This window comes from Paenibacillus profundus, from assembly GCF_021369635.1.
GTDB classification, from domain to species: Bacteria; Bacillota; Bacilli; order Paenibacillales; family Paenibacillaceae; genus Paenibacillus_B; species Paenibacillus_B profundus.
The window spans coordinates 15,226-71,324 of record NZ_JAJNBZ010000028.1 but is presented as its reverse complement, the minus strand read 5'-3'; the positions used below and the strand labels follow the sequence as shown (position 1 = coordinate 71,324).

Annotated in this window: 56 protein-coding genes and 2 riboswitches; of the genes, 53 read left to right on the top strand and 3 right to left on the bottom strand. The window is 49.7% G+C overall.

All coding sequences use genetic code 11. From position 1 onward, the window contains the following. Positions 1-158: 158 nt before the first annotated feature. The gene (locus LQV63_RS24230) at positions 159-698 is read right to left on the bottom strand and encodes a hypothetical protein (RefSeq protein WP_233698608.1); all 540 of its coding nucleotides are present in this window, start codon (positions 696-698) and stop codon (positions 159-161) included. Between the two features lie 365 nt (positions 699-1,063). On the opposite strand from LQV63_RS24230, the gene LQV63_RS24225 reads away from it, so the two are divergent. The 10 genes from LQV63_RS24225 (at position 1,064) to rsmI (ending at position 8,894) form a co-directional block, all read left to right on the top strand. Then, the gene (locus tag LQV63_RS24225) at positions 1,064-1,246 is read left to right on the top strand and encodes a sigma factor G inhibitor Gin (protein ID WP_233698607.1); all 183 of its coding nucleotides are present in this window, start codon (positions 1,064-1,066) and stop codon (positions 1,244-1,246) included. Positions 1,247-1,573: 327 nt separating this feature from the next. Further along, a complete protein-coding gene (locus tag LQV63_RS24220) occupies positions 1,574-3,193 on the top strand; it encodes an aminotransferase class I/II-fold pyridoxal phosphate-dependent enzyme (protein ID WP_233698606.1) in 1,620 nt (539 codons plus the stop codon). Continuing rightward, the gene (tmk, locus tag LQV63_RS24215) at positions 3,190-3,855 is read left to right on the top strand and encodes a dTMP kinase (RefSeq protein WP_019420264.1); all 666 of its coding nucleotides are present in this window, start codon (positions 3,190-3,192) and stop codon (positions 3,853-3,855) included. The genes LQV63_RS24220 and tmk overlap by 4 nt, the downstream gene beginning before the upstream one ends. Before the next feature lie 145 nt (positions 3,856-4,000). Beyond that, positions 4,001-4,330: a cyclic-di-AMP receptor gene (locus LQV63_RS24210; RefSeq protein WP_019420265.1), complete on the top strand. Its 330-nt coding sequence runs from the start codon at positions 4,001-4,003 to the stop codon at positions 4,328-4,330. 24 nt (positions 4,331-4,354) lie between these two features. After that, positions 4,355-4,798 carry a YaaR family protein gene (locus LQV63_RS24205; protein ID WP_233698605.1) on the top strand — a complete coding sequence of 148 codons (444 nt, stop codon included), beginning with the start codon at positions 4,355-4,357 and terminating at the stop codon, positions 4,796-4,798. 85 nt (positions 4,799-4,883) lie between these two features. Continuing rightward, positions 4,884-5,864: a DNA polymerase III subunit delta' gene (gene holB, locus LQV63_RS24200; RefSeq protein WP_233698604.1), complete on the top strand. Its 981-nt coding sequence runs from the start codon at positions 4,884-4,886 to the stop codon at positions 5,862-5,864. Continuing rightward, complete coding sequence (locus LQV63_RS24195) at positions 5,865-6,665, top strand: PSP1 domain-containing protein (protein ID WP_019420268.1); 801 nt, start codon at positions 5,865-5,867, stop codon at positions 6,663-6,665. 34 nt (positions 6,666-6,699) lie between these two features. Next, complete coding sequence (locus LQV63_RS24190) at positions 6,700-7,086, top strand: initiation-control protein YabA (protein ID WP_233698603.1); 387 nt, start codon at positions 6,700-6,702, stop codon at positions 7,084-7,086. Between the two features lie 121 nt (positions 7,087-7,207). Next, entirely contained in the window at positions 7,208-7,972 is a 765-nt protein-coding gene (locus LQV63_RS24185; protein WP_407672962.1) for a tRNA1(Val) (adenine(37)-N6)-methyltransferase, read from the top strand. 1 nt (position 7,973) lies between these two features. After that, the gene (gene rsmI / locus LQV63_RS24180; protein WP_019420271.1) at positions 7,974-8,894 is read left to right on the top strand and encodes a 16S rRNA (cytidine(1402)-2'-O)-methyltransferase; all 921 of its coding nucleotides are present in this window, start codon (positions 7,974-7,976) and stop codon (positions 8,892-8,894) included. 274 nt (positions 8,895-9,168) lie between these two features. Here the strand turns inward: rsmI and LQV63_RS24175 are convergent, their stop codons facing one another. Then, entirely contained in the window at positions 9,169-9,423 is a 255-nt protein-coding gene (locus LQV63_RS24175; RefSeq protein ID WP_005545514.1) for an AbrB/MazE/SpoVT family DNA-binding domain-containing protein, read from the bottom strand. Between the two features lie 357 nt (positions 9,424-9,780). On the opposite strand from LQV63_RS24175, the gene LQV63_RS24170 reads away from it, so the two are divergent. From LQV63_RS24170 to spoVT, 19 genes are all read left to right on the top strand, one after another. Beyond that, on the top strand, positions 9,781-11,055 hold the full coding sequence (locus LQV63_RS24170; protein ID WP_019420272.1) for an HD domain-containing protein: 1,275 nt from the start codon (positions 9,781-9,783) through the stop codon (positions 11,053-11,055). Between the two features lie 94 nt (positions 11,056-11,149). Then, positions 11,150-11,917, top strand: coding sequence for a TatD family hydrolase (locus tag LQV63_RS24165; protein ID WP_233698601.1), 768 nt, complete (start codon positions 11,150-11,152; stop codon positions 11,915-11,917). Positions 11,918-12,109: 192 nt separating this feature from the next. Next, positions 12,110-12,313: riboswitch (cyclic di-AMP (ydaO/yuaA leader) on the top strand. Positions 12,314-12,625: 312 nt separating this feature from the next. After that, positions 12,626-13,747, top strand: coding sequence for a ubiquitin-like domain-containing protein (locus LQV63_RS24160; protein ID WP_233698600.1), 1,122 nt, complete (start codon positions 12,626-12,628; stop codon positions 13,745-13,747). Between the two features lie 387 nt (positions 13,748-14,134). Next, on the top strand, positions 14,135-14,707 hold the full coding sequence (gene rnmV, locus LQV63_RS24155; protein ID WP_233698599.1) for a ribonuclease M5: 573 nt from the start codon (positions 14,135-14,137) through the stop codon (positions 14,705-14,707). A 3-nt stretch (positions 14,708-14,710) separates the two neighbouring features. After that, complete coding sequence (rsmA, locus tag LQV63_RS24150; protein ID WP_233698598.1) at positions 14,711-15,604, top strand: 16S rRNA (adenine(1518)-N(6)/adenine(1519)-N(6))-dimethyltransferase RsmA; 894 nt, start codon at positions 14,711-14,713, stop codon at positions 15,602-15,604. Between the two features lie 96 nt (positions 15,605-15,700). Then, the gene (gene yabG, locus LQV63_RS24145; RefSeq protein ID WP_019420277.1) at positions 15,701-16,594 is read left to right on the top strand and encodes a sporulation peptidase YabG; all 894 of its coding nucleotides are present in this window, start codon (positions 15,701-15,703) and stop codon (positions 16,592-16,594) included. 147 nt (positions 16,595-16,741) lie between these two features. Next, positions 16,742-17,017, top strand: a complete 276-nt coding sequence (gene veg / locus LQV63_RS24140; RefSeq protein WP_019420278.1) for a biofilm formation stimulator Veg — start codon at positions 16,742-16,744, stop codon at positions 17,015-17,017. Between the two features lie 176 nt (positions 17,018-17,193). Beyond that, on the top strand, positions 17,194-17,373 hold the full coding sequence (locus tag LQV63_RS24135) for a small, acid-soluble spore protein, alpha/beta type (protein ID WP_019420279.1): 180 nt from the start codon (positions 17,194-17,196) through the stop codon (positions 17,371-17,373). A 206-nt stretch (positions 17,374-17,579) separates the two neighbouring features. Next, the gene (ispE, locus tag LQV63_RS24130) at positions 17,580-18,434 is read left to right on the top strand and encodes a 4-(cytidine 5'-diphospho)-2-C-methyl-D-erythritol kinase (protein ID WP_019420280.1); all 855 of its coding nucleotides are present in this window, start codon (positions 17,580-17,582) and stop codon (positions 18,432-18,434) included. Positions 18,435-18,610: 176 nt separating this feature from the next. Beyond that, positions 18,611-19,459 (top strand): pur operon repressor, encoded by an 849-nt coding sequence (gene purR / locus LQV63_RS24125; RefSeq protein ID WP_019420281.1) that lies wholly within the window; start codon positions 18,611-18,613, stop codon positions 19,457-19,459. Positions 19,460-19,484: 25 nt separating this feature from the next. After that, a complete protein-coding gene (locus tag LQV63_RS24120) occupies positions 19,485-19,868 on the top strand; it encodes a RidA family protein (RefSeq protein WP_019420282.1) in 384 nt (127 codons plus the stop codon). Positions 19,869-20,005: 137 nt separating this feature from the next. Next, the gene (spoVG, locus tag LQV63_RS24115; RefSeq protein WP_005545528.1) at positions 20,006-20,290 is read left to right on the top strand and encodes a septation regulator SpoVG; all 285 of its coding nucleotides are present in this window, start codon (positions 20,006-20,008) and stop codon (positions 20,288-20,290) included. A 132-nt stretch (positions 20,291-20,422) separates the two neighbouring features. Then, positions 20,423-21,808 carry a bifunctional UDP-N-acetylglucosamine diphosphorylase/glucosamine-1-phosphate N-acetyltransferase GlmU gene (gene glmU / locus LQV63_RS24110; RefSeq protein WP_233698612.1) on the top strand — a complete coding sequence of 462 codons (1,386 nt, stop codon included), beginning with the start codon at positions 20,423-20,425 and terminating at the stop codon, positions 21,806-21,808. A 149-nt stretch (positions 21,809-21,957) separates the two neighbouring features. Beyond that, positions 21,958-22,911 carry a ribose-phosphate diphosphokinase gene (locus tag LQV63_RS24105; RefSeq protein ID WP_019420284.1) on the top strand — a complete coding sequence of 318 codons (954 nt, stop codon included), beginning with the start codon at positions 21,958-21,960 and terminating at the stop codon, positions 22,909-22,911. A 120-nt stretch (positions 22,912-23,031) separates the two neighbouring features. Further along, the gene (pth, locus tag LQV63_RS24100; RefSeq protein WP_233698597.1) at positions 23,032-23,592 is read left to right on the top strand and encodes an aminoacyl-tRNA hydrolase; all 561 of its coding nucleotides are present in this window, start codon (positions 23,032-23,034) and stop codon (positions 23,590-23,592) included. A 64-nt stretch (positions 23,593-23,656) separates the two neighbouring features. Beyond that, positions 23,657-23,887, top strand: coding sequence for an anti-sigma-F factor Fin (locus LQV63_RS24095; RefSeq protein ID WP_019420286.1), 231 nt, complete (start codon positions 23,657-23,659; stop codon positions 23,885-23,887). A gap of 235 nt (positions 23,888-24,122) precedes the next feature. After that, positions 24,123-27,653: a transcription-repair coupling factor gene (gene mfd / locus LQV63_RS24090; RefSeq protein ID WP_233698596.1), complete on the top strand. Its 3,531-nt coding sequence runs from the start codon at positions 24,123-24,125 to the stop codon at positions 27,651-27,653. After that, entirely contained in the window at positions 27,640-28,737 is a 1,098-nt protein-coding gene (locus tag LQV63_RS24085) for a peptidylprolyl isomerase (RefSeq protein WP_233698595.1), read from the top strand. The genes mfd and LQV63_RS24085 overlap by 14 nt, the downstream gene beginning before the upstream one ends. Before the next feature lie 448 nt (positions 28,738-29,185). Further along, positions 29,186-29,728, top strand: coding sequence for a stage V sporulation protein T (gene spoVT / locus LQV63_RS24080; protein WP_019420289.1), 543 nt, complete (start codon positions 29,186-29,188; stop codon positions 29,726-29,728). Between the two features lie 205 nt (positions 29,729-29,933). Here spoVT and LQV63_RS24075 read toward each other — a convergent pair whose 3' ends face one another. Then, the gene (locus LQV63_RS24075) at positions 29,934-30,089 is read right to left on the bottom strand and encodes a hypothetical protein (protein ID WP_233698594.1); all 156 of its coding nucleotides are present in this window, start codon (positions 30,087-30,089) and stop codon (positions 29,934-29,936) included. Positions 30,090-30,481: 392 nt separating this feature from the next. Here LQV63_RS24075 and LQV63_RS24070 point away from each other — a divergent pair, with 392 nt between their 5' ends. The 24 genes from LQV63_RS24070 (at position 30,482) to LQV63_RS23955 (ending at position 55,908) form a co-directional block, all read left to right on the top strand. Then, positions 30,482-32,218 carry a putative polysaccharide biosynthesis protein gene (locus LQV63_RS24070; RefSeq protein WP_233698593.1) on the top strand — a complete coding sequence of 579 codons (1,737 nt, stop codon included), beginning with the start codon at positions 30,482-30,484 and terminating at the stop codon, positions 32,216-32,218. A 161-nt stretch (positions 32,219-32,379) separates the two neighbouring features. After that, entirely contained in the window at positions 32,380-33,900 is a 1,521-nt protein-coding gene (gene yabN, locus LQV63_RS24065; protein WP_233698592.1) for a bifunctional methyltransferase/pyrophosphohydrolase YabN, read from the top strand. A gap of 185 nt (positions 33,901-34,085) precedes the next feature. Beyond that, a complete protein-coding gene (locus LQV63_RS24060; RefSeq protein WP_019420292.1) occupies positions 34,086-34,358 on the top strand; it encodes an HU family DNA-binding protein in 273 nt (90 codons plus the stop codon). After that, complete coding sequence (locus LQV63_RS24055) at positions 34,358-34,636, top strand: RNA-binding S4 domain-containing protein (protein WP_019420293.1); 279 nt, start codon at positions 34,358-34,360, stop codon at positions 34,634-34,636. The genes LQV63_RS24060 and LQV63_RS24055 overlap by 1 nt, the downstream gene beginning before the upstream one ends. A 163-nt stretch (positions 34,637-34,799) precedes the next feature. Then, a riboswitch (PreQ1 riboswitch) is annotated at positions 34,800-34,843 on the top strand. Positions 34,844-35,142: 299 nt separating this feature from the next. Then, positions 35,143-35,814: a 7-cyano-7-deazaguanine synthase QueC gene (queC, locus tag LQV63_RS24050; RefSeq protein WP_233698611.1), complete on the top strand. Its 672-nt coding sequence runs from the start codon at positions 35,143-35,145 to the stop codon at positions 35,812-35,814. Further along, the gene (gene queD, locus LQV63_RS24045; protein ID WP_019420295.1) at positions 35,811-36,299 is read left to right on the top strand and encodes a 6-carboxytetrahydropterin synthase QueD; all 489 of its coding nucleotides are present in this window, start codon (positions 35,811-35,813) and stop codon (positions 36,297-36,299) included. The genes queC and queD overlap by 4 nt, the downstream gene beginning before the upstream one ends. Next, on the top strand, positions 36,296-37,021 hold the full coding sequence (queE, locus tag LQV63_RS24040; RefSeq protein ID WP_019420296.1) for a 7-carboxy-7-deazaguanine synthase QueE: 726 nt from the start codon (positions 36,296-36,298) through the stop codon (positions 37,019-37,021). Before queD ends, queE begins: the two co-directional genes overlap by 4 nt. 89 nt (positions 37,022-37,110) lie before the next feature. After that, positions 37,111-37,602 carry a preQ(1) synthase gene (gene queF / locus LQV63_RS24035; protein WP_019420297.1) on the top strand — a complete coding sequence of 164 codons (492 nt, stop codon included), beginning with the start codon at positions 37,111-37,113 and terminating at the stop codon, positions 37,600-37,602. 74 nt (positions 37,603-37,676) lie between these two features. Next, the gene (gene yabP, locus LQV63_RS24030) at positions 37,677-37,964 is read left to right on the top strand and encodes a sporulation protein YabP (protein WP_019420298.1); all 288 of its coding nucleotides are present in this window, start codon (positions 37,677-37,679) and stop codon (positions 37,962-37,964) included. Beyond that, on the top strand, positions 37,961-38,602 hold the full coding sequence (gene yabQ / locus LQV63_RS24025) for a spore cortex biosynthesis protein YabQ (RefSeq protein ID WP_019420299.1): 642 nt from the start codon (positions 37,961-37,963) through the stop codon (positions 38,600-38,602). The genes yabP and yabQ overlap by 4 nt, the downstream gene beginning before the upstream one ends. Positions 38,603-38,746: 144 nt before the next feature. After that, complete coding sequence (locus LQV63_RS24020; protein WP_019420300.1) at positions 38,747-39,073, top strand: FtsB family cell division protein; 327 nt, start codon at positions 38,747-38,749, stop codon at positions 39,071-39,073. 124 nt (positions 39,074-39,197) lie between these two features. Next, positions 39,198-39,692 carry a S1 domain-containing RNA-binding protein gene (locus LQV63_RS24015; RefSeq protein WP_019420301.1) on the top strand — a complete coding sequence of 165 codons (495 nt, stop codon included), beginning with the start codon at positions 39,198-39,200 and terminating at the stop codon, positions 39,690-39,692. A 527-nt stretch (positions 39,693-40,219) separates the two neighbouring features. Next, complete coding sequence (gene spoIIE, locus LQV63_RS24010) at positions 40,220-42,724, top strand: stage II sporulation protein E (protein WP_019420302.1); 2,505 nt, start codon at positions 40,220-40,222, stop codon at positions 42,722-42,724. Between the two features lie 218 nt (positions 42,725-42,942). After that, positions 42,943-43,707 (top strand): vWA domain-containing protein, encoded by a 765-nt coding sequence (locus tag LQV63_RS24005; RefSeq protein WP_233698610.1) that lies wholly within the window; start codon positions 42,943-42,945, stop codon positions 43,705-43,707. Beyond that, complete coding sequence (locus LQV63_RS24000) at positions 43,679-44,722, top strand: protein kinase domain-containing protein (RefSeq protein ID WP_267934183.1); 1,044 nt, start codon at positions 43,679-43,681, stop codon at positions 44,720-44,722. The genes LQV63_RS24005 and LQV63_RS24000 overlap by 29 nt, the downstream gene beginning before the upstream one ends. Before the next feature lie 209 nt (positions 44,723-44,931). After that, positions 44,932-46,518, top strand: a complete 1,587-nt coding sequence (gene tilS, locus LQV63_RS23995; RefSeq protein WP_233698590.1) for a tRNA lysidine(34) synthetase TilS — start codon at positions 44,932-44,934, stop codon at positions 46,516-46,518. Between the two features lie 136 nt (positions 46,519-46,654). Next, positions 46,655-47,203, top strand: coding sequence for a hypoxanthine phosphoribosyltransferase (gene hpt / locus LQV63_RS23990; protein ID WP_019420307.1), 549 nt, complete (start codon positions 46,655-46,657; stop codon positions 47,201-47,203). Positions 47,204-47,293: 90 nt separating this feature from the next. Further along, positions 47,294-49,429 carry an ATP-dependent zinc metalloprotease FtsH gene (gene ftsH, locus LQV63_RS23985; RefSeq protein WP_233698589.1) on the top strand — a complete coding sequence of 712 codons (2,136 nt, stop codon included), beginning with the start codon at positions 47,294-47,296 and terminating at the stop codon, positions 49,427-49,429. 167 nt (positions 49,430-49,596) lie between these two features. After that, positions 49,597-50,541, top strand: coding sequence for a quinolinate synthase NadA (gene nadA, locus LQV63_RS23980; RefSeq protein ID WP_325175916.1), 945 nt, complete (start codon positions 49,597-49,599; stop codon positions 50,539-50,541). 138 nt (positions 50,542-50,679) lie between these two features. Beyond that, positions 50,680-52,296 (top strand): L-aspartate oxidase, encoded by a 1,617-nt coding sequence (gene nadB / locus LQV63_RS23975; RefSeq protein ID WP_019420310.1) that lies wholly within the window; start codon positions 50,680-50,682, stop codon positions 52,294-52,296. After that, the gene (gene nadC, locus LQV63_RS23970) at positions 52,289-53,152 is read left to right on the top strand and encodes a carboxylating nicotinate-nucleotide diphosphorylase (RefSeq protein ID WP_019420311.1); all 864 of its coding nucleotides are present in this window, start codon (positions 52,289-52,291) and stop codon (positions 53,150-53,152) included. Before nadB ends, nadC begins: the two co-directional genes overlap by 8 nt. A gap of 6 nt (positions 53,153-53,158) precedes the next feature. After that, a complete protein-coding gene (locus LQV63_RS23965; protein ID WP_019420312.1) occupies positions 53,159-53,932 on the top strand; it encodes a type III pantothenate kinase in 774 nt (257 codons plus the stop codon). Positions 53,933-53,997: 65 nt separating this feature from the next. Then, complete coding sequence (gene hslO / locus LQV63_RS23960; protein WP_019420313.1) at positions 53,998-54,915, top strand: Hsp33 family molecular chaperone HslO; 918 nt, start codon at positions 53,998-54,000, stop codon at positions 54,913-54,915. Positions 54,916-54,957: 42 nt separating this feature from the next. Beyond that, on the top strand, positions 54,958-55,908 hold the full coding sequence (locus LQV63_RS23955; RefSeq protein WP_019420314.1) for a peptidylprolyl isomerase: 951 nt from the start codon (positions 54,958-54,960) through the stop codon (positions 55,906-55,908). Positions 55,909-56,099: the final 191 nt, after the last annotated feature.

Sequence of the window (56,099 nt, the reverse complement as noted above, 5' to 3'; positions counted from 1 at the left end):
GATGGTACTTGGACCGCAGGGTCCCGGGAGAGTAGGACGTTGCCAAGCAGACAAAGCCCACTGATGATTCTCATTGGTGGGCTTTTTTTGTTTATATATGTTTTTTAGGTGAGAATATAGAAGGTAAAAAAACACCCGGAACCGGGTGCCTTAACTTGTTACGCTTTATATACAGAAAGATCGGACTCATTCAGCTTTACTAAGCCATTTTTTCCTTCGGCAAGAGCAGATAAGGTACCGAATATGCGGGGGACCATTAACCATAAATGCCAAAACACGAGTTGCAGTGTGAGCCCCATAGGAAGCCAAGGACTGAGGATACCGATGACGATGAACGTAATAAAAGTGGTGTGCCACAATATTTTTGACCAATACCGATGACTAATAAATTGCTGTTCTTGCGGCAGAAAGCCTATCCATGGCATTCGCCATCTCCACGTCCATCTTCCTTTATACGAATAACGGTCAATGACGAAGACAGATCTTCCAGTAACGTAATGAACCCATCCGATAACAATCCATGAAGTAACTACATATGCAATGCCGATCACACCGCTCATATATATTGCCGCTAAGAGTGATATCGCGGCCAGTAAGAGATAACAAGTTGAAAAAGCGCGAACAAACCTGACCTTTTTCAAGAGTTGATAATGATAAAAGGTTCGATCATTGTTTAATAAGGTCATCGTACGTTTCATCCCTTTCGTCATCTTGAGGAATAGGTTATATATCGGAATATTGTCTATGAAAATGTAGAATAGCTGTGAAAAAGCAAAGGGATATACTGTCCATAGAAAAAGGACACATACGCTGCATATACGCATAGAACGTACAGACACCAATACAGTCGTTTGCTCATAAACTTACTTGTAGAACCGACGGCAACACCGTCATGTCACGAACAATGATAGTGTTTCTCGCATGAAATTAGGTCAAGTAAAGGGGAATACTCAGCATATTAGGTCACACTCATTAAAAAAGTTATGAAAGCAACTATGAAACTGGTATAAATCCATAGAGTATGGGGCATACTAGCTATAAAACGTCCAAAGGTGGGATTGCCATGGAAAGTCAGGAGACACACTGCATTGTGTGTGGTGAAGCGACGAATGACGGCATTACGGTCGTCAATCAGTTCATTTGTACCTCCTGTGAGCAGGAGATGGTCAAGACCGATGTGCAGGACAAAAAATATTCTTTTTTCATTCATCGTTTAAAACGTTTGTGGGTGCACATTAATGCATAAGGTCATAGGATGAGAGCTCAACTACTGGGCTCTTTTTTGCTATTTGGTTAGGATAAAGGATGAAGCTAAGCTTAATATAAGCTACAATTAAAGAGGTTGTTCAAAAAGTCCCCTTTTGACCATTAAGACCTCGATAGAGGTTTTCTCATCACGAAGATCATCTGGTAGTATTTCGACATCGAATCTTGCATTTATTTTTGAAGAGCTTGCTTCCGATGTAGTTTTACTGCGAAAACTTGTACTTCTCGGTGCTGAAAAGTGGTCTTTTTGAACACGCACTTAAAGTACAGGCAAGTTAGAATGGCACACGTAAAGGGGCATATCGGCATGAACCGAAGTGAACAACAATCTGAAAATCGACTTTTTGACGTTAGGGCCCCCTTAGCGGAGGCTTTACTTCATTATATAAGTGAGAAACGCACCTCGTTCCATGTTCCCGGACACAAAAACGGGGCGGTGTATAAGCAAGCTGTGCAAGAAACCGTGGGGGAGCAACAGGAACTGCTGCATCGTATGGCACAGCTGTTAGCTATCGATGTAACTGAAATTGAAGGGACGGATGATCTCCACCATCCGATGGGGGTCATTGCAGAGGCTCAGCAGTTAGCGGCTCATTGCTTCGGCGCTGAAGAAACGCATTTTCTTGTAGGAGGAAGCACGGTAGGTAATATGGCGCTTCTTATGAGCTGCTGCAGTCAACCGGGGGATCTCATTCTTGTACAGCGGAATGTGCACAAATCGGTCCTCCACGCCTTAATGATGGCCGGGGCGCGGGCCGTATTTCTTACTCCAAGGATAGATAAGGTCAGCGGCTTGGCTACCGCACCACATATTGATGTCTTAGCGGGGGCTTTGCAAGAATACCCTGAGGCGAAGGCTGTATTCTTGACCAATCCGAATTACTACGGCATGGGCATCGATTTGCGGCCGTTTGCTCAGGCGGCACACCGACATGGGATACCACTCATCGTGGATGAAGCCCATGGGGCCCATTATGGACTGCATCCGTCCTTTCCCGAATCGGCCTTAGCGATGGGGACAGACGGTGTCGTGCAATCTACGCATAAGATGCTGAGTGGCATGACGATGAGCGCCATGCTGCATGTGCAAGGGCCTTACGTTGCAAGGAAGCGGTTGAAGCAACTGCTGACAATGCTGCAGAGTTCGAGCCCCTCCTATCCGCTAATGGCTTCGTTAGACGTTAGCCGCCAATGGATTGACGTTAAGGGGGCGCAAGCCTTTGAGCAAGGGCTGGCAGCCGCAATGTGGCTGCGCGAACAGATGCATCAGCTGCCGAGGTTCGAACTGCTGGTCAAGCAAGAGCCTTACGTATCAGTTGAACAGAGCGAACCATGCGGAAGCAACGATTTTTCGGCCTTTGACAATCTGGATCCAATGAAAGTGGTTATTCGGGAAAAAGACGATTGCATTAGCGGATACGACCTCCTTGAAAAGCTTGCGGAATACGGCTGTGTCGCTGAGATGGCTGACCTTCGACACGTCGTATTCGTATTCACGCTGGGCAGCACGCTGCAGGATGCGAGGCGCTTAATTGAGGCATTGCAATCGATCGCGGTGTCAATGGGTAATAAACCTTCATATGATGGTACTGGTACACAGGCGATCACCCAGTCAATTGGAAGCTTAACGTCGTCTCGGCCTCATTCTGAGCCGGTTCCTTTTTCTATCTATGAAGCCAATGTCGGCACCACGCGGCAAGTTCTGCTGCAAGAGGCGGATGGCATGGTGGCTGCAGAAGCCGTTATCCCGTATCCGCCAGGCATTCCGCTCCTATATCGTGGTGAAACCATCACAGCAGCGTCTGTGAATGAGCTGGCGAAGCTTGCTGCAGCTGGGGCAAAGTGTCACGATGCAGAAGATTACAGCTTGCAGACGATTAAAGTATATGTAACGAAGGATCAGATGGGAAAAGGGGAACTGAGATGACAGATAGACAACGTCCTGGCTGGTTCATTACACTTGAAGGTGGGGAGGGCGCGGGAAAGACGACCGCGATACAGCAGCTCACGGAGTACCTTAATACCCGCGGACTTGATGTGGTCGTAACCCGTGAACCCGGAGGCATTCCGATTGCGGAACAGATTCGCCATATTATTCTTGACCCGTCTCATACGACGATGGATGCGCGCACGGAAGCGCTGCTGTATGCGGCAGCCCGACGCCAGCATCTGGTCGAGAAGGTAATTCCAGCACTAGAGAAGGGAGCTGTCGTATTATGCGATCGCTTCGTAGACAGCAGTCTTGCTTATCAGGGACATGCGCGCGGCTTAGGCATGGAAGCGGTGTGGGAAATTAACCGTTTTGCCATTCATGACACGATGCCGGACGTGACGTTCTGGCTCGATATCGAGCCAGAGATCGGACTTGGTCGAATTGCGGCGAACCATACGCGTGAATTCAATCGGCTCGATCAAGAGCAGCTTGCATTTCATCAAGCGGTGCGCGAAGGATATGTTCAATTGGCTGAGCTTCATGAAGAGCGCATCGTCCGCATCGACGCCAATCAGTCGAGTGAGTGCATTATGAGCCAAATGTTCGACATTTTATATGAACGAACGCAGGATTTCATGGTACGAACGTGTAAGTAAGTAGGAATAAACAATCACTACTTGAATTGAATTATAAGAGGTTGTTCAAAAAGCCCCCTTTTGATCACGAAGTATTTCAAGAATTGATTCGGTCGATGCTGAAAAGCGGCCTTTTTGAACACGAACTATAAGGAGGATGACAGGCATGAAAATGATTGTAGCCATCGTACAGGACAAAGATAGCAATCGTCTTTCCGGTGCATTAGTCAAAGCGAACTTTCGTGCAACAAAGCTGGCGAGTACAGGTGGATTTTTGCGAGCGGGCAATACGACGTTCATGATCGGTGTCGATGATGATCAAGTTGGTGCCGTCCTGAATGTCATCCGCAACAACTGTAAAGTAAGAGATCAATTGGTAACGCCAGTAACACCACTTAGCGGCACGACGGATTCGTATATGCCTTTGCCTGTAGAGGTGCAGGTTGGCGGAGCGACTGTGTTCGTATTGCCGGTTGAACGATTTGAGCAATTCTAGACCATTGATTGCAGGTGATATGAAGTGAAAATCAATCCCGGATATCGTCCACTAGGTCAAGACGTCCGCATGGGCGAATCTCTAACCAAGCCGATTCAGCACAAATCGTTCGCAGACATGATGCATCATAGCCATGAGCGCTCCAGCGGTGAGGAGCTGCAGCAGCGGCTGCAGGATATTTACCGGCAAGGTGAGCGTCTCGCCAAGTCGATGACAGTAAGAGAGTTGCGCCAGTATCGGACGTTGGTGAAGCGGTTCTTGGAAGATACGGTTCGTCAGGGGATGAAGATCCGCGACGCGCGCGGCTGGGATCGCCGGGGACGGAACAAACGGTATAAACTCGTGGATGAAATTGATGAAGCGTTGATTGCATTAGCGGAGGAATTGTTGGAGACCGAGCAGGGCAAAATAGAGCTCTTGCAAAAAGTCGGAGAAATCCGTGGCATGCTGATCAATTTATGCTACTGAATCTGAATATCCAACATATGTTTTTATAGAGGTAGTTCAAAAAGTCCCCTTTTGAACACTTATTGATAGGAAGGATTACAAGGCGATGTCGTTTGAACACATATTAGGGCAAGAACGAGCTAAAAAAATATTGCAGAATGGTCTGCGTTCGGGTAAGGTCTCACATGCATATTTGTTCAGCGGTCCGAAAGGTACGGGGAAGCTTGGGGCGGCTTTTACGTTTACGAAAGCACTGTTCTGCGAACGGCTGCAGGATGATGCTTGCGATGAATGCCTGTCTTGCCGGAAAATCGAGCATGGCAATCATCCAGATGTGCAAGTGATCTCACCCGAAGGTCAGAGTATTAAAATCGACCAAATTAGAGAGCTTCAGCGAGAGTTCTCTTATCGCACCCATGCGGCTGGGCGCAAGGTGTATATTATAGAGCAGGCGGAGAGTATGACTGTGCAAGCGGCCAACAGCCTGCTTAAATTTTTGGAGGAGCCGACGAGTCCGATTACTGCGATTCTTATTACAGAAAATGGTCAAGCTATGCTCCCTACCATTCAGTCCCGTTCGCAAGGGGTACCTTTTACCCCGCAAGATCCGCAAATAATCTGCAGCGAATTGATAAAACAAGGATGTCCGGCTGCGTTAGCGCGCGCCGCCGTTCACGTCGTGAACGGATTGGATGCTGGCATACAGCTGTGCCAACAGAATTGGTTTGCAGAACTAAGAAACGTAATGTTACAATTAGGAAAGGAGTGCGGAACGCGATTGTCTTCCGCGCTTCTTATGGCACAGCAGAAGGTGTTCAAGACCGAGCTTGCAGAGCATGCGGACATGCTGTTTCGTTTGTTCCATCTCTGGTTTCGAGATATGTTGAACTACCAATACAACCGGCAGGACAGCCTCGTCTTTCGAGATCAGCTTGATGCGATAGGCAAGTTGGCCTGGACGAAATCGGCTGAAGGGTGGATTCGGTGCATGGATGCGGCGACAGAGGCGCAGAAGCGGGTACGCGCCAATGTAAGTTCGCAGCTTGCGTTCGAGCAGTTTCTGGTTGGGATGCAAGGAGGTACTTGATTGTATAATGTAGTCGGCGTCCGTTTTAAAAGAGCGGGCAAAATTTATTATTTCGACCCGGTCGAGTGGCCGGTCCAGAGGGACCAGCATGTGATCGTCGAAACGGCGCGCGGCATCGAGTACGGCAAAGTCGTCATCGGTCCGAAGATCGTCGGCGAGAACGATGTAGTGCTTCCCTTAAAGAAGGTAATTCGTATCGCCAATGAAGCAGATGCTTCTTTGGTGGAATCGAATCGTCAAGCAGCTAAGGATGCCTTTACCACCTGTATTGAGAAGATACGGGCTCATCAATTAAAGATGAAGCTGGTGGATGTAGAGTATACGTTTGACCGGAACAAAATTATCTTTTACTTTACGGCAGAAGGCCGCGTAGATTTTCGTGAGCTGGTAAAGGATTTGGCCAGCGTATTCCGCACTCGGATTGAACTTCGACAAATCGGGGTACGGGATGAAGCGAAGATGCTGGGCGGTATCGGCCCATGCGGACGGGTATTATGCTGCTCCTCATGGTTAGGTGATTTTGAACCGGTATCTATAAAAATGGCAAAAGACCAGAACTTATCGTTGAATCCTACCAAAATATCCGGTTTGTGCGGTCGTTTGATGTGCTGTCTGAAGTACGAGCATGACAATTACGAAAGCGCCAAGGAAGAACTTCCGACGGTAGGAAAATGGGTTGTCACGTCGTACGGAGAAGGCAAAGTTGTCGGCATCAATGCTGGCGAGCGAAAGGTGCATGTTCAGCTGGCTGAGATAAGTAAAGTCAAAGAGCTTCCTTTTGACGACGTTGTTGTAAAATAATGTGGCGGACTTTTTCACGCTCTGGGGTGGGAACTTGGAGAAGAAAGACATTTTTGCGCAGATTCATGAATTGGAAACGCATATGGGAGACCTTCATCAAGAGCTTGGTGTGCTGAAACTCGTCGTCAAAGAACTGCTGGAAGAGAATCAACGCTTGTGGATGGAGAATCAGCAATTGCGCAAAGTGCTGCACCACGAACACCATGAACATTTGGAAGCCTTGCCGGAAGCAGAGGGGGAGTCAGTACCCGCAGCCGACGATCCTGATCTTTTTAGCGAGGCCAAGGAAAATGTGGTTGGCGAAGGTTACGACAATTTAGCGCGGCTGTACCATGAAGGGTTTCACATTTGCAACGTGTATTATGGACATTTGCGGACGGAAGGCGATTGTTTGTTCTGTCTGTCCTTCCTAAATAAATAACCGCGGCCGTAGGTGAGCGGGAACGGATAAGTTCCCCCGCCTACGGCTTCTTCATATCTAAAGGGGTGGGCCGACTGGCCAAAGTATGGATGCAGGTAAAGGTAGGGGAGTTATGAAAAAAATGAGCGAGACGGTGAAGCTTCAGCCTTCGGAACGGATTGATGATTTACTGACACATGAGCTGAAAATCATTCAAAGCTCCGAAGTGTTTAGCTTCTCCATGGATGCCGTGCTGCTGGCACGGTTTGCGACTGTTCCGGCACGCGGGCGGATTATGGATTTGTGTACGGGCAACGGTGTAGTTCCACTGTTGCTATCGACACGGACCAAAGCGGACATCGACGGCTTAGAAATTCAACCGCGATTAGCCGAGATGGCAAGCCGCAGTGTGCAACTGAATGGATTGCAGGAGCGGGTGACGATAATGGCAGGCGATTTAAAAACGTTTCAGCCGCGGCCGGAACGTCCGTATTACGAGCTCGTGACCGTCAATCCGCCATACATGCCGATTCAGACGGGTGATACGAAGGTGAATAAGCATCAGGCGCTGGCCCGCTACGAAGTGGCATGTACGTTGGAAGATGTTATCCGCACATGCTCGAGGTTGCTAAGGACGGGCGGAAAAATGGCGATGGTGCATAGGCCTTCCCGCTTGACGGACATGATGGCGCTCATGCGGCAGTATCGGCTTGAACCGAAGCGAATTCGCTTTGTTCACCCGCGAGTAGGCACGGAAGCCAATATGGTGCTAATCGAAGCGGCTCGGGACGGGAAGCCGGATGTGCGGTTGCTGCCGCCGCTAATCGTATATAATGAAGGAAATGAGTACTGTGAGGAATTAATGGACATTTATTATGACCAAGCATCGCAGTTGAAGGATGGATAACATGAACATAACGGAACAATATAGTTATCAAGACGCCTCCGACAGAAGTGGAGCGCTCTATTTAGTCGGAACGCCGATCGGCAATCTGGAGGATATGACGTACCGTGCCGTACGGACGCTGACAGAAGCGGATATTATTGCCGCGGAGGATACGCGCGAGACGCGAAAGCTCCTCAGCCATTTTGAGATTCACGGGAAGACGTTGTACAGCTACCATGAGCATAATAAGCAGGCCAGCGGCCCGGAGCTGGTGCGGATCATGCAGGAAGGGAAGCGTATCGCCCTCGTGAGCGACGCCGGTCTGCCAGCCATCTCCGACCCGGGAGCCGATCTGGTCCGGATGACGATAGAAGCCGAGCTTCCCGTCATTCCGATTCCCGGCCCCAACGCCGCACTCTCAGCGCTCATCGCATCGGGGCTGCCGACCGAACGGTTCACGTTCGCAGGCTTTCTGCCCCGCGATAGGAAACGCGCCGAGTTGATGCTGGCGTCACTTACAGCAGAGGCTGGCACGCTTCTCTTCTATGAGTCGCCGCACCGCGTCGCAAAGACACTTGAACGTATCGTGAATACGTTCGGTGCGAACCGACGCATGACGCTGGCCCGTGAGTTAACGAAGCGCTATGAGCACTTCGTCCGTGGCAATGTAAATGAATGTCTTGCTTACGTACTGGAGCATCCGCCGCTTGGCGAGTGCTGCCTCGTGGTTGAAGGGGCAAGCGAAGACGAGACAGCTGCAGCGGAGGCCAGCCAGGCTTGGTGGCAGCCACTAAGTGAAGAAGAGCACGTAGCGCATTACGAAAGGGAGCAACATATTTCCCGTAAAGATGCGATGAAGCTGGCTGCCAAAGATCGCGGCGTCTCGAGACGGGATATTTATCAAGCTTTGTTGCAAATGGAAAAGGAAAGACAAGATGATTAGAAATAAAATAAATGCTGAATAGAACAAATTTTATAAAAAAAATGAGTGGGCAGGAGTGAATGGAGCGAAGAAGGTTGTGGTAACTTCATCCTGTCGCCAACGTAATCATTGGAGAGAAGCGGGCATGATGAAGTGCTGAAAGGGCGTGAAACCCGCGCCCCACAACAAAAAAAAGACCCTCATGGTTGGGTTCAATAACCATGAGGGCATCAAGGAAGATATGAAAAAGGTTAGAATTAACATGTGTGATTAGTGCTATTATATACTATTTTTCTTATTTTGTCACAGGTTGAGGAATTTCCGAAATACATTCGTGACAAACAATTTTTCCTTTAAAGTATGTAACGTTTTCAGCATTGCCGCAGAAGATGCATGCAGGCTCATATTTTTTCAGCATGATGCGCTCTCCATCCACGTAAATTTCCAGCGCATCTTTTTCACCGATTCCAAGGGTGCGGCGAAGCTCGATTGGAATGACGACACGACCCAGTTCATCAACTTTACGAACGATACCAGTGGACTTCATCATAGTTTAACGCTCTCCTCTTTAATTACATAATAAGTCACAATTCGACAAATTTCTAATTTGGCTGTTTATTATCGTACCAACCATTCCCAAATTAGTCAACCTGTAAAATTCGTAGATATCGTGCTAATTTATGGTTTTTAGCATTTTTTTAACTGAAATTTAACTATTTTTTACGATTTACTACTCACATTTGCACTTAGATGGTGTTTTTTGTTAGGAAATAAAGGGAAACGCGAATAAACAAAACCTTTTCGACAACATCATCGATTTTAAAAACGATGTCGAATAAACTAATAATGCAAACCTCTAATAATCTTTGCAAGCTGTTTAAATATGCTCAGAGGGGAGTGAAGTCCCATGTTAAAAGAAGAAAAGGTATTTAAAGACCCGGTTCACAATTACGTGCATGTTCAGGATCGCACGATCTGGGATCTCATTAATACGAAAGAATTTCAGCGGCTGCGCCGCATTCGCCAGCTCGGTACGTCATACTTGACGTTTCACGGGGCAGAGCATAGCCGATTTTCCCACTCACTCGGTGTATATGAAATCACACGCCGCATCATTTCCCAATTCGAACGCAATGGCTATGAGGATTGGCCACAGGAACAACGGCTCGTCGCGCTATGTGCCGCCTTGCTCCATGATGTAGGGCACGGGCCGTTTTCCCATTCCATTGAAGAGGCGTTCGGCATGTTCCACGAAGATTGGACATGCCGTATTATATTGGAAGATTCTGAAATCCACCAGGTGCTGCAGCGAATTGATCCGGCATTGCCAGAGCAGGTAGCTGCGGTCATTCGCAAGACGTATGCTTATCCGATTGTCGTCAATTTGGTGTCTGGTCCGCTTGATGCGGATCGTATGGATTATTTGCTTCGGGACGCCTATTTTACTGGTGTCAATTACGGCACTTTTGATATTGACCGTATACTGCGGCTCGTACGTCCATATAAAGATCGGATCGTCGTGAAGGAAAGCGGTATGCATGCGGTAGAGCATTACTTGCTCTCACGATATGAAATGTATTGGCAGGTTTATTTTCACCCCGTTACACGCAGTTCGGAAATGGTGCTGAGGCACATTTTCAAGCGGGCCAAGGAGCTTTATTTGCAGGGCTACTCATTCCGCTATTTTTTGGAGCCGCTTGATGCGCTGTTTGAAGGGACGTTGACAACCACACAGTATGTGCAGTTGGATGAGGCTTTTGTACAGACTGCCTTTATGCAATGGATAAATGAACCGGATGAGCTTCTCGCCGACTTGTGTCAGCGATTCATCGAGCGTAAACTGTACAAGTATATTGAAGTGGATGAGTTGAATGCTGAATGGCTGTGCCGTGAATGGCATGCGGCAGGCTTGAATCCGGACTACGACATTATGTTCGATTCACCTTCGGATAATCCGTATGATGTGTATCGCTCGGGAGACGAACCGACGCAGCAGCACATATTGCTGTGGGATGGTCATGACCAAGTGATGGAATTGTCCAAAAAATCGGACATCGTGCGTTCCATCAGCGGCATTCGCCGTGGAAATCATTACATTTATTTCCCGATGGACAAGCTTCAAGCGGTGGAACACCGGCTCACGGATGAAGTGAAGCGGATGTTCCTGCAGCGAAAAAATTGAGTCCAAGAACTGGTAGATGGATGGAAAGTGAAACAAGCTCTTTAAATTAAGAAAGAGAAAGTAATCAATACAATTTTAAAAGGAGCGCATTGACGTGTTATTTGATACGCATACCCATTTGGACAACGAAGCATTTGACGAGGATCGCGAGGCAATGATCGCTCATGCTGTGGAGCAGGGCGTTACACGTATGGTCAATGTCGGCTTTAACCGCGAGACCATTCCTACAACAATGGCGTTAGCTGAGAAATATGATTTCATATATGCGGCTGTAGGCTGGCATCCGGTGGATGCCATAACGATGAAGCCAGAGGATATCGATTGGATTGCCGAGCTCACCAAGCATGACAAAGTCGTCGCCATCGGCGAGATTGGTCTCGACTATCATTGGGATACTTCACCGAAGGATGTTCAGCAGCGTGTATTTCGTCAGCAGATCGGGCTGGCCCGGGAGTTGCACATGCCCATCGTCATTCATAATCGCGAGGCGCATGAAGATGTGATTCGTATTTTGCGTGAAGAGAAGGCGAGTGAAGTCGGCGGGATTATGCATTCCTTCTCCGGCAGCTGGGAGACTGCAAAAATGTGTCTGGACATGGGGTTCTACCTTTCCTTTGGCGGACCGATTACGTTTAAAAATGCAAAGCAGCCCAAAGAAGTGCTTGTAAAGATACCCGATGACCGATTACTCGTCGAAACGGATTCCCCATATTTGACTCCTCACCCTTTTCGCGGGAAAAGAAACGAGTCTGCTCATGTGCGTCTCGTAGCAGAGGCAGCGGCGCAATTGAAAGGAATGGAATTTGAAGAATTTTGCAGAATAACGACTGAAAACGGACTGACATGTTTTGACATACGGTGAAAATCAATGAAAAACCGATGAAATAAAGTTCTAGACCACAAGATAAGTGGATTTGTTCACGAAAAAGCGATTTTGTTACTTTTTTTTAACCCTTTTTGACTTAAAACGTGATTGATACCATCTTTACAAGGTGATTGCAAACACGATATGATTTCTCACAGATGTTCGTAAACACTTGAATATTGTTCCAACCAACCAGTATCGCTTAATCTCCATTTTGGAGAGCGGGGGAACCAAAGCGCGAACAATCCGGGAATGAATACATGTTCATTCATGCGGAATGTATCCTAGGGGTGAATTCTGAACAGCCGAGCCATGAGCCGGTGAGTTGAGATAGGGCGACTCTCACAAGCCCGAACCCGACAGCTAACCTCGTCAGCGTATCGGAGAGAGGGGTCCGCGTGCGTCCTACACTGTTGACGTTTGGGTTTCATTTGGGAAGCCACGACAAGAGTCGCCTCTTACGCTAGGCTTCTTTTGTTTTCTCTTGAAACTTCTTTTTTCGAATAAAGAAAAGAAAGACGTCATAGGGTTATGAAATAGGAGGTGGGAGCAGCCGTTACTGGAGTTGGTGTGAAGAATTCGACCATAGCTTGCACATGAGCTCGATAGATGAACGTATTCTTCGCAAACATTCTTGATATAGTCGCGTCAGATGGAATCATGCAAAAACACTCGACGGCGGGACTATGTAAGGAGGACCGAGAAGTGGGAGAGATCGTTAATGACGAAACCCATGAACCCCGATCATCCAGCATGTCGCTCGCAATGCGATGGAAGCATGAAAATGTACGTGTCGTGTCTGTCATTGCTGCTGTTGCGGTTGTTATCACGTTGATTACGGTATTATATATGTATGGTGCATCGAAGAAGACACTGTCCATCCGCGTAGATGGACAAGAGCACGCTATAGAAACACGCCAAGATACGCTTCGTAATGTTTTGGATGAGCATGCGATAGCGGTAGGGGCACATGATGCCGTATCCAAACCGTTGGATACGGAAATAACAGATGGCGATAAGATCGTCATCGAACGCGCGTTACCCGTTAACGTGATAGTAGACGGACAGAAGAAGACGCATTATACGACCAAAAAATCGGTGAGCGACGCTTTAGTATCGCTTCAAATACCTGTCAAGACGGCTGACAAGGTATATCCGGGTCAAGATGCTGCCGTTGCAAATAATATGGACATTCGTATCGTGCGTGTCAGTAAGAACGTAGAAGAGCGAAAAGTGAAGGTTCCATTCCAAGTCGTCAAGAAAGCTGATCCTACCTTGTTGAAGGGGAAGACGAAGACGGTTCAAAAGGGGAAAGAGGGAATCGTCGTCCAAAAGATTGAAAAAGTATATGAGGACGGCAAACTCGTATATTCGCAGTTAGTGGATAAGTCCGTTCAGACGAAGCAGGTCAATCAGGTTCTAGCCTATGGAACGAAGAAGGAACCTGAAGTGGTCGTTCTGTCGGCAAGCTCTCCGAGTGTCGGCTCTGGCAAAGGGGGCAAGGTCGGCTTCGATTACAAGGATATGCTGGAGAACGTTCAATTAACCGCCTATACGGAACAAGAAGGGTCACCGGGAGCCAAGACCGCCTCCGGCACCAAGGTGGTGGAAGGACGTACGATCGCGGTAGATCCGAAGCTCATTCCGCTTGGATGGTGGGTGTATATCGAGGGCGTCGGATTCCGACGTGCTGAAGATACAGGCGGAGCGGTAAAAGGCAAAATTATTGACGTTTATTACGAAAGCAAAGGTGCTGTACGCAAGTTTGGCAGGAAAAAGGGCCATACGGTGTATGTGATCGGTCCGGTGAAGCCGGAAGCGAATTAATTGATTCGATGACGCGGCAGAAGCCACGCGGTTTGCTGCCGTGTATTTAGGATATAGTAATGAATAACGATTTATGTCATGCTAAGAAGAGGGAGATCCCTCTTCTTTTGTGCTTTTTAGAGGTTGTTCAAAAAGTCCCCTTTTGATCACGGAGTATCGCAAGATGTGATTCGGCATCGAATCTTGCATTCACCCTCGAAGAGGTTATGCTTCCGAAGTATGTTTCCTACGGAAACATTTCAGGTGCTCATGTAGTCTCGCCTACACTGCGCTCCTCCTTCTTCGGGTTCTTGCAACCTCCTCGGTGCTGAAAAGCGGCCTTTTTGAACATCTATTTAAATAAGTTACGTGCTCAAAAGTGGGGGACATGAGGAAGGAGTAAGAACGTTGATACGAGAAGTAATCGTCGTGGAAGGAAAAGACGACACCGTTGCAATTCAGCGCGCTGTGGAAGCCGATACGATCGAGACGGGGGGATCGGCTCTCAATGATATGACCATCCGCCGCATTGCTCTGGCGCAAGAGCGGCGCGGTGTTATTATATTTACGGATCCCGACCATGCCGGGGAGCGCATTCGCAAGCTGATCGCTGCGCAGGTTCCCGGCTGCAAGCACGCGTTCTTGCCAAGGCATGAGGCGATTGCAAAAGGGGATCTCGGGGTGGAGAACGCCTCCCCTGAAGCGGTACGTAGAGCGCTGCAGCAGATACGGACAGAAATGCCTGCATTACATACGGAGCTTACGTGGACAGATTTGGTGGAAGCTGGGCTTACAACTTTTGCAGGTTCCGCCGAACGCCGCAGACAATTGGGTGAAAGACTGGGTATCGGCTATTGCAATGCGAAGCAGATGTTAAAACGCTGCGCTATGTTTCAAATCGGGCGGGAAGAGTTCGAACAGGCATTGCATGAACTGGAGGAATCCAATCTCACCGCGCAACAACAGCAGAAGGGGACATGACGAATGAATCACTCGTTTACGGATATTGCAACACCTTCGCGAACGAAGGAAATTGTTCGCAAACACGGCTTCTCTTTTAAGAAGAGCTTGGGACAAAATTTCTTGATCGATATGAATATAATGCGGCGCATTGTCGATGCAGCCGAACTGGATGCCTCTACAGGGGCTTTAGAGATTGGTCCAGGGATTGGAGCGCTTACCGAACAGTTGGCGAAGCGGGCGGGCCGTGTAGCGGCTGTAGAGATTGATCAGCGTCTCATCCCCATTCTGGACGAAGTGATGGAACCATATCCAAATGTGCAGGTCGTTCATGGCGATGTGCTGAAGGTGGATTTGCAAGAGTTATTCCGCGAACAGTTTCATGGGATGGACAAGGTAAGCGTCGTGGCCAACCTTCCTTACTACGTGACCACACCGATTATGATGAAGCTGTTGGAAGAACAACTTCCGCTGAAGCATATTGTCGTCATGATACAGAAGGAAGTGGCTGAGCGCATGGCAGCGAGTCCGGGAGGCAAGGATTACGGCAGCTTAAGTGTGGCTGTGCAATACTATGCCGAGCCAGAGCTGATTTGCACTGTTCCGGGTACGGTCTTTATCCCGCAGCCTAATGTAGAGTCTACCGTTATTCGACTGCGCGTAAGGGAGGAGCCTCCTGTTCAAGTAGCGGACGAGCAGCATCTATTTGAGGTCGTGCGGGCGAGCTTTGCTCAGCGGCGCAAGACGCTGTGGAACAATTTAAAGGCGCGCTACGGCAGCGTGTGTGGAACGGATGCGCTGGCTGAAGCGGTTGCTACTGCCGGCATTGAGCCGACAAGACGCGGGGAGACGCTGTCTCTTGAAGAATTTGCCCGCTTAAGCGATAGCATAGGACGTGCGGTCAACGCAGCTGAATAATTCAGCACGGTGCGAGCTAACCGTGATGGTCGCCAATGTAGGCAATCACCAAACTGCACTTTTGCCCATAGGATAGTTGGAGAGGTGATCGATCCTATGAAGCAAGGAGATCTGGTCGTACGTAAGTCATACGGCGGCGATATTACATTCCGCATTGATGCGGTTTTTCAGGATACGGCGATTATAAAAGGGACTGAATTTCGTCTGCTCGCCGATTCTCCAGTTCGAGATTTGGTCAATGTTTCGCAAGCAACAATTAAGCGTCGTACGCAGCAAGCTCATATTACTATGCTGGAATCAGTCAAGGCAATTGAGCAACATCAACGCCAACAGACCGAACGCCGCCGCGCCGAGTTTCAATTTGCCGAGGTTCCCCATTCATCTGCTTATTTTGATATGCCTGGCAAGGTGCTTCATTTGGATGGTGATTCGAACTATTTGCAGAAGAGCATGGCGATATATAATCAGCTTCGAGTACCGGCCGAGGGGCATTACGTGCATGAGGCGAATATGGCGGATATGCTGTACCGCTTGCTTCCCCGCGTGCATCCGGACATCGTCGTTATTACAGGACATGATGGAGTATTGAAAAGTATGAAGGATCGGGATTTATATAGCTTGCAAAGCTATAAAAATTCAAAAAATTTCGTGAATGCCGTACAAACCGCGAGACAGTTCGAACGCCATCTTGATTTACTGACCATCGTAGCGGGAGCTTGCCAATCCCATTTCGAGGCGCTGCTGCAATCTGGTGCGAACTTCGCCAGTTCACCCGGCCGGATTATGATTCATGCATTGGATCCGGTGTATGTCGCTGTGCAAGCCTCGTATACGTCGATTCGCGAAACGGTACAGATAGGCGATATCACATCACATACGATGACGGGACTGGAAGGAGTGGGCGGAATCGAGACACGAGGGAGCTATCGTGTTGGGATGCCGAAATGGAAAGATTTATCCAATTTGGACGTGACACCGTCCGTAATTTGAATAAAAAACGATGAATTGTAGAAACTTAAGAAATTGGGCAAAAAAACACATTGACACCTAACAAAGCTTGTTGTTATAATTATTTATTTAATTTGACATTTCCTCTAACTTTGTTTATAATGGACAAGGAAAGAGGTGGTAGCTACAATGGCGAGAAATGCGCTATTTGAAATTCGTCGCTGTCTTGAAGCTCATGTCGGCCAGAAGATTTTGCTCCGTGCAAACGGTGGTCGTCGTAAGACGATTGAACGCACGGGTGTGTTGGAAGAAACCTACCCTTCTGTATTTATTGTCAAGTTGGACCAGGAACAGAACGCGTTCAAACGAGTGTCCTATAGCTATGCAGATATATTAACAGAATCGGTCGAAGTGACCGTATGCGCCGAGAATGGCGAAATGAAGATTGAATACGTTCGTGGTTGAACGTTCATGACGGGCAGTCCTTAATGGGCTGCTTTTTTGTTGCCCACAAATATGATCGGCTTGCAGCGAATAACCCCTTTTGCTGTAACCAACATTATAGATACACGCCTCGCGCAGCGTTTTAAATGCGCCACATTTTTGGAATCGGTCCGGATTCCGCCGAAGGAGGTATGACGATGAGTCGAAGAAGACGCAGCAGCTTTATGTCTGAGGAGTTGAAGTACGAATTAGCAAAAGACCTCGGCTTCTATGACACCGTTACCCAATATGGGTGGGGAGCCATCCGAGCCAAAGATGCAGGAGATATGGTGAAGCGTGCCATTCAATTGGCCGAGCAAGCCGCAGCGAAGAAATAATTGATTGTTCTGCCAAAAAAAGCGAACGGAATGACATCATCGTCACTCTGTTCGCTTTCCTTATTCATTGGTGAAGAAAATGGTTGGATCAAGTAAAAAAAGGAAAAGCTGGTACCGATGATATCCCGTTCTACGCGAATGACTTGCCAAGTAGAGTCTGTTATAATAACGTAAGCGATCCGTAGGATAAAGAAGGGTGAACGCGAGTGAAAGTATACGAGAAGGCGCCAGCCAAAATTAATTTGCTACTGGACGTGTTACGCAAGCGTGAGGACGGATATCACGACGTCGAAATGGTAATGACGATGGTGGACCTAGCGGACCGTCTCGAAATGGAGGAGCTGCCTCGCGACACGATTATCATCTCCAGTCAGGCAGGTTACATACCGTTAGATGAGAAAAACTTGGCGTTCCAAGCGGCAAAATTAATTAAAGAACGATATGAAGTGAAGCAAGGCGTATATATTCATCTGGACAAAAAGATTCCTGTCGCGGCGGGCTTGGCCGGGGGCAGCAGCGATGCTGCGGCGACGCTGCGCGGCTTGAACCGGCTGTGGCGGCTCGGCATTTCGGACGAGGAGCTGCAGCGGTTAGGAGCGGAGCTTGGTTCGGATGTGCCGTTCTGCGTAACGGGAGGAACTGCGATTGCGCGGGGGCGGGGCGAGAAGCTGGAAACGATCGAGAATCCGCCGCAATGCTGGGTGGTGCTTGCCAAGCCGCCAATCAACGTATCTACGGCCGATGTCTACGGTCGTCTAAGGGCGCAGCATATTCAAGAGCACCCTTCCTTAGCGAGGATGCTGCAGGCGATTCAAGGCCAGGACTTTCATACCCTGTGCGAATCGCTTGGCAACGTGCTGGAGGACGTTACACTGCCGATGCACCCGGAGGTGCAGCAGTTGAAGGAAACGATGGAGAAGCTCGGTGCAGAAGGCGTGCTCATGTCCGGAAGCGGCCCGACGGTATTCGGCTTAGTGTCCAAGGAATCCAAGATAGCACGTATTTACAATGGCTTGCGTGGATTTTGCAAGGAAGTATATGCCGTCCGCATGCTCTCCTAAAGGTTAACTTTTGATCACGAAGCATGACAGTAAGTATTTCGACATCGATGGAACTTAAGACAATTTCGTTACACAAAATGAAATTTTTGTCTTGACAATCGGTTCTTGTCTTGATAATTAACGTACATTCATGTAGTATTTACAATATATTATTCGGTTTTGAGCGAGGGGTTAGGATGAAAAAATTGAAGCGCAGCGCTCGTCTGGTCGAAATGACGCAATATCTCATGTCTAATCCGCATAAGCTCATCTCTCTCACAACCTTCGCAGAACGGTACGGGGCGGCCAAGTCTTCCATCAGCGAAGATTTGGCTATTATTAAAGAAGTGTGTGAGACGGAAGGAACAGGCGACTTGCTCACGCTGGCCGGAGCGGCTGGCGGGGTGAAATATATGCCGAAATGCGGCCCTGATAAGGCGCTGCCTGTTATTGAGTCGTTATGCACATCAATGGAGCAGCCCGATCGGATGCTTCCAGGCGGATACTTTTATATAACAGATATATTAGGACAACCTGGATTGATGAATGATGTTGGCCGCATGTTTGCATCGGCCTTTGCTGGACGTGATATCGATGTGGTCATGACGGTGGAGACGAAGGGGATTCCAATTGCATATGCTACGGCAGCCCATCTTAATTTGCCGGTTGTGCTAGTTCGTCGCGACCATGTCGTAACGGAAGGTTCAGCGGTTAGTATTAACTACGTGTCCGGCTCACAGAAGAGCATCCATACGATGACGCTGGCGCGGCGGGCGCTGAAGGAACGTTCCCGTGTGCTCATTGTGGATGACTTTATGCGGGCAGGCGGCACGGTGCACGGTATGATGGATTTGCTGCACGAATTCGACGCTACCGTAGCAGGTGTCGGCGTACTTGTAGAATCAGAGGACGTATCGAAAGAGGAACGCTTACTGACTGATTACGTCTCTTTGATTCGCGTGTCTGCGTCGGATCCGCGGTCACGTCAGTTGATAGTGAAACCAGGGAACTATTTTGATAATCATGAAGTCATGGTTGAAAGATAAGCCATCTCTTAGAGGAGGTCTTTCTATGTCAAATGCATTAGAAATGATTGCGACAAGCGAGGCACCGGCTGCTATAGGCCCGTATTCCCAAGCAGTCAAATGGGGCGATGTCGTATTTACATCTGGTCAAATTGCACTGACTCCTGAAGGTCAGTTGGCAGAGGGCGGAGTTGAAGAACAGACGCACCAAGTATTCCGCAACTTGCAAGCCGTTTTGAAAGAAGCGGGTTCCTCTTTGGGGAATGTGATAAAAGCCACTGTATTTTTAAAAGATATGAATCAGTTTGCACAAGTGAACGCCATCTATGAATTGTACTTTGGTTCACATAAGCCGGCACGCTCTACTGTTGAAGTAGCGCGGCTTCCGAAAGATGTCCTTGTCGAAATTGAACTCATTGCAGCGATATAAATCGAAGCTTGTCGAAATGGCTAAAGAAGGTTAAAAAAATTCAAAAAAAGTTTGTTTCTTGGCAAATTTAAGAAGGATTTTAGTTGCGCGTGTGGAATTATACACCAAGTCTTGTTGGAAAAAGGTGGTGAACACACGTGCAAATTACTGATGTCAGACTCCGCCGCGTCAACACAGAGGGGAGAATGAAAGCAATCGCTTCGATTACGATCGACAACGAGTTTGTTGTCCATGACATCCGTGTTATCGATGGTAACAACGGCATGTTCGTAGCGATGCCGAGCAAACGGACGCCAGACGGCGAATTCCGTGACATTGCTCATCCGATTTCATCGGCGACACGCGAGAAGATTCAAGCTGCGGTATTGGCTGAATATGAGCGCGCAGCTACGGAAGAGGAAGTTATTGAAGAGGGTGCATAATCTTTTTGGTTAATATTGGGGTTGCAAAGAAAGAGAGCCAATCATAGGGGGCTCTCTTTTCTTTTTGTTCATAATGAGATATATTCTACTATGGAGTACAGGGAGAGCAGGAGGTCGGACGCTTTGAAAAGAATGGCCATTGTGCTTGCTGCTGGACAAGGCAAACGCATGAAGTCGAAGTTGTATAAAGTGCTTCATCCGGTGTGTGGAAAACCGATGGTGGGACATGTTCTCGATGCGGTAGAGCGCGTGCAAAGCGAGCGCACTGTCGTTGTCGTGGGACATGGAGCCGAAGCGGTTCAAAGCTACCTGGGTCATCGCGCGGAATTTGCTTTACAAGCGGAACAACTCGGTACTGGACATGCAGTAAAGCAAGCAAAGGCGCTTCTTGATGGTGAACAGGGCATAACTCTCGTCATTTGCGGAGATACGCCGCTAGTGACATCGGAGACGTTGGCACAGTTGATGGAGCTCCACGTGCGTGCGCAGGCGTCAGCGACGATTTTGACGGCTGAACTGGAAGAGCCGACCGGCTATGGTCGGGTTATTCGCGACAATGATGGTTCGGTCTTGAAAATCGTTGAGCAGAAAGATTGCACGCCGCAAGAGCAGTCAGTGAAGGAGATTAATACAGGCACTTACTGCTTTGATAATGCGAAGCTGTTTGCTGCGCTGGAGCAGGTCACCAATCATAACGCCCAGCAAGAGTATTATTTGACTGACGTAGTCGGCATTATGAAAGCGCAAGGCGAAACCGTACAAGCCTTTTGTACGGATGATATCGGCGAGTCGATCGGCGTAAATGACCGATTGGCGCTGTCGGAGGCAGAGCGCTTAATGCGGGAGCGTATCAACAAACGCCATATGTTAAATGGTGTTACTATTATCGACCCTGCACAAACGTATATCGAAGCGGACGTCGAGATCGGACCGGATACGGTGCTTGAGCCCGGAACGAGTCTGAAAGGACGTACGACCATCGGAGCGGATTGTGTGATTGGACCGAATACCGAAATTACCGATTCCTTCGTTGGCGAACGTGTGCAAATCAAGCAATCGGTGTTGCAGGAGGCCGTTGTCGGCAGCGATAGCAGCGTAGGTCCGTTTGCGTATTTGCGCCCAGGTGCGCGCCTTGGCGAGCACGTCAAGGTAGGCGATTTCGTGGAGATTAAAAATGCCTCTCTGGATGATCATACGAAAGTTTCGCATTTAAGCTATATTGGAGATGCGAAAGTAGGCAAGAATGTAAATATTGGATGTGGGGCGATTACGGTCAATTACGACGGATATAATAAATCCGTTACGGAAATTGGCGACGATGCGTTTATCGGCAGCAATGTCAATCTCATCGCACCGATCAACGTCGGCAATGGAGCCTATGTCGTTGCTGGTTCAACGATTACACACCATGTTTCAGATAATGAATTGGCGATTGCCCGTGAACGTCAAGTGAATAAGCCAGGCTATGCGGATAAGATTCGCGCCCGCGCAAAAGCGAAGAAAGAACGGGAATCGTGAGCAATATAGTTGCGCCATCGCTTAATTATGGTAGCATGTAGAAGAGAGCCTTTATAGTTGAGACCTTTAACGGATAAGCTAAGCAACACCATTAACGGACACTACTAAACAACGATGACCAAGAACCGGCACGGAGGGTTTTTAATATCATGACTTATTGTGATTCCAAGTTGAAAATTTTCACTTGCAACTCCAATCCCAAGTTGGCAAACCAGATTGCAGAGTACATCGGCATTCCAATGGGAGATGCTGTAACAACAAGCTTCAGTGATGGCGAGATCCAAGTTAAATTGTCCGAGAGCGTTCGCGGATGCGACGTGTATGTCGTGCAATCGACCTGCGAACCGGTCAACGATAACTTGATGGAGCTGCTTGTCATGGTGGATGCGTTAAAGCGTGCATCAGCCAAGAGCATTAACGTAGTTATTCCTTATTACGGTTACGCGCGGCAAGACCGCAAAGCGCGTTCCCGCGATCCGATTACTGCGAAATTAGTCGCGAATCTGATCGAAACGGCGGGTGCGCATCGTGTCATTACGATGGATCTGCATGCAACACAGATTCAGGGTTTCTTCGATATTCCAGTAGATCATCTGCTAGGAGTACCGATCCTGGCGCAATATTTCCGGTCCAAGCAGTTGGAAAATGTTGTTGTCGTATCGCCTGACCATGGCGGCGTCGTGCGCGCACGCAAATTGGCTGATTTCTTGAACGCGCCGCTTGCGATTATTGACAAGCGCCGTCCGGAACCGAACGTCAGTGAAGTCATGAACATTATCGGAGACATCAAGGGTAAGACGGCGATCATTATCGATGACATCATCGATACGGCAGGCACGATTGTCCTTGGGGCGAATGCATTGGTTAAAGCTGGAGTGAAAGACGTCTATGCTTGCTGCACGCACCCGGTCCTATCCGGTCCTGCAATGGATCGTTTGGAGCAATCTCCGTTCAAAGAAGTGATCGTCACGGATACGATTCCGATTAAGCATGAGAACCCGTCCAGCAAGCTGCACGTGCTGTCGGTTGCACCGTTAATGGGTGAAGCGATTATTCGCGTTCACGAAGAGCTATCGATTAGTAAATTGTTTGAAATTGAATAAGAGCGAGGCTCTTATGGTATTGTGAAGATGCAAGCAGAAGCAGTATAGATGAACGAGGGTTACGTCTTTGGCTACGGCCGAAGAAGTAACCCTTATCGGCATTTGAAAGGAGGAGCAGTCTTGAAATGGATTGTAGGTCTCGGGAATCCGGGAATGAAATATGCTTCGACTCGCCACAATATCGGCTTTATGGCCATAGATGCGCTCTCGAATCGCTTCGGCATCGAAATAAGGGAGAGCAAATGCAAGGCGTTAATCGGCGAAGGCCACGTTGGTACAGAGAAGGTTGCCCTTATCAAACCGATGACATTTATGAACTTATCGGGTGAAGCCGTTCGTGCTTATATGGATTACTATAAAACGAATATCGATGATTTCATCGTCTTGTATGATGATTTGGATACCGAGCTTGGTAAGGTACGCTTGCGGTATCAAGGCAGTGCCGGCGGGCATAATGGCATTAAATCCATTATTCAGCATCTCGGGACACAATCTTTTAATCGGATGCGGATGGGCATCTCCCGGCCGGAACCAGGACGCGAAATCGTTGATTACGTGTTGTCAGGGTTTGCTAAAAAAGATCAGGACATGCTCCAACAGACGGTGGAAAAGACGTGCGATGCGGTCGAATTTGCGTTAACGCATACGTTTGAGCAAACGATGGCGAAATTTAACGGCTAATGGGCTAATTTGCCTTCATTAGGGACATACTAAACGGTATATTCCCTGAACTGGAGGCATATAGATGTCTGTGAACTATGTCTGCAAACATTGTCATACGTTAATTGGGCGCCTTGAAGAAAGCGGCATAGATGAAACCCGACTCGGCTTTCATCAACTAACGTCGGAGGAGCGCCAACAATATATATTGGTTCATTCCAATGGAGACGTAACGGTGCGGATGACTTGCGATTATTGCACAGAAGCGATACAAATGCACCCCGAATTGTCGCTGCTGCCATCGCCTTTGCAATGAAAGCTTGATTATACGGAACATACGTCAGCCTTGGCTTGTTTGCCGAGGCTTATTTTGAATGAGCAATAAATCTAGCAAAACCCGTTGTTCCTTATAGGTATGGACGGTACAGTCTGTTTATACGTGGAAGTACACGCGTTAATATGTTGAAGGGCGAGAGGACTTCTCACTTTCGGACCTGAAACTAGATCTTGTCATATCGTAATTTTGTGGGTGAGAAAGAGGTGCCTGTCCTTTGTTAAATGCACTCATGCAAGCTTTATCCGAAGAACGCGATATTGAATCCATAGCTGCTGGCATTCGCGCGGGAATGAAGGAACAATTAGTGTCCGGCATGTCGGGTTCGGCACGTCAAGTGATGATGGCTGCGCTCCATAAGCAGTTGGAACGGCCAGTACTCGTGGTAACGCATAATATGTTTTCCGCACAGAAGGTAGCTGAGGATTTGCAGGAGTGTCTCTCTTCAGACCAAGTGCTGCTCTATCCGGCGAACGAGTTGGTAACTGCGGAAGCGGCTATCTCGAGTCCCGAGGTGAATGCGCAACGAATCGAAGTTCTGACACGCTCTGCCCAAGGCTTTCGCGGAATTGTCGTCACGCCGTATGCTGGATTGCGGCGGTTTTTGCCTGCCCGCGAAGTGATGGCCCAAGCGACGGTGTCGTTAGCACTCGGAGATGTGCTTCCGCTGGAGAGCTTCTTGGAGCAGATGGTGTCTCTTGGCTACGAGCGGACCGAGCGGGTAGAAACGAAAGGGGAAATGAGCGTACGCGGCGGCATCGTTGATATTTATCCGCTCACTTCGCCATTTCCGTACCGAATTGAATGGTTCGACGATGAAATCGACTCGATTCGTTCGTTCGATCCGCACGATCAGCGTTCCATAGAGAAGCTGAAGCAGTTGACGATAACGCCAAGCCAAGACTTGATTGCGGATAAGACTCGCTTCGTCCAAGCGGCTGAAGCGGCATCGTCACGTCTGGAAGACCAATTATCGAAGATGACCGATCGTCAGGTAAAGGATAAGCTGCAGCAAGAAATCGGCTATGAAATCGAGCGCCTGCGCGGTTCCGTATACTTTAAAGAAATGTATAAGTACGTGTCTGTACTTCATCCGGAGCAGCACACGCTGTATGATTATATGCCAAAGGATACGCTTATTATTATGGATGAGCCTGCGCGTGTCATGGAGACGGCGAAGCAATTGGATCGCGACGAAATGGAGTGGAGTACGCACCTGCTGCAGAACGGAAAGACGCTGCCATCGCTTCAGCTTGGGCTGAGCGCAGACGATACGCTTGCCAAGCGTCCGTTCCAAACCGTGTTCATGGCATTGTTTTTAAGACAGGTGCCGCATACGCAGCCGCAAAATATCGTTAACGTCATGTGTCGCACGATGCAGAACTTTCACGGTCAGATGAATGTGCTTAAGGCGGAGATGGAACGCTGGAAAAAGACCGGTGCCAACGTCATCATGTTAGCGAACGGAGACGAACGGGTGGAACGCATCCGGCGCGTGCTTCAGGATTATCAGATCCCCGAACCGATCATAATGAAGGGGAACTTGCAAAGCGGCTTCGAACTGCCATCTGTTCATCTTGTCGTCATTACCGAAGGCGAAATGTTCTCGCAGAAGCAGCGCAAGACGCGGCGGGCGGAGCAGGGCGCGAAGATGGACAATGCGGAACGAATTCGCAGCTATACGGAGCTCAAAGTAGGAGATTACGTCGTTCATCAGAACCACGGAATCGGTAAATACATTGGCATCGGTACGTTAGAGATCAACGGCATTCATAAGGATTATTTGCATATCTTGTATGCCGGCGGAGACAAATTGTCCGTTCCGGTCGATCAACTCCATCTCATTCAGCGCTACGTCAGCTCGGAAGAGAAGGAGCCGAAGGTATATAAGCTGGGCGGTACGGAGTGGACGAAGGTCAAGAACAAAGTTCGCTCGTCGGTCAAAGATATTGCGGATGATCTGATTAAGCTGTATGCCGCAAGACAAGCTTCTTCAGGCTATGCCTTTGAGAAGGATACACCGGAGCAGCGTGAATTTGAAGAAATGTTCCCATATGATGAAACGCGGGATCAGCTCCGCACCATCGAGGAGATTAAGAAAGACATGGAGCTGCCTCGTCCGATGGATCGCTTGCTGTGTGGTGACGTCGGTTACGGCAAGACGGAGGTGGCAGTACGAGCTGCCTTTAAATCAGCGATTGAGGGCAAGCAGGTTGCTATTTTGGTACCGACCACCATTTTGGCGCAGCAGCATTATGAAACGTTCCGGGAACGCTTTGCCGAATATCCATTCAACATTCAAGTGTTGAGCCGGTTTCGTTCCCGCAGGGAACAGAATGAGACGATTAAAGGCTTGAAGACAGGCGTCGTCGATATCGTCATTGGTACCCACCGTTTGCTCTCGCAGGACGTCATTTTCAAAGATTTGGGCATGCTGATCGTGGATGAAGAACAGCGCTTCGGCGTTACCCATAAGGAGAAGCTGAAGCGGCTCAAGATGAACGTGGACGTGCTAACGCTGACCGCAACGCCGATTCCGCGCACGCTTCATATGTCCATGCTGGGCGTTCGCGATTTGTCGGTTATCGAGACTCCGCCGGAGAATCGGTTCCCGGTTCAGACCTATGTGCTTGAATACAGCGATGCGCTCGTACGGGAAGCGATTGAACGGGAATTGGCCCGGAATGGCCAAGTATACTTCCTATTCAATCGTGTTCAAGGTATTCATCAGGTGGCAGACCATATCAAGATGCTCGTGCCGGAAGCTCGAGTGACGGTCAGTCACGGTCAAATGTCGGAGCAAGAGCTGGAGAAGACGATATTGGATTTCCTGGACGGAGAGTACGATGTGCTCGTCAGCACAAGCATTATCGAGACAGGCGTAGACATTCCGAACGTGAACACGCTCATCGTGCATGATGCGGACAAGATGGGCTTGTCCCAGCTGTATCAGCTGCGCGGCCGCGTCGGGCGTTCAAATCGGATCGCGTACGCGTACTTTACGTATCAGCGGGATAAAGTATTAAACGAGGTGGCGGAGAAACGGCTGCAAGCGATTAAAGAATTTACGGAGCTCGGTTCAGGCTTCAAAATCGCGATGCGGGACCTCTCCATCCGTGGAGCTGGGAATTTGCTCGGCGCAGAGCAGCACGGATTCATCGCTTCGGTTGGATTCGACTTGTACTCACAAATGCTGTCTGATGAAATCAACAAGCGCAAAGCGGAGCTGGACGGCATCGCTATCGAGGAGCAGCAGGAGCTCTCGACGCTTATCGATCTGAACATCGACGCCTATTTGCCGCCGAATTATATTTATGATAGTATTCAGAAGATTGAGATCTATAAAAAAGTAGCCGGTCTTGCCTCGTTAGACGAAGTCGAAGAATTGCGAGATGAACTCATCGATCGCTTCGGGGAACCGCCCCTTGCTGTATTGCAGCTCCTTGCCGTTGCCCGGCTGAAGCTGTATGCGAAGCAATATGGATTAGAATCCATTGTGCAACGCGGGGAGGCGGTCACCTTAAAGGTCCACCCTTCGGCTGAACCGTGGTTAGACCGTAAGAAATTGGCTGCCATCGCCACCAGCATTGATAGACGTATTGCAGTAGACCGGAATACGCATGGCATCGTGAAAGTGAACGCGCGTGGAATGGATGCAATGCAACTGTTGATGCAGCTTGAGCAATTCATGCAAGAGGCGAAAGATGCGATCAAATCGAAGGGAGAATTGCAAAATGTTGCAAAATAACAAGACGCGTTCTAAGAAGTGGTTGATGCTGGCATTGTCTGCAGTACTCGCCCTTTCCGTATTGGCGGGCTGTGGCAAGAGTTCCGGAGCAGAAGCAGGAACAGGAGCAGCAAAGAAAGACGACAGCAAAGTCGTGGCTACGTATGAAGGCGGAGAAGTTACGCAAAAAGAGTTCGACATAGAGCTAGGGAACATGCTGTTGATGTATCCAGAATATGCACAGCTTATTAATATGGATCAATTCCGCGAATACTTCTTGAAGCAGCAGGTTGCTTATGAATATCTTCAAGGCAAGGCATCTGACAAGTCCAAGACAGAGGGCGAGAAGAAAGCCAAGGAACAGCTTGAGGCCATGAAGAAGCAGGAGGGCTTCAAGGAAGCTTTGACCGAGAAGAAATTAACGGAGGACGACGTCCTGAAGTATATGACGCGCATCCTTACCGTTGTTGTAGACTATAACGACAAAGTGACGGAAGACCAAATAAAAGCACAGTTCGAAAAAGACAAAGAGGAAATGACGGTTGCGTCCGTTCGCCATGTTTTGATTGGCTTTAAAGACAAGGATGGCAAAGAGCGCAAGAAAGAAGACGCACTTAAGCAGGCGAAAGACATTTCTGCCCGCTTGAAGAAGGGCGAGGATTTCGCGAAGCTGGCGAAGGAATATTCCGATGATGCAGGCTCAGTGCCAGATGGCGGTTTGTATAAAGACACGCCTGTTAGCAAATGGGTGCCGCAGTTCAAGGAAGCGGCGCTGACGCTGCCGATTAACCAAATCAGCGATCCAGTCGAAACGGATTACGGCTACCATGTCATGCGTGTTGAATCGCGCACCGTGAAGACGTATGACAAGCTGACCGAGGACGAGAAGACCGCGTTGCGCACACGTGCTGCTTCCGAAATCATGAACAGCTTCATGGAAAAAGAGCTGGACAAGCTGATTACGAAGATTGACTTGCCTAAGGTGGAGGAAGCGAAGCCAGAGGATAAAAAGGAAGAGAAGAAAGAAGACGCGAACAAAGAAACACCGAAAGACAATGGAGCGACAGACAACAAGAAAGAGGATAAAACAGAAGGAACGAAGTAATTATCCTCGTACTGCTGACTATGTTTTGTGTAAGAATGCAAAGCGGCCTCTCCCCGTTTCGGGCAGAGGGCCGCTTTTTTTCATGGCATGCACTCATGAATTGGAGAAATGTAGGCATACTATAAGTAGTTTCCTTTGTACGTCGTAAAAGGACAAGTCGAAAGAACCATACGAATTCGACAAAAACAGATAAGAAAACCAATTTATGCTAAAGGAATTGGGGAAAATGTGAAAATTCTGAGAAAACGAAATAAAAAGTTGTCGTTTAATGTCGAAAAATGTGATTTTTTTTGCAACTTGGATGGCTTTTCCTACGTATCATGTGTATGTATAAGAACTTGGGAGTAGTTGAATACTATGGTCAGTGTTAGAATCCATACCGCATCTCTCCTAATTAAAAATAATACAGTAGACCTAAAATTACTTACGGAAAGCGGGGCAACCATTTATGAAAGCTACTGGTATTGTTCGTCGTATTGATGACCTCGGACGTGTTGTTATTCCAAAGGAAATTCGCCGCACATTGCGGATTCGCGAAGGTGATCCACTTGAAATTTTTGTAGATCGTGATGGCGAAGTCATTCTGAAGAAATATTCCCCAATCGGCGAGTTAGGCGATTTTGCTAAAGAATATGCGGAATCTTTGTATGAGAACACAGGTCATATTACGTTGATTTCCGACCGCGATACGGTTATCGCGGTAGCAGGTGGTTCCAAGAAAGAATATTTGGACAAGCAAATCGGCATGCTGCTCGAGAATTGCATGGAGAATCGCAAGACAGTCGTCGAGACGAATGCAGGCAACTACGAAATCGTCAAAGACAATCAAGAACCGTTCTCATCGTTCGTAGTGGCGCCTATTGTAACTGGCGGCGACCCTATCGGCACAGTCGTGCTGTTGAACAAGGACGATAGCGTGAAAATGGCGCAAATGGAAATGAAAATGGCGGAAACGGCTGCTGGCTTCCTAGGCAAACAGATGGAGCAGTAATCATATATCTGCAAGAGGAACTCCTGTACGAATAGGGTACACGTCTGACGTGGAACCTTAACGGTGCGGGAGTTTTTTATAAAATATCGGGATAAAAGATGTTTTTCGCCTTGGAGTCCTCAACTAAACCCTTCCCTGGGATGGTATGTCTGTTCCATCCCTTGCTTCACTCTCCCCTTCATTCAGAATTGCAGCTCCTTTGACTTCAAACGACAACATGTTGCTTGTCTTCCGTGTAATGGTCCTTAGCTCCATTCTCCCAAACAGTCAGTAGGGATAACGTCAAGGATAAGGCACATGCCGACACGTATATCATGGAATAAAACGGCTGATCATGATGGCAGTAAACCAAAGTGGTCACTGGGCGTGCCTCCTTCCTGATGGAAGGGGAGAATGAAGCAAAGGGGCGAATGAAGCAAATCACCGTCAGTCTGAATGCGCCACTGCATGAACGGAACATTCCGATAATTATGAAGAGTCAATGTCTTGCTATTTGACAGAGGGTACGCCTCAAAGCGATTTTTTATGACTATTGACAAGGTTGTGAACACATTCCTTTTTAGTGATAAAACATAAAGCCTGTTTTACACGCGATCGCATATCTTGAAAGGACTCGATAAAGGTTTTTCTTATGTTTTTTTGCATCATCGGCGCAGTATGAGCCGCGTTATGAACGGTGCGCTTCGTCTTCCTTGCCTGGTGACCGATTATGATATAATACGGTACGAACGTTACAGAATGGCGGGATGACAGTTGAATGATCGAAAATCCCGCACGTCGGGACAAGTCGTATCCGGTGCGCTGATGTTAGGCTTGGCTACAGTCGTGTCAAAAGTAATCGGCACATTGCAAAAAATTCCGCTGCAAAATATTGGGGGCGACGGTGTCTTCGGCATCTATAATGCGGTCTACCCGTTCTATGTCCTGCTTGTCGTTATCGCCTCAGCTGGCATTCCGGTAGCAGTTGCCCGCTTGGTGGCGGAATGTGAGGCGGCTGGTGATGAGCGGGGCTCGGAGAAAATGCTGTACGCCTCTTGCTTACTTATGTCTGTCACTGGTCTTATTGGGTTCGTAGCGTTGATGTCGGGCGCGGAAGCGATAGCCGGATGGATCGGCAACCGTCACACGGTACCGGCGATCCAGAGCTCGGCTTATGCTCTGCTCGTCATGCCGCTTGCTGCGGCCTTGAGAGGGTATAATCAGGGGCGCGGGGAAATGAATTCGACAGCCGTGTCGCAAGTGATCGAACAGACTGGCAGAGTGACGGTGATGATCGCGCTGCTGCTATATTATACAAGCCATGGCGCACCGAATGAGACGGTGGCCGCAGGCGCCACATTTGGATCATTTGCGGGCGGCGTGTGCGGTTTGCTGACAATGGGGATATACTGGTGGATAGAGCATCGCAAGCAGCGGAGCCGCAAGGCAAGGAAGCGGGAAGAAGCTATTGTTGATGCGGCAGATGAGACATTATCAGTTGATGTCGCGCTGCAGGCGGTGAGGTTCGCGGAAGGGGCCGTTGTTCTAGACGGGACTCCTCCTCGAGAGGGATCGGGGTCGCCCACGCTCTGGACATGGATGCGGCGTCTCGCTTGGACGGCTCTGCCGATCTGCCTCGGCGCGATTGTAATGCCGGCCGTGAACGTGGTCGATGTGTTCACGGTGCCGCGCTTGCTGCTGGAGCAAGGGTTGAGCGAAGCTGACGCGCTTGCGCAGTTCGGCATATATAGCCGCGCGTTCCCGCTTGTGCAGCTTGTCACGATGGTGGCGGGCTCGCTAGCCGTCGGGCTTGTGCCAGCGGTGGCAGAGGCGGTGCGGTGGCAGGATGAGCAGCAGCTGCGTGCGCTTATTCGAACTGCGCAGCGCTGGGCGTGGTTGCTTGGCTTGGCCGCCACGGTCGGGCTTATGGCCTTGGCTGAGCCTATTAACGTGGCGCTGTACACGGATAACGCTGGATGGACGGCGTTCGTGCTGGTTGCTTCCACGGCGGTTAGCGGCGTATTCCAGGCAGTAACCGCCGCCTTAATGCAGGGCATGGGCGCGGTGCGGGCCCCGGCGCTGCATCTGCTGGCCGCTGCTTGCGTGAAGGCGGCCTTGAATGTGTGGCTCGTCCCGGCGTACGGCATCGCCGGGGCAGCCACCTCCGCGGCCGCAGCGCTCGCCCTCGCAGCGGCGCTGAACGCGGTCGCGCTGGCACGCGTCAGCGGCGTCGGCATCGCCGCCTGGGGCGCCCGCAGCGGGCAACTGGCGCTTGCCCTCGCCGGTATGGCCGCTGCCGTGTGCCTAGCCGCAGCGCTGCCCGCATGGCTTGGCGCCACCGGGCGCTCGGGCGCGGCCTTGGCTACGGCCGTCGGCGTGCCGCTCGGAGCGGCGACATTCGCCGCCCTCGCTGCCGCGCTTGGCGCGGTGACGCCGCATGAGCTCGCCGCCGTGCCGCGCATAGGGCCGCGCCTGGCCGCGTTCGCGTCGCGTCTTGGGCGGCGCCCGTAGCCTCGCCTCGAGGCACATCCGCCGACACGGACGGGCCTCTGCAAGGCAGTGAAGCCGCCCGGCCTAGTACGGCAGGCGCTGTCCGCACAGGTTCATTCATGCTGCTGGTATGAATTCATTCAGAATAGGAACATGACCTTTACCATAAAGGAGGCATCACTATGCCCGGTAACATCACAGTCGTCGGCCTTGGCTCCGGCGATGTCGGCCAGCTGACGCTGGCTGTATGGAATCTGCTGCAGCAATCTCCGCACATCTATGTGCGCACAGAGCATCATCCGGTTATGTCCCTGTTCAAGGAGCACGGCATTACGTACCGATCGTTCGACCGCATTTACGAGACACAGGAAGACTTTCCGAGCGTCTATGCAGAAATTTGCCGTGAATTGATGGTGGCGGCCTTGGTTAGTTCAGACAGCACGATCGTGTATGCCGTTCCCGGCCACCCGATGGTGGCGGAGGCGACGGTTCAGCTGCTTAAGGAGCGCTGTTCGGAACAAGGGATTGCGTTGAAGATTGTAGGCGGGGAGAGCTTCCTTGATCAGGCGTTTATTGCGCTCGGATTCGATCCGATTGAAGGCTTTCAATTGCTGGATGCGTCAGGGCTTCAGCCTGCTGGCTTGAATCCCCGGTTGCACACGGTCATCGGACAAGTGTATGATACGTTTACGGCTTCTGATGTGAAGCTAAGTCTGATGGAGATTTATCCGGATGACTATGAAATCACGGTTGGTCATGCGCTTGGTGTCGAAGGAATGGAACAGATTGTGCGCGTGCCGCTTCACGAGTTGGATCATCTGGACGGTTACGGCAATCTGTCGCTCATTTGGGTTCCTCGTACAACGGACGATGCGGTGCGGAACCGCACGTTTAGCCGCTTGCACGAAATTGTGTCCATCCTGCGCAGTCCGGAAGGATGTCCGTGGGACCGGGAGCAGACACATCAATCGATTCGGAAGAACCTCATTGAGGAAACGTATGAGGTGCTCGAAACGATCGATGATGATGATCCGGCGCATATGCAGGAGGAGCTCGGCGATTTGCTGCTGCAAATTATGCTTCACTCCCAGATGGAGGAAGAAACGGGCACATTCGGCGTGTACGATGTCATTCAGGGGCTGAATGAGAAGCTGATTTTCCGTCATCCCCATGTGTTTGGCGACAAGCATGCAGCGGATGCTGAATCGGCTCTCGGCAACTGGGAGCAGATGAAAGCGGAAGAGAAGCGCCGCAAAGGGATCGCGAGTGAAGCAGCATCCGTTCTAGATGGCGTGCCGAGAGATTTGCCGGCGCTGATGAAAGCTTACAAATTGCAGAAAAAAGCGGCCAAGGTCGGCTTTGACTGGGATCGTGTGGAAGATGTACTTGACAAAGTAGCCGAAGAATTGCAAGAATTGCGAGAGGCGATTGCTTCGGTAGATTCGGCAACGGGTGAAGAGGATAAGGACAAGCATATGGCTCATGCCGCCGAAGAACTGGGCGATGTACTGTTCTCGGTCGTCAATGCAGCCCGCTTCATGTCCGCAGATCCGGAAGAGTCGCTCACCCTCACGAACCGCAAATTTGTGCGCCGATTTCAATATATCGAAGAGCAGCTTCGTATAAACGGCAAATCTTTTGACCAAACTGATTTACTAGAAATGGAGCGGTGGTGGCAGGAAGCGAAGCGGCTCGAACCGTAACCCGGGCGTGCAGCGGCCCTAATATTCTCTATTTTTCGTCAAAATATGAAAAAGTGCCGCAACCGGGAAGGAATTTTCCTAAAAAGCAAGAATACATACATGCAATAAGTATTCCGCGGCTCAAGCGTTAGCTTGCACGCCAACACACTCTATGAATGAATAATAGGATTGGGAGGCCAATACACATGAACAAAACTGACTTGATTACTAACATCTCTACAAAAAGCGGCTTGACTAAGAAAGACGTTGAATCCGTCCTGAACGGTTTCTTCGGTGAAGTAACAGATGCATTGTCCAAAGGTGACAAAGTTCAACTGATCGGCTTCGGTACATTCGAAACTCGCAAACGCGCAGGCCGTACGGGCCGCAACCCGCAAACAGGCAAAACGATCGAGATTCCTGAATCCGTCGTTCCAGCGTTCAAAGCGGGCAACAAGCTTAAAGAAGCAGTAAAATAATGCGTCTGGACAAGTTCCTGAAAGTATCGCGACTCATTAAGCGGCGTACCGTCGCAAAAGATGTGTCTGAACAGGGACGTGTAGTCTTGAATGGACGTGAAGCGAAGCCGAGCACGTCTGTTAAGGTTGGCGACGAGATAACGGTTCAATTCGGACAGAAGCTCGTCACCGTCCGCGTGGAGCGTCTCCAAGAGACGACGAAGAAAGATGAAGCGGCGGGGATGTACTCTCTGCTCAAGGAAGAAGCCATTCCGAAATCGAACGATTTCGGCTGGTAGACGCCATATGCATGACAAGAAGAAACGGTTCTTCCTTTTTCTAAAGGGGGAAGCCGTTTTTTTTGTGTTCCACCCTGTATTTAGCGAAATATGGTTTTGAAACTTCCGCTTCCATTCTCTATAATGAATAACAACTGCATACATTCCGCGAGGACCATACCTTGCGGGAGAGGTTCGCAATCTCCCTCTATAAAAAACTAAGGCTGACAGTATCCTACGGATCTAGTGAAGTTCAAAAAGTCCCTTTTTTTGAACACTCATTAGTATGTTTCCTTAGTGCTGTCTTTTTTGTGCTTTATAAGTCTTTTTAAAAAGGTTTTTTTAAACATGTACTTTGAGCACATGCCTTTCGCTTTGTTCAAGAATGCAGGTATGCGGGCGCGTCCCGGTGCATGGCAGACGAGGGAACAAGAAAGGATGAGAAAAACATGGAAACAGAAATGAATAACCATATCAATGTGTCGAGCTTCGCTGAAGCACGCCCACACGAAGACGGAAAGGCGGACATGCCGAAGGAGAAGGCGATCGTCGTCTTTAGCGGCGGTCAAGACAGCACCACGTGCCTGTTCTGGGCCATGCAGCGCTTCGGCGAAGTGGAGGCAATTACGTTCGATTACGGACAGCGGCACAAGAGCGAGATGGATTACGCGAAGCGGATCGCCGAGAAGCTGCACATTCCACACCGCATTCTTGACATGTCGCTGCTCAATCAGCTGGCGCCGAACGCGCTGACGCGGGGAGATATCGACATTGCGCATGAAGAAGGGCAGCTGCCGAACACGTTTGTCGAAGGACGCAACCTGCTGTTCTTCTCGTTCGCGGCGATTTACGCCAAGCAAATGGGTGCAAGACATATCGTCACCGGTGTCTGTGAAACCGACTTTAGCGGTTATCCGGACTGCCGCGACGTATTCGTCAAGTCATTAAACGTTACGCTCAATCTGGCGATGGATTACGGCTTCGTTATGCATACGCCGCTGATGTGGCTAAATAAAGCGCAGACCTGGCGTCTCGCCGATGAACTCGGCGCATTCGACTTCGTGCGCACGGAAACGGTTACCTGCTATAACGGGCTGCCGGGCGACGGGTGCGGCGAGTGTCCGTCATGCAAGCTGCGCCGTGCAGGACTGGAAAGCTATCTGGAGGAACGCCAGCAGCATGAGGATATGAGCGTATGAGCACACCTGGACCGTTCCGCATCGTAGACAAGCTGCAGACGTTAGGCGCGGACATCTCACGAGAATCGCTGCGCTATCATCGCCACAGGGTGCTCGTAAGCAAGGAGTTCACCTTTGATGCGGCTCACCATCTGCATGCCTATGAAGGCAAGTGCAAAAATCTCCATGGCCATACGTACAAAGTCGTGTTCGGATTAAGCGGCTTCGTGAACGATATCGGATTGGCACTCGATTTCGGAGATATTAAGGACATTTGGAAGGACCGCATCGAGCCTTATGTCGACCATCGTTATTTGAACGAGACGCTGCCTCTGATGAACACGACGGCGGAAAATATGGTCGTATGGCTGTACGAGCAAATGGATGCCGCGCTGCGCACGGAATCGTATGAGAGCCGCTGTGAAGGCGGGCGAGTGGAATTCGTGCGCCTTTATGAGACACCAACGAGCTACGCTGAGGCCAGACGGGAGTGGATGGACTCATGACGATACCGGTTCTGGAAATCTTCGGCCCGACCGTGCAGGGGGAAGGCCTGCTTGTCGGTCAGAAGACGATGTTCGTGCGCACGGCAGGCTGCGATTACCGCTGTTCATGGTGCGATTCCGCCTTTACGTGGGATGGATCGGGGAAAGAAGACATTCGTCCGATGGCGGCAGAGGATATTTTCGACGAATTGAACAGACTAGCCGCAGGCTGCTTCGAGCATGTCACCATATCAGGCGGCAATCCCGCCTTAATACCTGGCATGGGCGAACTCGTCGATCTGCTGCATGCGCATGGGATCCGCTCCGCAGTGGAGACGCAAGGCTCGCGCTGGCAGGACTGGCTCATGCGCATTGACGATGTCACGCTGTCCCCGAAGCCTCCGAGCTCCGGGATGGATACTGATTTCGATCGGCTGGACGACATCGTGAACCGGCTGTGGAACCGCTCTGAATGCAAAGGATTATGCTTGAAGGTTGTCGTGTTCGACGAGCAGGACTTACAGTACGCCATACGCGTCCATGAACGGTATGCTGACATTCCATTCGTCCTGCAGACGGGCAACGACGATGTGCACAGCTCTGATGATGACGAGCTCATCCGGAGCCTGCTGCGTAAATACGAATGGCTAATTGACCGAACAGCCGCCGAACCGAGGCTGAATCGGGTACGAGTGCTGCCGCAGCTTCATACGCTTGTGTGGGGCAATAAGCGCGGCGTATAAGAGGCAACAAAACTTGTACTTCTCGGTGCTGAAAAGTTTTTTATAACTTACAAATATTAATTTAAGCGAGTTAGAGGGGGAAATCACTTATGGCAGGCAGAAATGAAGCGGAGCTGCAATTGCAGCAGCTCGGCGCCAAGACGGAATATCCGGCAGACTACGCACCGCACGTATTGGAATCCTTTGATAATAAACACCCGAACCGTGATTATTTTGTCAAATTCAATTGTCCGGAGTTTACGAGTCTATGTCCAATGACAGGTCAGCCGGACTTCGCGACGATGTACATCAGCTACATTCCCGGTCAGAAATGTGTCGAGAGCAAGTCGCTCAAGCTCTATATGTTCAGCTTCCGTAATCACGGCGATTTCCATGAAGACTGCGTCAACATCATCATGAACGACCTTATCGCCCTGCTCGATCCGAAATATATCGAGGTATGGGGCAAATTTACGCCGCGTGGGGGTATTTCTATCGACCCCTATTGCAATTACGGACGCCCGGGAACAAAATACGAAGAGATGGCGTCCTACCGGCTCATGAATCACGATATGTATCCGGAAAAAATCGATAACCGATAACGCTTGTTCAACAATCGGAGTTCTATTCTTGCGGCCCCTTCATAAGCTAGTGTTGAGAAGGAGGGGTACATGCTATGAACGAATTAACAAAATCAACGGCTAAACGTCAGGAAATTAAAATGTTGAACCGCAAGCTGCTTGAAATTAGCGGAGTAAACAAAGTGGAGAGCTTCGACAGCGAAGAGTTCTTGCTGGATACCGAATGCGGGTTCCTGACGATACGCGGCCACAATTTGCATATTAAAAACTTAAGCCTCGATCAAGGACTCGTCGCCATTGAAGGCACGGTCAACTCCCTGACCTATTTGGACGCGAACGCTCAAGATAAATCCAAAGGCTTTTTCGGGAAGTTATTCAAGTGAGCCTGTATACGCAATGGATGACCGTCCTGCTCATGATGATGAGCGGGCTGGCGCTGGGCTTGGTGTATGACAGCTATCGCGTCGTAGCGGGGCAATTCAAATTTCCTCGATGGACTTTACCATTCTTGGATGTATTGTATTGGCTCGCTGCGACGCTGTTCGTGTTCCAAATGCTCGTCAAGGGCAATCAGGGGGAATTGAGGTTTTACGTGTTTCTGGGACTGGCCTGTGGGGCATGGCTCTACGCGGTCGTTCTTAGCAAGATGACCGTCGCAGTCGTGATGTGGTTGGTCAAGGCGGTCAAAGCGATCGTACGTTTTGTGCTGCGATGTCTCTACGTTCTTATCATTTTGCCGTTGAAAGCGATATGGCTTTTTACCAAGGGCTTCATCTTATTTTTAAAATCGGTCGCTATGTTCCTTATCAAAATTGTGCTACAATGTTTAAGACCGCTGGCACTTCTTGTGCTATGGGCGTTTCGACCGCTTGTCATGCCGGTATGGAACCGCTTCGGTATGACAGAGCGAATGCTGAGAACCGGGCAGACTCTGAAGCTGACGGCTCATCGCATCACTGCTTGGATGAATCGGGGTATACAGTTCATTGGACGCGTCCTTCATCCGAAGAATAAGCAATAATAACTGTGTCGACTAGTAATCTCATTCACCTCGCAGTATCGGATTGTCCTTGATCAGACGACGGCAGAGCCGTACCGCCCGTTTCATAGGGAGCAGTAGAGGGTATACGTTAAAGTGGACGATTGAACTCAAGGAGGTGTGCGTATGTCTGTGTCTGTTTCCCGAACACCAGACCGCTATCGCGATAAGAAAATAGCTGGAGCGAAACGTAGGCTTCGTCTGTGGACGGCCTTTATGGTACTGTTTTTGGGATGGGGCACTTATACGTACATTACTCAAATGTCCACAATGGAAGATTTGCGCGAGGATTTGAAGGTGCGCGAGAAAGAAAAGCATGCGGCAGAGCTAGTCCGCAACGAGTTGAAGCAGGAGGTGGAACGGCTCAATACGACCGAATACATCCTGCAGATTGCGCGAAGTCGAGGCATGGTACTGCCTGATGAAGTCATCATTCGAAAACACGATGAATAGGCGTAAAATCGGGACAACCGTCGGTTGACCAATATCGCGCCGTTACAGTATAATCACCACATAAGCATTGTTTTTGTTGATCAATGTTTTCGTTTAACATTTTAAGGGAGGAACATTTTATTCTATGACAATTGAAGTGGGCACCAAGTTAGAAGGCAAGGTGACAGGTATTACGCATTTTGGAGCGTTCGTTGATCTGTCGGGAGGTGTCACGGGACTGGTTCACATCTCTGAAATTGCCGATAACTACGTCAAGGACGTGAATGACCATTTGAAGATTGACGATATCGTCACGGTCAAAGTTATTAACGTCGACAAGGACGGCAAGATTGGCTTGTCTATTAAGCAAACTATTGATAAACCTGCATCGGAACAGAGACCTCCAAGAGGACCTCGACCGGACCGTCCGGACCGTCCAGGACCTCGTCCTGATCGTCCAGGAAGAGATGGAGGCAGGTATGGACAAGGGAACCGGGACCGGGGGGGACGCAAGTCGCCTAATTTCGCTTCTTTTGAGGATAAAATGTCGCGCTTCCTTAAGGATAGTGAAGAACGCATTTCTTCTTTGAAGAAGAACACGGAATCCAAGCGCGGAGGCCGTGGCGCTCGCCGGATGTAATGAATATAACAAATGGAAGCCGCAAGCCGAAAATATCGGTATTGCGGCTTTTTTTAATGGCACGACAATAAGCCTTCCCGCCTTTGCGCGGTCTGGAAGGTTATTTGCGTTAGCTGGACGCCGTGAGTCCCCTAGACCAACCTTCGTCGGCACCCGTGGGAGCGTCATATGCCTGTCCACCACGTTGTGACGGAATCGGGGTTTCGTCGCACGCCGTTTGTCGGCTGTACTTTTTTTGTCGTTGGGGTCAGCGCTTACGACAGGTTACTACGTCATTCTGTATGCTTTGCCCCCGATTCTTCTTCGCTTCCTGTGAAAGCGTTACAAAAATGTGACAATGCCACTGCTTCAGCAAAGAGAGAGAAATGACCGCAACCCCTTGTCAGGCTGAGCCTGTCCGCTTTTTTGCACGAGGCTCAACTGATGTCGGAAAGTTTTTTGGATGGAATTCCTTATTATGACAAACTATTTCGATTCCCTTTTCTATAATGAGAGCACACAATTCAGAGAATAGGTGGTGCTTGGCAATGAGTAAGACGAAGGTAATTCCGTTTCCGAAGAAAAGCTGGCAAGGTGTTACGGACGGTGAAGGCGTGTGGGCACAAAGCGCAAACAAATGGCGCTTGGAGCGGTTCAGACGCGTCCTTGGCACACGCAAGTGGACAATTATGTTCGTCTTGATCGGTTTTTTGCTTGGGCGGGCAATGATTTTAAATGAGTTGTTTCCGTTTGCTGCAGCCTTTTTCACGGTTATTTACTTTACTCGTCGTGAGCTGGCAACATGGGTAGGCACGGCGCTGCTTGCCGGCAGCTTGTTCGCCCCCGTGCCGATTACACTCATGATGGGAATGCAGCTCTTGCTCATTGTCCTTCTGCACCGCGGATTGAAAGCCTATGAACGAACCGACATGAATGCGGCTCCGTTTATGGTGTTCAGCGCCACGCTCATCGTAAAGCTATTCGTCACTTTCGTATCGACGACATTTACGTGGTATGCCTTCCTGATGGACTTTACCGACGCCATCCTCGGTCTGGTGCTTACCCTTGTATTCATTCAGGCGCTGCCTGTGCTGACGATGAGCAAACGCAATTACACATTGCGTATCGAGGAAATGATTTGCCTAATGATACTGCTCGCATCTGTAATGACGGGAGCCGTAGGCTGGACGGTTCAATCACTTCAGCTTGATCATATTTTATCGCGATATTTCGTCCTGCTGTTCGCGCTCGTCGGCGGCGCTCCGCTTGGAGCTTCCGTAGGTGTTGTGTTAGGCCTCATTCTGGGCCTCGCCGAGCCGAGCTCCTTGACGCAAATGAGCGTATTGGCGTTTGCCGGGCTTCTGGCCGGGCTTCTGCGTGAAGGGAAACGCTGGGCTGTCGCCTTCGGCATGCTGCTCGGGACAGCGATTCTGTCCGTCTACCTCGGGCCTCCGATTCAGGTGATGGCCTCAACGTGGGAGACGATCGTCGCTGCGGCGCTATTTTTGCTTACTCCTAAATCCATATGCTCGACCTTGGCCAAGTATGTGCCTGGTACGAGCGAACATGCGAAGTCGCAGCATGAATATGCGAAGCGGGTCCGGGATATGACTGCGGATCGCGTGCAGCAGTTCTCGGAAGTATTCCGCCAGCTGTCACGCAGCTTCAAGCAGACGGCCAATACGGAAGAGCCGCTTACAGAAGATGAGAAGGCAAATAGTCTAGTTGAATCGGTGTCTGCCATAACTTGCACCGCTTGTCCTAGGCGCCAGGCCTGCTGGAGCCACAAATATGTGCAGACGATGACGGTGATGACGCAAATGCTGCACAAGGTGGAGAATCAGACCGAATATACCGAATGGAAGGAGAAGCACATGCCCCAGACGTGGAAGAGCCACTGTATGAAGGCACCACAGGTGATGGCTCTGCTGCGCGACCATTCTATTCGCTATCAACATGATGAGCATTGGCGCAAGCAAATTCAGGAAAGCCGGCATTTCGTGGCCGATCAGTTGGATGGGGTATCGCAGGTGATGGACGACTTGGCGCGGGAAATACAGCGGGAAGGACGCGAGCTCTTTATGCAGGAGGAACAAATACGGCAAGCTATGGAAGATTTGGGCTTGTCTGTGCATCGGGTCGACATATTGACCTTAGACCCCGGCCGTATCGAGATTGAAATGATTCATTCCTTTACGGATGGTTACGATGAATGCCGCAAATTAATTGCGCCGCTCTTGTCCGATATATTGGGCGAACATATCGCCGTACGTGAAGAGCGGATGACAGGCACGGAAGGCCATGGGATGGTGACCTTTGTGTCGGCCAAAGCATTTGAAGTAGAGACCGGTCTCGCCAGTGCGGCGAAGGGAGGTGATATGTTATCTGGGGATAGCTTCAGCGCTTTGGAGCTCGGAAGCGGAAAGTTTGCAGTCGCTTTAAGCGATGGGATGGGCAACGGAGAGCGGGCCCGTATGGAGAGCAGCGCTACATTGAATCTGCTGTCTCAGCTGCTGCAATCGGGCATTGATGAGAAGCTGGCCATTCAATCGGTCAATTCTGTGCTGATGCTTCGATCACCTGACGAAGTGTTTGCGACCGTTGATTTGGCAATCATTGATTTATATTCAGCCAATACAACCTTTATGAAAAGTGGTTCAATTCCAAGCTTTATTAAGAGCGGAAACGAGGTGCGTTTAGTTTCTTCTGGAAATTTGCCGATAGGTATCATACAGGATATTGATATTGAACTTATTGATTCTTCATTACAGCCGGATGATATTCTCATCATGATGACGGATGGCATTTTTGATGCGCCAGGGCCTGCGGTGAATAAGGAACTATGGATGAAGCGTCTGATCAGTGAGCTGGAGACGGATGATCCGCAGGAGATAGCCGATATTTTGTTAGAAACGGTCATTCGCCATTCCAGCGGGCGGATAGAAGACGATATGACGGTCGTCGTAACGAGGGTGACGCGGCATCAGCCGCAGTGGGCCACTCTGCATTGGAACGGACATGATCGAATGGACCGTCCACTTACGGTAAGTTAACCTTTAAGAGGTTGAAGTGCTTCCGGTGCAGTTTTCTTACGATAACTTGTACTTCTTCGTACTGGAAAGTGACTTTTTTGAACATGAAATAATTTAGCGCTTCGTCATCATTATCTCTAGCAATTCGCTGCATTGCGTCAATGCTAGGGTTAAACTCTCTCATCAAAGGCAACACTGGAACTAGATTGTTAGTGACGATGGGAGGGTGATGGGAAATGATGAAGCAGATCTTACTCATTACGGACGGATGTTCCAACGTGGGGGTGCAGCCGGCGGTTGCCGCCGCACAGGCAAGAGAGTTAGGCATTGCGGTGAACGTTGTCGGCATTGTAGATTATGGAACGATAGGGGTGCTGGGCGGACGTGAAATTGAAGATATTGCGCAGGCGGGAGGCGGCATCAGCCGTATTGTGCAGTCGCATCAACTCTCGCAGACGATTCAGATGATGACGCGCAAGACCGTCGTGCAGACGATTCATCAAGCTATGAATAAGGAGCTGCGGCAAATTCTTGGGGCTGATGGAGCGGACAGCGTTGAAGCGCTCCCTCCGGATCAGCGCGCTGAAGTGGTGCGTGTGATGGATGATATGAGCGAGCAGTCTCAGCTTAGAGTTGCTCTATTAATTGATGCCAGCGCGAGCATGAAGCCGAAGCTGGCTGCGGTGGAGGAGGCGATACGCGATTTGATGCTCAGTCTGCAGGCACGGGTCGGGAAGAGCGAATTGAGCGTCTTTCATTTTCCGGGGCCTCATGGAGGGGAGGAAGCGGTACAAGATCTGGAATGGACGGATGATATCGGCCGCGCAAAGCGCTTATTTCAACGGCTGAATATGCGGGGGACAACGCCGACGGGTCCAGCCCTCTTGAAAGTGATCGATTATTACCAATATGATAGTCATACAAGCTCTTCCTCAGCCGAGGAGCAAACGTATCAACAAGAAGGAACGGGAACGGATGGGATATGGAGTGACTACATCGTTTAAAGCGGGAGGACAACTGCATACCGTTAAGACTGCGGTTCGGCAAATCAGCGTCGCGCCCGGGACCGTGCTGAAAGGCATGTGGAACGAACGCGTGTATCGTATAGAGCGGCTTCTAGGGCGCGGAGCGAACGGTGTCGTCTATTTGGTGACCATGCTGGCGATGGAGGAGAACCGCGAGCGGAGTTCGGGGTCATTTGCACTCAAGATGGGAGTGGATGCGGTCGATTTTCAATCTGAAATCAATGCGCTGCGTTCTTTGGAGCACCAGCGCCGCACACAGGACGGTCGAGTCGGCCGCCACGGCGCCAGGCCTTTTCTTGTCGACATTGACGATGCGGATGTGAGTGGGCAGCGGATTCCGTTTTACGTCATGAGATATGTTCCCGGTGTAAGCTTGAAGGCGTACATTTATAAGAACGGAGCCGACTGGTACGGTCTGGTCGGGGGGAAGCTATTGGCTAGGCTAAATAAAGTCCATCAGCACGGCTGGGTGTTCGGTGACCTGAAAGCGGAAAATGTGCTTGTCAACGATGACGGCACAGTCGAGCTTGTTGATTATGGTGGGTTAACTGCAATGGGGAATAGCGTGAAGCAGTTCACCGAGCTGTATGATCGCGGGTACTGGCACGCAGGCTCCCGATCGGCCGATTGCGGGTACGATTTATTTTCTTTTGCCGTACTGACGATTCAGATTCTTGGCGAGAAAGAATTGCGCGAACGTCTGAAGGCTAGCTTACCGCAGACACGCGATGTGAAGGACTTGCAGGAATTAGTGCGCAACCATCCGCGATTGAGACCTTTTGAATCGTGGCTTACGCGTGCTCTAAAAGGTGCATTCGCCTCTTCAGAGGAAGCTTATCGACAATGGCAGGAACTGAGCCATCGACTATACCGGACGAGTAAGAAGCCCCATCGGCCGACTCCGCTATGGTTGAAATGGTTTTTTGGCGTGTCTGTATTTCTGCTGGTCATAAGTATCGCGTTGGCGGCATGGGGCTTCGATTTACGGAGGTGATTGTGTTATATTGAAAAAAAGAAAAGGTTTGAATCTTAATGGATTTTGGATCGTACTTATTATTTATAGTACGTGATTAAAAGGGAACTTTTTGAACAACCTCTTATACATAACATAACGAAGTTCTAGTTTTTTAGTCTTTGCCTCATACATATGTTTGCGAGTTGAATCAGTAAGAAGTTATATTGAACAGAAATCGGGGATGAACAATGGCACCAGGAGAAAGACCGGGCCAAGGAAGGGACTATGCTTGGCAGCAGTGGATTGTGAGACTTAAGGATTCGGCGGAGCAGCGTCTTCTGTGGCACGAAGAGGATACAATCGTGGTCGCTGTGTCCGGAGGACCGGATTCGATGCTGCTTCTCTGTGCGCTCCATGAATTGATTGAACAGCGCGAGGTAGATGGCAGGGGCCGTCTTATTGTCGCTCACGTCCATCACGGCTTTCGCAGCAGGGAATCTGATGAAGAGGCGTTGTTTGTGGAGCGGGAGGCACAGAAGCTGGGACTCCCTTTCGTAATGACGCGCGTCGATGCTCCTGGACTTGCTGAACAGCGGGGACTGAATCCGCAAGCCGCTGCTCGCGAGTTGCGGTACACTTTTCTGCAGGATGTTGCCCAGCGTTATGATGCCTCTCATATTGCTCTTGCCCATCATGCCGATGATCAAGCGGAGACCGTGCTGATGCGCATGCTGCGCGGAACTGGAAGCACCGGTCTGGCTGGTATGGCTTGGAAGCGCGAGGAGGGCGGACTTACGTATATTCGGCCGCTGCTTCATATGCGGAAGACGGATATACTGGAGTGGTGCGCCATGCGGAACATTCCTTATGTAACGGATAGCAGCAATACAAAACGTGACTACACTCGCAACCGATTGCGTTTAGATATTTTGCCTCTATTAGAGAACGAAAATCCGCAGTTAGTCTCTGCTCTATGTAGAATGGCGGATACATTGCGGGATGAGGCCGACTGGTTGGAGGAAGAAACGCATAGGTTGTTTCAACGACATGTGAAGACGGTAAACAATGATGAGGGAAGTCCATTCGTTTCTCATGCTGGCTCGGGTTATCTTCTAGACCGGAAGACATTTTGCAATACACATGTTGCTTTACAACGCAGGTTGATTAAACTAATATTAAATTATCTCACGCGGGAAGCGGAACAGATTGATTTTGATGTCATTGACACGCTGCGGAATGCGGCGGCAAGAGAACACCCTTCCACATGGAGAATGGATGTTTCTCGCGACGTTGCGTTCGTGCGCGAATATGATCGTCTGCTGTGGCTGCGTCAGGATGTCTCTGCTTCTGATGATATCCGCTGCGTGAAGAGCTTGACGATACATAGAACGAGTACATCGGGTCATTTATCGTTACCGCTTAATAACAGCATGCTGCACTGGATGATCAGGGCTGCAGCAGATAGAGATGCAACTTCGAATATGCGGCATCTCATTGACAGTAGTGACTCTAGTGCGGGCCCGCGCGTGCGCGGACGGGCTTGGGAAGCTCAGTTCGATGCAGACACATTGTGCTGGCCGCTTCATGTCCGATCTCGCCAGCCGGGCGATCGGATGCGTGTGCAAGGATTAAACGGCAGCAAAAAAGTGCAAGATATGTTCGTTGATGCTAAAATTGGGCCGTCATTGCGAAGCTTCATTCCTATTGTGACGGATCATAACGGACAAATTGTATGGGTGCCCGGAGTACGGCGTTCCGATGTTGCGCTCGTACAGCCGTCAACTCAGTACATCATTCATTTCGTACTGGAAGGCGGGGCGCATGCTTCAACGTAGTATCAACGATATGACAGCAGTTCGGTCATTCGTAACCGTATGGAACGATCTTTGTTCACATAAGTATTAAAGGTTGTTCAAAAAGTCCCTTTTTGAACACGCACTAATTAGTATTCACTCTAGGAGGGGCCCATCATTGCATAACGACATTGAAAAGGTAGTATTTAGCGAGGAACAAATACAAGCGAGAGTGCAGGAGTTGGGGGAACAACTCAGCCGTGATTATGAAGGAAAGTGCCCGCTTGTCATTTGCGTTCTGAAAGGCGCTTTTATCTTTATGGCTGATTTGGTGAAGCGGATTTCCGTTCCGTTGGAATTGGACTTTATGGCTGTGTCCAGCTATGGAGCATCAACGAAATCGTCAGGTGTCGTCCGGATTATCAAGGATTTGGATGTGCCTGTTGATGGCCGCGACGTATTGATTGTGGAGGATATCATCGATACGGGGTTAACGCTTAGCTATCTTATCGAAGTGCTGCAAGGACGTAAAGCGAATTCCATCCGTGTAGTTACGCTCTTTGATAAACCGGCGCGCCGTACCGTAGATATGGAAGCTAATTATAAAGGCTTTGTGCTACCCGATGAATTTATCGTCGGTTATGGTCTCGATTTCGCCGAAAGATATCGCAACCTCCCATACATTGGTGTATTAAAACCCGAAATTTATACAGATGAAGCAAAGTAACAATTCAGCTGTCATTGCTTGCGTGGTCAAGTTGTGATGGCAATACGTGCTATGATACAATAACTTCGTGTCCTTGAGAGGAGGTTGGGGATGAATCGGTTTATTAAGAACTCTGGTTTTTATCTGATTCTTTTTTTAGTCGTGGTTGGTATTGTCCAATTTATCGGAAACGGCAATGAAGCCACGGACACCCCGAGATATGACCAGTTTCGCAAAGAGCTAACGACCAACAATATAGAAGAAATGACGATTCAGTATGAAGGTCGGGCATATTTGGTCATCGGTAAATATAAGAAGATTCCAGAAGGGGCGAAATCTCAGCAGTTCGTTACGTATATTCCGGACAGCAACCCGGCTGTACAAGAGATTATGAACGCTGGGGAAAACCAGCAATCGCTTAAAATTAACTGGAAAAAGATGGAGGAACAAAGCCTGTGGCTTACGTTTTTGACCTCCATTATTCCGTTCATCATCATGTTCGTCCTGTTCTTCTTCTTCTTTAATCAAGCTCAGGGCGGGGCCGGCAAGGCAATGAACTTCGGTAAGAGCCGTGCTCGCTTGTATAACGAAGAGAAGAAACGCGTCACCTTCGAAGACGTGGCAGGTGCGGATGAAGAGAAGCAGGAATTGGTGGAAGTTGTAGAGTTCCTGAAAGATCCGCGCAAATTCGCCGCACTCGGCGCGCGCATCCCGAAAGGTGTACTCTTGAACGGTCCTCCGGGTACCGGTAAGACGTTGCTTGCTCGTGCCGTAGCGGGTGAAGCAGGCGTACCATTCTTTAGCATTTCCGGTTCGGACTTCGTCGAAATGTTCGTCGGGGTCGGTGCGTCACGTGTGCGGGACTTGTTCGAAAATGCGAAAAAGAACGCGCCTTGTATTATCTTTATCGATGAAATTGATGCCGTTGGACGTCAGCGCGGCGCCGGACTCGGCGGCGGGCACGACGAGCGGGAGCAGACACTCAACCAATTGCTCGTTGAGATGGACGGCTTCGGCGCGAACGAAGGCATCATCATTATCGCGGCGACGAACCGTCCCGATATTCTCGATCCGGCGCTTCTGCGTCCGGGCCGCTTTGACCGCCAGATTACGGTGGACCGCCCAGATCTGAAGGGCCGCGAAGCGGTATTGAAAGTTCACGCGCGCAACAAGCCGTTGAACAAAGACGTGAGACTCGAAACGATCGCCAAACGGACGACTGGATTTACAGGCGCCGATTTGGAGAACTTGTTGAACGAAGCGGCGCTGCTTGCCGCACGGAAGAACCACAAGGATATTACGATGCAGGACGTTGATGAAGCAATTGACCGCGTCATCGTCGGTACGGAGAAACGCAGCCGCATGATTAGTGATCGCGAGAAGCGCATTGTTGCTTTCCATGAATCAGGACATACCATTATCGGTTACTTCTTGGAACATGCCGATATGGTTCACAAAGTAACAATCATTCCACGCGGACGCGCAGGCGGATACGTTATCATGATGCCGAAGGAAGACCGCATGCTCGTAACGAAGCAGGAGCTGCTGGACAAAGTGACCGGCTTGCTCGGCGGACGCGTTGCCGAAGAACTGTTTATCGGGGAAATTGGCACAGGCGCGTACAGTGACTTCCAGCAAGCGACGCGCATTGTGCGCAGCATGATTATGGAATACGGAATGAGCGACAAGCTTGGACCGATGCAGTTCGGTAATCGCCAAGGAGAAGTGTTCTTGGGCCGTGACTTGGGCCATGAACAGAATTACTCCGATGCTATTGCTTATGAAATTGATCAAGAGATGCAGAACATTATGAACGAGTGTTATGAACGTGCGAAGCAGCTCTTGACTAAGCATACACGTGAAGTGAATCTGATTGCGACGACGTTGCTTGAAGTAGAAACACTTGAACTCGAGCAAATCAAGGAGCTCATTGAAGAAGGCAAATTGAGCAAAGCTCCATTTGAGATCAACTCCGATTCAACTGGCTCATCCAGCAACACTCCTGTAATTGAAACGACAGGGGATGTGAAGGTGAACGTAGTAGGCAAACCGGAGAAGCTCGGCCCGACACAATGGGGAGATACCGGCACAGCTAAGCCGGCAGACGATGCTCCGAACAGTTCTTCTCCGCAAGAGCAAGAGCTTAAGCGGGAACCATCGTCATCCGATGCTCAACAAGAGACTCCATCAGATGAGTCATCCTCTTCTCCTTCGGATCCAACAGAAGAGAAGAAAGACGATAAGTAAGATGGCAGCCTATAGTTATACCCTCATTCGCTGATTCCGGCGATTCTAGAGTGCACATTCATGTGCACTCTATTTTTTGTTTTGAACAACCGCTTAGATTGAATTGACACGGGGGGAGGCGTTGTGTAAATTAAGTGTTAACGACAAGGCCAAGGGGTGAAGAGAAGGTGCAGTTAGAAGCACTGGCACTGGCACGCAAGGAAGAGCAGCAACGGGAACTTCGTGAACGGTTAATGGAACTGAAGAAGAAACGCAATGCAATTATTCTTGCTCATTACTATCAGCGGGATGAAATTCAGGAAGTGGCTGATTTTCGGGGCGACTCGTTTCTGTTGGCCCAAAAAGCAGCGGAAACCGATGCGGAAGTTATCGTATTTTGTGGGGTTCATTTTATGGGGGAAAGCGCCAAAATATTGGCACCAAACAAAACGGTCATTATCCCTGATGAACGTGCCGGTTGTCCGATGGCCGATATGGTGAATGTGGACGGATTGCGCAAGCTGAAAGCACAGCATCCGAAAGCTAAGGTTGTAACTTATATTAATTCTTCGGCAGAGATTAAGGCGGAGACGGATATTTGTTGTACGTCCTCGAATGCGGTTAAGGTCATTGAATCACTTGATGCGGACGAAATTATCTGGGTTCCCGATAAAAATCTGGGCCATTATGTACAAGAGAAGACAGGCAAAGAGCTGATTATTTGGGAAGGGTACTGCAACACGCATGATATGCTGACGGTGAAAGATGTCGTGGAGATGAAGTCGAAATATCCGCATGCACCGTTCGTCGTTCATCCGGAATGTCGTCCGGAAGTAGTGGCCATGGGTGATTTTGTAGGGAGTACGACAGCCATCCTTGAATATTGCAAAAATTCCGATGCGAAGGAATTCATTATCGGCACGGAAGATGGAACGGGGTATCAGTTGCGTAGAGACAGCCCGGATAAACAGTTTCATTTTGCAACCAAATTTTTGGTTTGTCCGAATATGAAAGTGAATAACTTGAAAAAACTCGTGAAATGCCTCGAAACGATGCAGCCGCAAATTTACGTGCCGCCGCATGTCGCAGAGAAAGCACGGTTATCATTGGAGCGTATGTTACAAGTGAAGTAGCATGCGCTACTCTTCTGATCAACAAGAAGAGGTTGATCAAAAGGTCCCCTTTTGATCACGAAGCACTTTTGAACACGCATAAGAAGTGACTTCGTCATTGCTGAAATGAACCGAGGGCTATTGAGGAGATGAACGGGCATGATACCACCGTATTTGATCGATTTTTCACTTGATAACATTGAGCAGACACATACCGATGTTATCGTCATCGGTGCAGGAATCGCGGGATTATATACAGCTATTAAAGCAAGCGAGCAGCACCGCGTGCTCATCATTACGAAGAAATCGCTCTTTGACAGCAACACGCGCTATGCGCAGGGAGGAATTGCGGCAGTGATTGCAGAGGATGACTCTCCAGCTTATCATCGCCAAGATACGCTCGTTGCAGGTGCGGGTCTCTGCTCACAGGAAGCGGTCAACGTGCTCGTTCATGAAGGGCCTGCCGGCGTGCAGGAGCTCATAAATATGGGGACCGCATTCGATGTGGAGAACGGAGCGCTTGCGCTGACCAAGGAAGGGGCACATAGTCATCGGCGCATTCTGCATGCGAATGGAGATGCTACCGGCTACGAAATTGTGCGTGCGTTAGCAGATAAAGTAAAAGGGCTGCGTAATGTGACGGTATGGGATGACCATTTCGCGATTGATTTAGTCGCTGAACGAGGGGAATGCCGCGGCGTCATCGTACAGCGCCCTGATGGTGAGCGTGTATTTGTGAGCGGGAAGGCAACTGTGGTATGCTCCGGAGGGACGGGTCAATTGTACCGTTATACGACCAACCCGGAAGTTGCGACTGGGGACGGCATTGCAATGGCGTTCCGGGCAGGGGCTTATGTTCAAGATATGGAATTCATTCAGTTCCATCCGACTGTGCTCTGCTACCCGGGGGCACCACGGTTTCTTATCTCGGAAGCAGTTCGAGGTGAAGGAGCGGTACTTCGTAATATTAAAGGTGAACGCTTTATGGAGAAATACCATCACCAACTGGAGCTTGCGCCGCGCGATGTTGTTGCTCGTGCCATCCTGAGTGAGATGGAAGCCACCAAATCTACGTTCGTTTATTTGGATATATCGCATGAATCGGAAGATATGATTAAGCACCGGTTTCCTACCATTTATGAAACCTGCTTGCAATACGGTTTGGATTTAACGTGTGACTGGATACCTGTAGCGCCGGCGGCGCATTACATGATGGGCGGAATCAAGACCGATCTGAATGGAGAAACGAACATTCGGCGCCTGTTCGCCTGTGGAGAGACCTCTTCTACCGGAGTGCATGGAGCGAACCGCCTCGCGAGCAATTCGTTGTCAGAGGCTATCGTCTTCGGCCGACGCATCGTTGATCACATATCCCAGCTATCCCCGCTCATTCCTTCTGAGACTCGTACGGATTACCAAGCGGAACGGCGGGAGCATTCGTGTCAGCCTGTTGTCGAACGACGGCTGAAGCTGCAGAAGGTGATGGTTCGTTACGCTGGGCTCCGCCGTCATGCGGAAGGACTAGCTAAAGGATTGGATGAGTTGAAGCGGCAAGATACGATTTTTCATGTGAAATTAACGAAACGGGAAGAATATGAATTTGCCAATATGCTTACCTGCGCTATGCTTGTAGCCGAATCAGCCTCTTGGCGCGAAGAAAGCCGCGGAGCACATTCCCGTGAAGACTATCCAGAGCGTGACGACGAATGCTGGCGCAAACATACGCTGGTGCATCGCGAGCGAGGGATAACAGAGGAGAGAATCAACGATGTTTAGCGTGGAACGAATGGCCTTGCGCCGCCAACTCGAAGCATGGCTGGAGGAAGACTTGGGTACCGGAGATGTCACGACTGCATTCACGATTCCTGCTGGGCATACGTCGAAAGGGATTATTCATGCGAAGGATGACGGCGTCATCGCTGGGCTGCCTGTTGCCGAAGCCGTATTTGAGGTCGTGGATGATGCATTGCAGTTCAAGGCCTTAGTCTCGGACGGGGATGTTGTCAAGCGCGGTACGATTTTGGCCGAAGTGGAAGGGAGTACGCACAGCATTTTAATGGGAGAACGGCTTGCCTTGAACTTGCTGCAGCGGATGTCCGGCATTGCGACAAAGACGAGCTCTTTCGTACAGGCGATCGAAGGTCTATCTGCCAAGCTCGTTGATACGCGCAAGACGACGCCGGGGCACCGTGCGCTGGAAAAATATGCGGTTAGAGTCGGAGGCGGCTTTAACCATCGCTTCGGTCTTTATGATGCAGTGATGATCAAAGACAATCACATTAAGGGAGCCGGCGGTATTCAGGCTGCTGTGGAGCGGGCACGCGGACAGATTCCGTACACGATGAAGATTGAGGTCGAAGCGGAATCGATTGCACAAGTTCGCGAAGCGATTCAGGCCGGAGCCGACATTATTATGCTCGACAATATGGATGAAGCGCGTATGAAAGAAGCGGTGCAGCTCATTCGCGACGCCGGGCCGCATATTCTGATTGAAGCATCGGGAGGAGTCACACTGGATACGATTCGCAGCAAAGCGCTGAGCGGTGTCGATGTCATTTCCGTTGGAGCGTTAACGTACTCTTTTGCGGCGCTCGACATCAGTCTCGATTTGAATGCGAAGAAAGAGGGTTAGTGTACCGTGATATTCGTCATCGATGTTGGAAATACGAATATTGTACTAGGAGTATATCAACAAGAAACCTTGCTTCATAATTGGCGCTTGTCGACAAGCCGGCAGGCGACAACCGATGAGTACGGGGTCATGATTCATAACTTGTTTGCTTTGGCTGGGTTATCGGTCAAAGATATAGAAGGCGTCATTATGTCTTCCGTCGTACCGCCAATTATGCATACGCTGGAACAGTTATGCGAGACCTATTTGTTTAAAACGCCGGTCGTTGTCGGTCCAGGCGTTAAGACGGGGCTTAACATCCGCTATGAGAATCCGCGTGAAGTGGGGGCGGACCGAATCGTTAACGCGGTCGGGGCGATAGAGCTGTACGGAGGGCAAGATCCGCTTGTTGTGGTCGATTTCGGTACGGCCACGACGTTTGACGTGATAGATAGTAAAGGGAACTATTTGGGTGGGTCCATTGTGCCCGGTATCGGTATTTCGACGGAAGCGTTGTACCAACATGCGGCCAAGCTGCCTCGCATTGAGCTGACGAAGCCGAAGTCGGTCATTGGCAGGAATACGGTTCACTCGATGCAAGCCGGTATTATATTCGGCTACGCGGGCCAAGTAGACGGGATTATTGACCGGATACGGGACGAGCTGGGGGCGCATCCTAAAGTCATTGCGACTGGCGGACTCGCCGAATTGATTGCCAGCGAATCGCGCACGATCGATACGACCAATCCGTTGCTTACGCTAGAAGGATTGCGTCTCATCTATAACCGAAATAAAGTGTAACCAATTAGAGGTACTAATCGATGTGGTCACACGTCTGAAAATATGTAGCGCAACAGGAGGCTTCAATGATAGAAAGCAAGGAACAACAAGCACACGAGCAGAATAAACAGCAGGATAAACTCATTCGCGGCATAGCGCTCGGAGGGAAAGTCCGTATTTTTGCCGTTCGTACGACACAGTTAGTGGATGAATTGCAGCGCCGCCACGGCACCTATCCTACTGCAACTGCAGCCCTTGGCCGCACAGTTACGGCCGCTGCCATGATGGGGGCGATGATGAAGGGAGAAGAGAAACTTACGATTCAGGTCAAAGGCGACGGACCGATCGGACAAATCGTAGCCGATGCGAATGCGCGCGGCGAGGTTCGGGGTTACGTTACGCATCCGCAAGTCCATCTGGCAAGCAATGAGCAAGGCAAGCTCGATGTCGCTGGAGCGGTTGGCCGGGATGGCTTTATCCATGTTATGAAAGATTTGGGACTGAAGGAGCCTTATCGCAGCAGCTCGTCTATCATCTCTGGCGAACTTGGCGAAGATTTCACTTATTATTTCGCCACATCCGAGCAGACGCCATCTGCAGTCGGATTAGGAGTACTGGTTGATGCCGACTCTTCGGTGCTTCATGCCGGAGGCTTCATCATTCAACTGTTGCCTGGCATGACGGATGAAGAAATCAACAAAATCGAACAGTCGCTCAGCATACTTCCACCGATTACTGCTCTGTTGGATCAAGGTCTGGAGCTTGAAGAATTGGTGACGTGGATTGTTGATGACGTTCAAGTGATGGACTCCATGCCAATCGTCTTTCGCTGCCAATGCTCCAAAGAGCGGGTAGAGAAGACGCTTATCAGCCTCGGCACAGATGAATTGAATGCTATCATTGAAGAAGACGGGAAGGCTGAAGTCGTGTGCCATTTCTGCAATGAAGCGTATGATTTTAACCGTGATGAATTAGTGGAACTGGTAGAACAAACGAAGAACTAGCGCACGTATGAACGGAAATATGGGATAAGGGAAGCAAGCAATATGACGAAAGAAGTCAAAAGCTTATGGGGCTGCATCATTATTTTATTTACCTGCATCATCATACTTGCAGGCATCCTCATCTTTCGGCTCGACACGACGGCAGAAGAGCATGATGCAACACTCCCCCCTAAATCCTCGTCAGTTGTTGCCACAATAGGCGATGAGTTGGTGACTCGATCGGAATGGGACGCCGAATTACAACGTCAGTACGGAGCTATGGTGCTAGAGCAAATATTGACGTCCAAAGCGGCAGAAAAAGAAGCGAAAACGCTCGGAATCGATGTTACCCGGGAAGAAGTGGAATGGGAACTGAAGCAGCAGATGAGAGGGTATGATGATGAAGAGGTCTACTTTCAGGCTATGCAGGAGCAGCTTGGAATGAGTCCCAGGCAGCTGCGGCAAGATTTGTATAACCGTCTCCTAATGGAGAAGATTGCGACCAACGGTGTAGAAGTGACGGAGGAAGAAGTTGAGAGGTATCTTGAGAAGCATCGCGATGTATACGAGCTAGTTGCGTCATATGACATCGTCCACATTATCGTCCCGACCGTGCGGGAAGCCAACGAAATTTTGAAGCGGGTGCAGCAAGGCGAAACCTTTGCTGACCTTGCCGAGCAGCTTTCCCGTGATGAGTTTACTTCAAACCAAGGAGGACGGCTTGGGTGGATTGATGAAGATGATCCTTTCGTGAACACAGCTGAATTGAATGCGGCCACCCAAATGTCAGTCGGTGAAATATCAGAACCGATCCAGGTGAAGGACGGGTATGCTATCGTGATGCTGAACGGAAAAAAAGAAGTCGAACCGGAAGAACGCAAGGCGCTTCGAGGCCGGGTGCGCAAAGACTTGGCTCTGTCGAAGACATCGCCTTTAACGGACTGGGAAGAGGCGCTGCGAAAAAAGTACAATGCGGCAATCAAGGATTCGGCATTCGCCGAACATCATGGATAATGAAGGGGTAATCGCAAGAGTGAGGGAGATGCTTGTTCTTGCGACTATCCCTTTTTTTATTTATAGAGGTAGTTCAAAAAGTCCCCTTTTGATCACGAAGCATCCCAAGATGTGATTCGACATCGAATCTTGCACTCACTCTTGAAGTCCGGTGCTCATGTAGTCTCGCCTACACTGCGCTCCTCCTTCTT

Bases quoted from the DNA above. Each gene is read 5' to 3' on its own strand.
- yabP (WP_019420298.1), top strand. From the start codon at position 37,677: ATGAACGAATTAACAAAATCAACGGCTAAACGTCAGGAAATTAAAATG.
- tilS (WP_233698590.1), top strand. From the start codon at position 44,932: ATGGCACCAGGAGAAAGACCGGGCCAAGGAAGGGACTATGCTTGGCAG.
- spoVT (WP_019420289.1), top strand. From the start codon at position 29,186: ATGAAAGCTACTGGTATTGTTCGTCGTATTGATGACCTCGGACGTGTT.
- nadC (WP_019420311.1), top strand. From the start codon at position 52,289: ATGTTTAGCGTGGAACGAATGGCCTTGCGCCGCCAACTCGAAGCATGG.
- LQV63_RS24170 (WP_019420272.1), top strand. From the start codon at position 9,781: ATGTTAAAAGAAGAAAAGGTATTTAAAGACCCGGTTCACAATTACGTG.
- LQV63_RS24000 (WP_267934183.1), top strand. From the start codon at position 43,679: ATGGGATATGGAGTGACTACATCGTTTAAAGCGGGAGGACAACTGCAT.
- queE (WP_019420296.1), top strand. From the start codon at position 36,296: ATGACGATACCGGTTCTGGAAATCTTCGGCCCGACCGTGCAGGGGGAA.
- LQV63_RS24055 (WP_019420293.1), top strand. From the start codon at position 34,358: ATGCGTCTGGACAAGTTCCTGAAAGTATCGCGACTCATTAAGCGGCGT.
- LQV63_RS24185 (WP_407672962.1), top strand. From the start codon at position 7,208: ATGAGCGAGACGGTGAAGCTTCAGCCTTCGGAACGGATTGATGATTTA.
- LQV63_RS24005 (WP_233698610.1), top strand. From the start codon at position 42,943: ATGAAGCAGATCTTACTCATTACGGACGGATGTTCCAACGTGGGGGTG.
- nadB (WP_019420310.1), top strand. From the start codon at position 50,680: ATGATACCACCGTATTTGATCGATTTTTCACTTGATAACATTGAGCAG.
- LQV63_RS24020 (WP_019420300.1), top strand. From the start codon at position 38,747: ATGTCTGTGTCTGTTTCCCGAACACCAGACCGCTATCGCGATAAGAAA.
- LQV63_RS24085 (WP_233698595.1), top strand. From the start codon at position 27,640: ATGTTGCAAAATAACAAGACGCGTTCTAAGAAGTGGTTGATGCTGGCA.
- LQV63_RS24015 (WP_019420301.1), top strand. From the start codon at position 39,198: ATGACAATTGAAGTGGGCACCAAGTTAGAAGGCAAGGTGACAGGTATT.
- LQV63_RS24105 (WP_019420284.1), top strand. From the start codon at position 21,958: ATGACTTATTGTGATTCCAAGTTGAAAATTTTCACTTGCAACTCCAAT.
- queC (WP_233698611.1), top strand. From the start codon at position 35,143: ATGCCGAAGGAGAAGGCGATCGTCGTCTTTAGCGGCGGTCAAGACAGC.
- glmU (WP_233698612.1), top strand. From the start codon at position 20,423: ATGGCCATTGTGCTTGCTGCTGGACAAGGCAAACGCATGAAGTCGAAG.
- holB (WP_233698604.1), top strand. From the start codon at position 4,884: ATGTCGTTTGAACACATATTAGGGCAAGAACGAGCTAAAAAAATATTG.
- LQV63_RS24230 (WP_233698608.1), bottom strand. From the start codon at position 698: ATGAAACGTACGATGACCTTATTAAACAATGATCGAACCTTTTATCAT.
- LQV63_RS24120 (WP_019420282.1), top strand. From the start codon at position 19,485: ATGTCAAATGCATTAGAAATGATTGCGACAAGCGAGGCACCGGCTGCT.
- hslO (WP_019420313.1), top strand. From the start codon at position 53,998: ATGATAGAAAGCAAGGAACAACAAGCACACGAGCAGAATAAACAGCAG.
- queF (WP_019420297.1), top strand. From the start codon at position 37,111: ATGGCAGGCAGAAATGAAGCGGAGCTGCAATTGCAGCAGCTCGGCGCC.
- tmk (WP_019420264.1), top strand. From the start codon at position 3,190: ATGACAGATAGACAACGTCCTGGCTGGTTCATTACACTTGAAGGTGGG.
- LQV63_RS24225 (WP_233698607.1), top strand. From the start codon at position 1,064: ATGGAAAGTCAGGAGACACACTGCATTGTGTGTGGTGAAGCGACGAAT.
- spoIIE (WP_019420302.1), top strand. From the start codon at position 40,220: ATGAGTAAGACGAAGGTAATTCCGTTTCCGAAGAAAAGCTGGCAAGGT.
- LQV63_RS24135 (WP_019420279.1), top strand. From the start codon at position 17,194: ATGAGTCGAAGAAGACGCAGCAGCTTTATGTCTGAGGAGTTGAAGTAC.
- yabN (WP_233698592.1), top strand. From the start codon at position 32,380: ATGCCCGGTAACATCACAGTCGTCGGCCTTGGCTCCGGCGATGTCGGC.
- rsmA (WP_233698598.1), top strand. From the start codon at position 14,711: ATGAATCACTCGTTTACGGATATTGCAACACCTTCGCGAACGAAGGAA.
- purR (WP_019420281.1), top strand. From the start codon at position 18,611: ATGAAAAAATTGAAGCGCAGCGCTCGTCTGGTCGAAATGACGCAATAT.
- LQV63_RS23955 (WP_019420314.1), top strand. From the start codon at position 54,958: ATGACGAAAGAAGTCAAAAGCTTATGGGGCTGCATCATTATTTTATTT.
- LQV63_RS24175 (WP_005545514.1), bottom strand. From the start codon at position 9,423: ATGATGAAGTCCACTGGTATCGTTCGTAAAGTTGATGAACTGGGTCGT.
- LQV63_RS24210 (WP_019420265.1), top strand. From the start codon at position 4,001: ATGAAAATGATTGTAGCCATCGTACAGGACAAAGATAGCAATCGTCTT.
- LQV63_RS24095 (WP_019420286.1), top strand. From the start codon at position 23,657: ATGTCTGTGAACTATGTCTGCAAACATTGTCATACGTTAATTGGGCGC.
- LQV63_RS24220 (WP_233698606.1), top strand. From the start codon at position 1,574: ATGAACCGAAGTGAACAACAATCTGAAAATCGACTTTTTGACGTTAGG.
- rsmI (WP_019420271.1), top strand. From the start codon at position 7,974: ATGAACATAACGGAACAATATAGTTATCAAGACGCCTCCGACAGAAGT.
- queD (WP_019420295.1), top strand. From the start codon at position 35,811: ATGAGCACACCTGGACCGTTCCGCATCGTAGACAAGCTGCAGACGTTA.
- yabG (WP_019420277.1), top strand. From the start codon at position 15,701: ATGAAGCAAGGAGATCTGGTCGTACGTAAGTCATACGGCGGCGATATT.
- LQV63_RS24060 (WP_019420292.1), top strand. From the start codon at position 34,086: ATGAACAAAACTGACTTGATTACTAACATCTCTACAAAAAGCGGCTTG.
- ftsH (WP_233698589.1), top strand. From the start codon at position 47,294: ATGAATCGGTTTATTAAGAACTCTGGTTTTTATCTGATTCTTTTTTTA.
- veg (WP_019420278.1), top strand. From the start codon at position 16,742: ATGGCGAGAAATGCGCTATTTGAAATTCGTCGCTGTCTTGAAGCTCAT.